General features: G+C 62.5%; 56 protein-coding genes (1 of these 56 cut by a window edge). 34 read left to right on the forward strand and 22 right to left on the reverse strand.

The features are described 5' to 3' along the window. Window positions 1-61: 61 nt before the first annotated feature. Window positions 62-640 carry a TetR/AcrR family transcriptional regulator gene (locus ASU23_RS07015; RefSeq protein ID WP_058037613.1) on the reverse strand — a complete coding sequence of 193 codons (579 nt, stop codon included), beginning with the start codon at window positions 638-640 and terminating at the stop codon, window positions 62-64. A 34-nt stretch (window positions 641-674) separates the two neighbouring features. On the opposite strand from ASU23_RS07015, the gene ASU23_RS07020 reads away from it, so the two are divergent. Then, on the forward strand, window positions 675-1,652 hold the full coding sequence (locus tag ASU23_RS07020) for a DMT family transporter (protein ID WP_253741243.1): 978 nt from the start codon (window positions 675-677) through the stop codon (window positions 1,650-1,652). On the opposite strand, the gene ASU23_RS07025 is transcribed toward ASU23_RS07020, so the two are convergent. The 6 genes from ASU23_RS07025 to ASU23_RS07050 all read right to left on the reverse strand — a co-directional run bounded on the left by ASU23_RS07025 (window position 1,639) and on the right by ASU23_RS07050 (window position 5,102). Continuing rightward, a complete protein-coding gene (locus tag ASU23_RS07025; protein WP_242692582.1) occupies window positions 1,639-2,460 on the reverse strand; it encodes a tyrosine-protein phosphatase in 822 nt (273 codons plus the stop codon). The two genes, ASU23_RS07020 and ASU23_RS07025, sit on opposite strands and share 14 nt — an antisense overlap. 38 nt (window positions 2,461-2,498) lie before the next feature. Then, the gene (locus ASU23_RS07030) at window positions 2,499-2,912 is read right to left on the reverse strand and encodes a phage holin family protein (protein ID WP_058037615.1); all 414 of its coding nucleotides are present in this window, start codon (window positions 2,910-2,912) and stop codon (window positions 2,499-2,501) included. A 27-nt stretch (window positions 2,913-2,939) separates the two neighbouring features. After that, window positions 2,940-3,917 (reverse strand): DUF1214 domain-containing protein, encoded by a 978-nt coding sequence (locus tag ASU23_RS07035; RefSeq protein ID WP_030537231.1) that lies wholly within the window; start codon window positions 3,915-3,917, stop codon window positions 2,940-2,942. A 66-nt stretch (window positions 3,918-3,983) separates the two neighbouring features. Then, window positions 3,984-4,292 carry an SHOCT domain-containing protein gene (locus tag ASU23_RS07040; protein ID WP_058037616.1) on the reverse strand — a complete coding sequence of 103 codons (309 nt, stop codon included), beginning with the start codon at window positions 4,290-4,292 and terminating at the stop codon, window positions 3,984-3,986. Between the two features lies 1 nt (window position 4,293). After that, window positions 4,294-4,731 (reverse strand): DUF6325 family protein, encoded by a 438-nt coding sequence (locus ASU23_RS07045; RefSeq protein ID WP_058037617.1) that lies wholly within the window; start codon window positions 4,729-4,731, stop codon window positions 4,294-4,296. Continuing rightward, on the reverse strand, window positions 4,728-5,102 hold the full coding sequence (locus ASU23_RS07050) for a PLDc N-terminal domain-containing protein (RefSeq protein WP_058037618.1): 375 nt from the start codon (window positions 5,100-5,102) through the stop codon (window positions 4,728-4,730). Before ASU23_RS07050 ends, ASU23_RS07045 begins: the two co-directional genes overlap by 4 nt. 171 nt (window positions 5,103-5,273) lie before the next feature. Here ASU23_RS07050 and ASU23_RS07055 point away from each other — a divergent pair, with 171 nt between their 5' ends. Beyond that, the gene (locus ASU23_RS07055; RefSeq protein WP_058037619.1) at window positions 5,274-6,809 is read left to right on the forward strand and encodes a LuxR family transcriptional regulator; all 1,536 of its coding nucleotides are present in this window, start codon (window positions 5,274-5,276) and stop codon (window positions 6,807-6,809) included. Here the strand turns inward: ASU23_RS07055 and ASU23_RS07060 are convergent. Further along, window positions 6,744-7,331, reverse strand: a complete 588-nt coding sequence (locus ASU23_RS07060; RefSeq protein ID WP_030537226.1) for a TetR/AcrR family transcriptional regulator — start codon at window positions 7,329-7,331, stop codon at window positions 6,744-6,746. The two genes, ASU23_RS07055 and ASU23_RS07060, sit on opposite strands and share 66 nt — an antisense overlap. Before the next feature lie 95 nt (window positions 7,332-7,426). On the opposite strand from ASU23_RS07060, the gene ASU23_RS07065 reads away from it, so the two are divergent. The 4 genes from ASU23_RS07065 to ASU23_RS07080 all read left to right on the forward strand — a co-directional run bounded on the left by ASU23_RS07065 (window position 7,427) and on the right by ASU23_RS07080 (window position 12,248). After that, entirely contained in the window at window positions 7,427-9,205 is a 1,779-nt protein-coding gene (locus tag ASU23_RS07065; RefSeq protein WP_007729612.1) for an ABC transporter ATP-binding protein, read from the forward strand. A 75-nt stretch (window positions 9,206-9,280) separates the two neighbouring features. After that, window positions 9,281-10,492: an acyl-CoA dehydrogenase family protein gene (locus ASU23_RS07070; protein ID WP_003940162.1), complete on the forward strand. Its 1,212-nt coding sequence runs from the start codon at window positions 9,281-9,283 to the stop codon at window positions 10,490-10,492. Further along, window positions 10,489-11,514 (forward strand): phosphotransferase family protein, encoded by a 1,026-nt coding sequence (locus ASU23_RS07075; protein ID WP_058037620.1) that lies wholly within the window; start codon window positions 10,489-10,491, stop codon window positions 11,512-11,514. Before ASU23_RS07070 ends, ASU23_RS07075 begins: the two co-directional genes overlap by 4 nt. Next, entirely contained in the window at window positions 11,511-12,248 is a 738-nt protein-coding gene (locus tag ASU23_RS07080) for an SDR family oxidoreductase (RefSeq protein WP_030537223.1), read from the forward strand. Before ASU23_RS07075 ends, ASU23_RS07080 begins: the two co-directional genes overlap by 4 nt. A 4-nt stretch (window positions 12,249-12,252) precedes the next feature. Here the strand turns inward: ASU23_RS07080 and ASU23_RS07085 are convergent, their stop codons facing one another. Beyond that, the gene (locus tag ASU23_RS07085) at window positions 12,253-12,798 is read right to left on the reverse strand and encodes a hypothetical protein (protein WP_007729604.1); all 546 of its coding nucleotides are present in this window, start codon (window positions 12,796-12,798) and stop codon (window positions 12,253-12,255) included. Window positions 12,799-12,942: 144 nt separating this feature from the next. Between ASU23_RS07085 and ASU23_RS07090 the strand changes: the two genes are divergently transcribed. Genes ASU23_RS07090 through ASU23_RS07105 form a run of 4 tightly spaced genes read left to right on the forward strand, consistent with a single transcriptional unit; the run spans window position 12,943 to window position 15,422 of the window. After that, window positions 12,943-13,443 carry a methylated-DNA--[protein]-cysteine S-methyltransferase gene (locus tag ASU23_RS07090; RefSeq protein WP_030537222.1) on the forward strand — a complete coding sequence of 167 codons (501 nt, stop codon included), beginning with the start codon at window positions 12,943-12,945 and terminating at the stop codon, window positions 13,441-13,443. Continuing rightward, window positions 13,430-13,984 carry an RNA polymerase sigma factor gene (locus ASU23_RS07095; RefSeq protein WP_080961251.1) on the forward strand — a complete coding sequence of 185 codons (555 nt, stop codon included), beginning with the start codon at window positions 13,430-13,432 and terminating at the stop codon, window positions 13,982-13,984. Before ASU23_RS07090 ends, ASU23_RS07095 begins: the two co-directional genes overlap by 14 nt. Continuing rightward, window positions 13,981-14,580: a methylated-DNA--[protein]-cysteine S-methyltransferase gene (locus tag ASU23_RS07100; protein WP_007729599.1), complete on the forward strand. Its 600-nt coding sequence runs from the start codon at window positions 13,981-13,983 to the stop codon at window positions 14,578-14,580. Before ASU23_RS07095 ends, ASU23_RS07100 begins: the two co-directional genes overlap by 4 nt. Continuing rightward, window positions 14,577-15,422, forward strand: a complete 846-nt coding sequence (locus ASU23_RS07105) for a DNA-3-methyladenine glycosylase (protein ID WP_058037621.1) — start codon at window positions 14,577-14,579, stop codon at window positions 15,420-15,422. The genes ASU23_RS07100 and ASU23_RS07105 overlap by 4 nt, the downstream gene beginning before the upstream one ends. A 4-nt stretch (window positions 15,423-15,426) precedes the next feature. On the opposite strand, the gene ASU23_RS07110 is transcribed toward ASU23_RS07105, so the two are convergent. The 5 genes from ASU23_RS07110 to ASU23_RS07130 all read right to left on the reverse strand — a co-directional run bounded on the left by ASU23_RS07110 (window position 15,427) and on the right by ASU23_RS07130 (window position 21,320). Beyond that, on the reverse strand, window positions 15,427-17,652 hold the full coding sequence (locus ASU23_RS07110) for an MMPL family transporter (protein ID WP_050654594.1): 2,226 nt from the start codon (window positions 17,650-17,652) through the stop codon (window positions 15,427-15,429). A 102-nt stretch (window positions 17,653-17,754) separates the two neighbouring features. Next, the gene (locus tag ASU23_RS07115) at window positions 17,755-19,305 is read right to left on the reverse strand and encodes a bifunctional 3'-5' exonuclease/DNA polymerase (protein WP_058037622.1); all 1,551 of its coding nucleotides are present in this window, start codon (window positions 19,303-19,305) and stop codon (window positions 17,755-17,757) included. Window positions 19,306-19,351: 46 nt separating this feature from the next. After that, on the reverse strand, window positions 19,352-20,215 hold the full coding sequence (locus ASU23_RS07120; RefSeq protein WP_058037623.1) for a biotin-dependent carboxyltransferase family protein: 864 nt from the start codon (window positions 20,213-20,215) through the stop codon (window positions 19,352-19,354). Next, window positions 20,212-20,844 carry an allophanate hydrolase subunit 1 gene (locus tag ASU23_RS07125; protein ID WP_058037624.1) on the reverse strand — a complete coding sequence of 211 codons (633 nt, stop codon included), beginning with the start codon at window positions 20,842-20,844 and terminating at the stop codon, window positions 20,212-20,214. Before ASU23_RS07125 ends, ASU23_RS07120 begins: the two co-directional genes overlap by 4 nt. Further along, a complete protein-coding gene (locus tag ASU23_RS07130) occupies window positions 20,841-21,320 on the reverse strand; it encodes a MarR family winged helix-turn-helix transcriptional regulator (protein WP_054781681.1) in 480 nt (159 codons plus the stop codon). Before ASU23_RS07130 ends, ASU23_RS07125 begins: the two co-directional genes overlap by 4 nt. 74 nt (window positions 21,321-21,394) lie before the next feature. On the opposite strand from ASU23_RS07130, the gene ASU23_RS07135 reads away from it, so the two are divergent. Further along, window positions 21,395-22,228, forward strand: coding sequence for an alpha/beta fold hydrolase (locus ASU23_RS07135; protein WP_058037625.1), 834 nt, complete (start codon window positions 21,395-21,397; stop codon window positions 22,226-22,228). A 4-nt stretch (window positions 22,229-22,232) separates the two neighbouring features. Here ASU23_RS07135 and ASU23_RS07140 read toward each other — a convergent pair whose 3' ends face one another. Next, a complete protein-coding gene (locus ASU23_RS07140; protein ID WP_030537213.1) occupies window positions 22,233-22,676 on the reverse strand; it encodes a hypothetical protein in 444 nt (147 codons plus the stop codon). Between the two features lie 49 nt (window positions 22,677-22,725). Here ASU23_RS07140 and ASU23_RS07145 point away from each other — a divergent pair, with 49 nt between their 5' ends. After that, window positions 22,726-23,004 (forward strand): hypothetical protein, encoded by a 279-nt coding sequence (locus ASU23_RS07145; protein ID WP_058037626.1) that lies wholly within the window; start codon window positions 22,726-22,728, stop codon window positions 23,002-23,004. Between the two features lie 118 nt (window positions 23,005-23,122). Here ASU23_RS07145 and ASU23_RS07150 read toward each other — a convergent pair whose 3' ends face one another. Further along, window positions 23,123-24,499: an NAD-dependent succinate-semialdehyde dehydrogenase gene (locus tag ASU23_RS07150; RefSeq protein WP_030537211.1), complete on the reverse strand. Its 1,377-nt coding sequence runs from the start codon at window positions 24,497-24,499 to the stop codon at window positions 23,123-23,125. A gap of 99 nt (window positions 24,500-24,598) precedes the next feature. Further along, window positions 24,599-25,912, reverse strand: a complete 1,314-nt coding sequence (locus ASU23_RS07155; protein ID WP_058037627.1) for a YhgE/Pip domain-containing protein — start codon at window positions 25,910-25,912, stop codon at window positions 24,599-24,601. Between the two features lie 171 nt (window positions 25,913-26,083). Here ASU23_RS07155 and ASU23_RS07160 point away from each other — a divergent pair, with 171 nt between their 5' ends. The 9 genes from ASU23_RS07160 to ASU23_RS07200 all read left to right on the forward strand — a co-directional run bounded on the left by ASU23_RS07160 (window position 26,084) and on the right by ASU23_RS07200 (window position 35,991). Further along, window positions 26,084-26,716 carry a DUF4178 domain-containing protein gene (locus tag ASU23_RS07160; protein WP_042448586.1) on the forward strand — a complete coding sequence of 211 codons (633 nt, stop codon included), beginning with the start codon at window positions 26,084-26,086 and terminating at the stop codon, window positions 26,714-26,716. Next, entirely contained in the window at window positions 26,713-27,213 is a 501-nt protein-coding gene (locus tag ASU23_RS07165) for a DUF2617 family protein (protein ID WP_058037628.1), read from the forward strand. The genes ASU23_RS07160 and ASU23_RS07165 overlap by 4 nt, the downstream gene beginning before the upstream one ends. Before the next feature lie 26 nt (window positions 27,214-27,239). Next, a complete protein-coding gene (locus ASU23_RS07170; protein WP_050793959.1) occupies window positions 27,240-27,617 on the forward strand; it encodes a DUF4247 domain-containing protein in 378 nt (125 codons plus the stop codon). A gap of 29 nt (window positions 27,618-27,646) precedes the next feature. Continuing rightward, window positions 27,647-28,117, forward strand: a complete 471-nt coding sequence (locus ASU23_RS07175) for a DUF350 domain-containing protein (protein WP_003939942.1) — start codon at window positions 27,647-27,649, stop codon at window positions 28,115-28,117. Continuing rightward, window positions 28,117-29,691, forward strand: coding sequence for a polyamine aminopropyltransferase (locus ASU23_RS07180; RefSeq protein ID WP_058037629.1), 1,575 nt, complete (start codon window positions 28,117-28,119; stop codon window positions 29,689-29,691). The genes ASU23_RS07175 and ASU23_RS07180 overlap by 1 nt, the downstream gene beginning before the upstream one ends. A 141-nt stretch (window positions 29,692-29,832) precedes the next feature. Then, window positions 29,833-31,395 carry an acetolactate synthase large subunit gene (locus ASU23_RS07185; RefSeq protein WP_082661362.1) on the forward strand — a complete coding sequence of 521 codons (1,563 nt, stop codon included), beginning with the start codon at window positions 29,833-29,835 and terminating at the stop codon, window positions 31,393-31,395. Between the two features lie 49 nt (window positions 31,396-31,444). Continuing rightward, window positions 31,445-32,122 (forward strand): GAP family protein, encoded by a 678-nt coding sequence (locus ASU23_RS07190; protein ID WP_058037630.1) that lies wholly within the window; start codon window positions 31,445-31,447, stop codon window positions 32,120-32,122. Between the two features lie 18 nt (window positions 32,123-32,140). Further along, complete coding sequence (locus tag ASU23_RS07195) at window positions 32,141-34,033, forward strand: SEC-C domain-containing protein (RefSeq protein ID WP_058037631.1); 1,893 nt, start codon at window positions 32,141-32,143, stop codon at window positions 34,031-34,033. Between the two features lie 35 nt (window positions 34,034-34,068). Continuing rightward, window positions 34,069-35,991: an SEC-C domain-containing protein gene (locus tag ASU23_RS07200; RefSeq protein WP_253741245.1), complete on the forward strand. Its 1,923-nt coding sequence runs from the start codon at window positions 34,069-34,071 to the stop codon at window positions 35,989-35,991. 36 nt (window positions 35,992-36,027) lie between these two features. On the opposite strand, the gene ASU23_RS07205 is transcribed toward ASU23_RS07200, so the two are convergent. Then, window positions 36,028-37,458 (reverse strand): coniferyl aldehyde dehydrogenase, encoded by a 1,431-nt coding sequence (locus ASU23_RS07205; RefSeq protein ID WP_007729546.1) that lies wholly within the window; start codon window positions 37,456-37,458, stop codon window positions 36,028-36,030. 109 nt (window positions 37,459-37,567) lie between these two features. Between ASU23_RS07205 and ASU23_RS07210 the strand changes: the two genes are divergently transcribed. From ASU23_RS07210 to ASU23_RS07230, 5 genes are all read left to right on the forward strand, one after another. After that, complete coding sequence (locus ASU23_RS07210; RefSeq protein WP_003939812.1) at window positions 37,568-38,365, forward strand: enoyl-CoA hydratase; 798 nt, start codon at window positions 37,568-37,570, stop codon at window positions 38,363-38,365. Window positions 38,366-38,410: 45 nt separating this feature from the next. Next, window positions 38,411-39,931, forward strand: coding sequence for an acyl-CoA synthetase (locus tag ASU23_RS07215; protein WP_007729540.1), 1,521 nt, complete (start codon window positions 38,411-38,413; stop codon window positions 39,929-39,931). A gap of 120 nt (window positions 39,932-40,051) precedes the next feature. Further along, window positions 40,052-41,218 carry an acyl-CoA dehydrogenase family protein gene (locus tag ASU23_RS07220; protein ID WP_007729538.1) on the forward strand — a complete coding sequence of 389 codons (1,167 nt, stop codon included), beginning with the start codon at window positions 40,052-40,054 and terminating at the stop codon, window positions 41,216-41,218. Window positions 41,219-41,260: 42 nt separating this feature from the next. Further along, entirely contained in the window at window positions 41,261-42,001 is a 741-nt protein-coding gene (gene fabG / locus ASU23_RS07225) for a 3-oxoacyl-ACP reductase FabG (RefSeq protein ID WP_003940214.1), read from the forward strand. 72 nt (window positions 42,002-42,073) lie between these two features. Further along, complete coding sequence (locus tag ASU23_RS07230; RefSeq protein WP_007729534.1) at window positions 42,074-43,270, forward strand: CaiB/BaiF CoA-transferase family protein; 1,197 nt, start codon at window positions 42,074-42,076, stop codon at window positions 43,268-43,270. A 5-nt stretch (window positions 43,271-43,275) separates the two neighbouring features. Here the strand turns inward: ASU23_RS07230 and ASU23_RS07235 are convergent, their stop codons facing one another. Then, window positions 43,276-44,496, reverse strand: coding sequence for an acetyl-CoA C-acetyltransferase (locus ASU23_RS07235; RefSeq protein WP_007729531.1), 1,221 nt, complete (start codon window positions 44,494-44,496; stop codon window positions 43,276-43,278). Window positions 44,497-44,806: 310 nt separating this feature from the next. Here ASU23_RS07235 and ASU23_RS07240 point away from each other — a divergent pair, with 310 nt between their 5' ends. Continuing rightward, a complete protein-coding gene (locus tag ASU23_RS07240; RefSeq protein ID WP_007729528.1) occupies window positions 44,807-45,997 on the forward strand; it encodes an acyl-CoA dehydrogenase family protein in 1,191 nt (396 codons plus the stop codon). Window positions 45,998-46,061: 64 nt separating this feature from the next. Here ASU23_RS07240 and ASU23_RS07245 read toward each other — a convergent pair whose 3' ends face one another. Then, entirely contained in the window at window positions 46,062-47,732 is a 1,671-nt protein-coding gene (locus ASU23_RS07245) for a chitobiase/beta-hexosaminidase C-terminal domain-containing protein (protein ID WP_058037632.1), read from the reverse strand. Between the two features lie 182 nt (window positions 47,733-47,914). Here ASU23_RS07245 and ASU23_RS07250 point away from each other — a divergent pair, with 182 nt between their 5' ends. Next, window positions 47,915-48,805, forward strand: a complete 891-nt coding sequence (locus ASU23_RS07250; protein WP_030537198.1) for a LysR family transcriptional regulator — start codon at window positions 47,915-47,917, stop codon at window positions 48,803-48,805. On the opposite strand, the gene ASU23_RS07255 is transcribed toward ASU23_RS07250, so the two are convergent. Then, window positions 48,739-49,683 carry a LysR family transcriptional regulator gene (locus tag ASU23_RS07255; protein WP_058037633.1) on the reverse strand — a complete coding sequence of 315 codons (945 nt, stop codon included), beginning with the start codon at window positions 49,681-49,683 and terminating at the stop codon, window positions 48,739-48,741. The genes ASU23_RS07250 and ASU23_RS07255 overlap by 67 nt on opposite strands. 187 nt (window positions 49,684-49,870) lie before the next feature. On the opposite strand from ASU23_RS07255, the gene ASU23_RS07260 reads away from it, so the two are divergent. Genes ASU23_RS07260 through ASU23_RS07285 form a run of 6 tightly spaced genes read left to right on the forward strand, consistent with a single transcriptional unit; the run spans window position 49,871 to window position 55,914 of the window. After that, window positions 49,871-51,430: a long-chain-fatty-acid--CoA ligase gene (locus ASU23_RS07260; protein ID WP_003939977.1), complete on the forward strand. Its 1,560-nt coding sequence runs from the start codon at window positions 49,871-49,873 to the stop codon at window positions 51,428-51,430. Continuing rightward, window positions 51,427-52,473 carry an MBL fold metallo-hydrolase gene (locus tag ASU23_RS07265; RefSeq protein ID WP_058037634.1) on the forward strand — a complete coding sequence of 349 codons (1,047 nt, stop codon included), beginning with the start codon at window positions 51,427-51,429 and terminating at the stop codon, window positions 52,471-52,473. Before ASU23_RS07260 ends, ASU23_RS07265 begins: the two co-directional genes overlap by 4 nt. Before the next feature lie 37 nt (window positions 52,474-52,510). Further along, window positions 52,511-53,272, forward strand: coding sequence for a crotonase/enoyl-CoA hydratase family protein (locus ASU23_RS07270; RefSeq protein ID WP_030537194.1), 762 nt, complete (start codon window positions 52,511-52,513; stop codon window positions 53,270-53,272). Then, on the forward strand, window positions 53,269-54,081 hold the full coding sequence (locus ASU23_RS07275) for an enoyl-CoA hydratase/isomerase family protein (protein WP_030537193.1): 813 nt from the start codon (window positions 53,269-53,271) through the stop codon (window positions 54,079-54,081). Before ASU23_RS07270 ends, ASU23_RS07275 begins: the two co-directional genes overlap by 4 nt. 30 nt (window positions 54,082-54,111) lie before the next feature. Next, window positions 54,112-55,014 carry a LysR family transcriptional regulator gene (locus ASU23_RS07280; RefSeq protein ID WP_007729501.1) on the forward strand — a complete coding sequence of 301 codons (903 nt, stop codon included), beginning with the start codon at window positions 54,112-54,114 and terminating at the stop codon, window positions 55,012-55,014. A 3-nt stretch (window positions 55,015-55,017) separates the two neighbouring features. Further along, a complete protein-coding gene (locus ASU23_RS07285) occupies window positions 55,018-55,914 on the forward strand; it encodes a LysR family transcriptional regulator (RefSeq protein WP_003939949.1) in 897 nt (298 codons plus the stop codon). On the opposite strand, the gene ASU23_RS07290 is transcribed toward ASU23_RS07285, so the two are convergent. Beyond that, a protein-coding gene (locus ASU23_RS07290; protein WP_058037635.1) for a nitronate monooxygenase family protein crosses the window boundary here: on the reverse strand, window positions 55,911-56,728 show its 3' portion. The gene runs 145 nt beyond the window's last position; only the last 818 of its 963 coding nucleotides appear in the window; its start codon lies beyond the right edge, outside the window; its stop codon occupies window positions 55,911-55,913. The two genes, ASU23_RS07285 and ASU23_RS07290, sit on opposite strands and share 4 nt — an antisense overlap.

Here is a 56,728-nt window from a genome sequence, read left to right on the forward strand (position 1 = left end):
TGGGGGAGTGACTGTGGGGGCGAAGCGGGTGGGGGAGTGACTGTGGGGGCAACTGCGCGAATCAGTCTGAATTTTTGAGCAATTCGAGCGCCGCGTCCCGGCCGGCGCCGAAGGGGTCGGTGCCGATACCGATCCCGTCTGCGACGAGGGCACCTTCGTGAAGCAGCATGATTGCCTCGACGAGACGTTCGTCGGCTAGTCCGTCCGTCGCCAGAACGCGCCGGAAAAGGTCTGACATCTCCCGCTTTTGTTCGGCGATGACAGCGAACACCGGATGTGAGTGATCGCTGAACTCGGCGTGCGCGTTGATCATGCTGCACCCTTTGCCTCCGCTCGCCTTGGACCAGGAGGCGGAAGCGTCGAATACCGCACTCAACTGTTCGGCGCGGCTAGCTCCGGCTGATGCGAGCTTCTCGTCGCGAAAGATTCGCCACCGCCGATCTCGAGCCCTCAGGTATTCAACGACGAGACCGTCTTTCGAGCCGAACCGTTCGTACAAAGTCTTCTTCGTGACGCCGGCGTCCAGTGCGACGGTATCCACGCCTACGGCATGAACCCCCTTTTCGTAGAACAGCTTCGACGCAGACTCCAGAATGCGACGCGCTTTCGGAGTCAATTCGGGTGTGGATTCCTCTGCCATGGACAAAAGTATACCGATCTGTATAGTCGGGCTCATGAGTAAACAGATCGGTATACCTCGGATCGTGACCTCGAGATCTGCCGTGACGGCTACCTTGTCGGTCCTGTTCGTCGCGTGCTGGAGTTCGGGATTCATCGGAGCCAAACTAGGCGCCGGCAGTGCCGGGGTCCCCACGCTGCTGATGTGGCGTTTTCTCCCGCTCGCGGTGGTACTGCTCCCGATTGTCTGGTTCTCCGCCCGGCGCCAGAACACGATGCCGACACCACGGGCTCTCGGCAGGCAGGTGGTGATCGGGATGCTCTCCCAGAGTGGCTACCTGTTGTCGGTGTACTGGGCAGTCGATCTCGGCGTGAACACCGGAACCACAGCGCTGATCGACGGTATTCAGCCGCTGGTGGCTGCCGCACTGCTCGGTCCGGTCCTCGGTGTCGCAGTCCCGCGTATGCAGTGGATCGGGTTGGCCATCGGAATGGGCGGCGTCGTGATGGTCACGGCAGCCGATGCCGGGGCCGGCACATCGGCGCAGTGGTGGGCGTACGCGATTCCGTTCCTGGGGATGCTCAGCCTGGTTGCATCCACCTTCGTCCAGCAACGCGCTCCCACGTCCACACCGCCACTGCAGGCTTTGGTCATCCACTGCTCAACCAGCGCAATAGTTTTCACAACTCTGGCGATCGTCTCGGATGCTGCCGTACCGCCGAGTGTCAGCACATTCTGGATCGCGTTGCTCTGGTTGATCGTGTTGTCCACCTTCGGTGGTTACGGGCTGTACTGGCTGTTGCTCCGCCGCATCGGCATTACGTCCGTCAACACCCTGATGTTCTTGATCGCCCCCGTCACCGCGGTCTGGGGTGCACTGATGTTCGGAGAATCCTTCACTCCGTTCACCGCGCTCGGCTTGGCGGTGGGCATCGTCGCCGTCGTCGTGGTCACCCGGGTGGGCAATCGCCCGAAGAAGCAGGACGAGGGCACGGATTCCTGCCCGCCGAGAGCTTCGATCACGTCGCGCTGATGAAGGCCGATCGGGATGTGAACCGCTCGCGGAGCGCGGTGAGTTGCTCTGCGGTGAGCTTCAGTCCGTTGATTGCGTAGTCCTCGACGGTGCCGAAGTGCGTGCGCATTTCGTCGAGAGCTGCGTCGAAATAGCTGTCACGGACTCCGAGGAGGGGTCGTAGCACTTCTGCGTCAACGCCTTTGCTCGCGGCGAAGTCGAGGATCGGTTCTGTCATGGGGGCCAGATCGGTGTTCGTCTCCAGGTAGTCGGCGCGTACATCGGCTTCGTCGGCCCCGAGGAGGAGTAGGAAAGAGGTCGCGGCCCACCCGGTTCGATCCTTGCCGGTGGTGCAGTGGAAAAGTGCTGCCCCGGTGCGTTTTTCGTCGATGAGGTCGAGGTAGAACGTGCGATAGGCGTCGAGAGCGGACGGCAGGCTGACGAAGTTGCGGTTGGCTTCCTCCATCTGTGCGATCCCACGTCCATCGCTGATGGTCTCGGCGTATGCGACCGGGTCCGTCATGAGTAGTCCAGTGGCCGCGGCGTTTTGGGCATTGTCGGCAAGTACGTCGAGCCAGACTGTGCGCGTCGAGTCAGGGAGATTGTCGAGTGCGCCGTCGCGCTCGGCGGCGGTCCTCAGGTCGTATACCGTCCGGACGTCCAAGTCGGCGACCGCGGCAAGGTCGTCGCCGTCGAGTTTCGCCAGAGTCGCCGAACGATAGAGCGCGCCCGCGCGGACGGTGCCGGCCGCAACAGGAATGCCACCGAGGTCCCGGAAGTTCGGAGCGGTCTTCAGGAGAACGCGGCGATCGAGCGGGTGAGTTGGCATGGCTGACTCCTTGTGGGTTCCGTTTCCGAACTGATCATTCATGCCTTCTGCACACTGCGCACGAGCTTTTCGGCATTGCGTCTCTTGATCCACTTGTCGATGACGAGAGCCATGAAGATCCACCCGCCCAATGCCGTGATCACCCACACGATGATCGGGGCGAGGATCCAGGACCCGACGCCGCTGATCTCGATACCGTCGGGGACCAGGGTCGCAACCCAGAGCGCGAGCAGTGTGGCGACCAAGCCGACACCACCCGCGAGCGGAGCCGCGTAGTGCAGTGCCACGCTGAGCACGAATGGGCCGAGGATCATGTGTGCGAGGGTTAATACACCGATAGCGGCCAAGAAGCCGTTCACGCTCAGGCTGACCCCGGGAAGAGCAAAATGCACGACGATCAGCGCGATCGCGCCGAGAACACATTGCGAAACGAGCTGAAATAACAGACGCATGGCTTGTACCTCCGTGATCAGGTCGAGTCACCCGAGAGTGGTGTGTGCGTGGGGAACGCTTTGCTGCAGGGCTTCGGGACGAGGCGCCGTCCAGGTGCCGTCGAGCACGGAGGGACGGGGGCGGTACAGGCGCAGTACGTAGTTCCACCCGGGCATGATGGGCAGTGCGTTCGCGACGCCGTCGAGATGGACCCCGAAGCGAATGGTGGTGCTGCCGTCGGAGTCTGGGGTGGCCGTGAGGCTGTTGATGCTGTTGACGCCCAGAGCGTTCTCTTCGAAGTATCCGGCCGCGTTGTACAGCGAGACCGACCAGAACGCATCCACGGGAACATCGTTCAGGCGGAGACGGTATTCCCCGACCGGGAGACGTTCGTCGAAGTTGACGTAGGTGGCCTCGTACTCGGGAAGGCCACCCCAGCCGGATGCGGTACCGAGCAGGTGCCTGATCGGATCGACTTCCGCAGCGGTACCGAATGAATGGTCGTACGTGGTGATGCCACGCGCGAGTGCGAGGAGTGCGTCGCGGGTCTCGGTCTGCGATTGCTCGTCGTAGTCGGGCAACGGGAACTCTCCCGTTCCGCCGCCGTCGATGTTGAGGGCGTCTTGCAACCGGTTCACCTCGGCGACGTCTTCGGGGCTGTTCGGATCGACGAGGATGCGCACGATCAGTGCGGCGTAGTCGGTCCCGACCAATTCACGCGTGAGCAGGTGCTCTCCCGGGTCGCGCAGGATGACGGGACCGTAATGATCTTGACTGACCACCCACACGGAGATGTAGCGCTTGCCGGTATCGGGCACCGTGATCGTGACGTTCTCGCGCACGTCGATGATCGCGCTGCTGTACAGAGTGTCGCGGTTCTGGCGGATGATCGGCTGGTTGTCGAGTGACCCGAGATCACGAGTGTGGTTCCACGTGCCCAGGCCGACGCCCGCGGCCAGGCGAGCGAACATGAGATCGGATTCTGCCCGATTGAAGTTCAGGACGTTGACGGCGATCGTGGACATAGCGGGTTCCATTCGGTGTCGGGTACGGAAGCGGGCGCGGGAATCCCTCGCCTCTGTCGGGGTGAATCAGCCGAGCAGTCGCGCTTTGGCGGCTTGGAACTCGGCCTCACTCAGCAGGCCTTGTGATTTGAGGTCGCCGAGTTTCTGCAACTCGGCGACGAGATCGACCGGGGCCGCGGGTGCGGGTGTGGGCATCGGGAGTGCGGCATGCTGCTGGGCGAATTCGTACTGCGCCTGCTCGTAGTCGGTCTGAGCTCTCCTTTGCCGGCGGGTGGCCATACCGTCGCTGACGGCGGTCGCAGTACCGGTGACGACCGCGGTGCGGGCGGCGAGGCCCAGTAGTCCGGGGCGGCCTCGTCTCGGGATGTACGGCATGTCAGACCTCCAATTTCGGGATGATCGTGTCCATGAGGGCATTGACGACGGGTGCGGGTATCCGCTCGTAACCCAGTAGCACCGCGCCTGACGCAGCGGTGCGGGCGGCGAGTTCGCGCTGATAGACCAGCTCGAGCGCGACCAGCAGCGCTGTGGCACCGGTGGGAATGGCTGCCGCGAGTTCGGTGATGTCCTCATGCCCGAGCAGACCGGACGCGCCGAGCATCTCGACGTTGATCTCGAAGCCGTTCGGCAACTCCTCGACCTCGACGAGGACGAGTTCACCGTCCTCGGACTTGGAGATGACGATCAGGTCGAGTAGTCGTACCAGGCCGGTGTCGGTGAGGTCGGTCAGCGCGGAGAGTGCGGCCGGGTCGAGGCTCTGTCCAGGCAGGCCGAGAAGGTAGAAGTCGACGGGGCCGAAACGCGCGGCACTCACGAGAGCACCTTCAGCTTGAGCGCGGCAAACTCGTCCTCGCTGATCGATCCGGCTTCGAGGAGTGCTGCAGCTGTGGCGATTTCCTCGCTGGGACTTTTTCCTGCGATCTGGCGGATATACGATTCGGCGGCATTCTCGGCGTCGCGCGCGGCTTTGTTGCTGCGTTCCGTCATCCCTTCGCCGCGGGCGACGAGATAGACGAGCGCGGTGAGGATGGGCAGGAAGAGCAGGAAGAACACCCAAACGGCCTTCAACCAGCCGTTCAGCTTGTGGTCGCGGAACAGGTCGGCGATGATCGCGAACAGCGCGAAGAGATATCCGATGAAGACGGTCGCCCACAGCATCCAGCCGAGGCTTTCCCAGAAGCTCATGTGTCTTATCCGTTTCGTGTCAGGCCTGCGCACACGGTATTCCGCTGACTCACGCATTTCGGTTGATTCCGGCAATTCTCACCGGTATCGGGGGGCTTCGATCGCGGTCTCATCCGAAGCGGATGAGACCGGATTTTCACGGACATCGAACGTCTCGAGTATCTTCGACACATGATCGAAGCCGTGCGTGACGCACTCGCCTCTGGTGAGGCGGAGCAGGCTCGACGAGTCCTGCGGAAAAACTGGCTTCGTTTGATTCTCGAATCTCACACCAGGGAACTCGAGCAGCTCTGCCTTGCTCATCCCGATCCCCACGATCCGCACATCCTGCTGATACGGGCGTGCTGCCGCGATCTCAGCGGTGATCCGTACGGCGCTGAGTTTCTCCGCGGGCAGGGTCTGCGGGTGGCGTCCGACGATTTTGTCGTCTGCTTCACCGACCTGCTGCTCGCTCCGGACACCTCGACCAAGGCCGTCATCGCCGATCGCGCGCGTCACGCGCTCGCCCAGTGCGAGCCCGAGGACGATTACCCGTCCGCGCTTTTCCTCCTCGGATGGACCGAGGTCAGGCTTCGTCGTGACCTTCCTCGTGCCATCGCGCTACTTCGCTCGGCCGGCGACGAGGCGCAGTTGCAGTCGCGTACGGAGACGTTGCGTCTCGCACAATCCAATTTGGCTTTCGCACTCACCCACGCAGGGATATTCACCGAAGCCGAACAGATCCTCGACGGCCTTCCTGCTCGAGAGGTGGCGTCCGACTGGGAACGCTTCGAAGGCGGTCTCCCACAGTCGAATCGAGGGTGCATCGCCTACTGGCGTGGTGACTTCGACGAGGCGATCGCTCAGTTCGACTCGATCATCGAGGAGGGCAGTCCCGGAACCAACTTCGAGGCGCTCGCCCGTCTGTACCTGGTAATGAGCCTGATCGCTCTGAACCGGGAAGACCGGTACCACAACGCCGCTCGTCTGCTGCGAGGCGTGAGCACTGCGGACAAGCACGGCATTCCTTGGGATACGCTGCGGCGCGTCACCACGGCCTGGCTCGCCCACGCTCAAGGACAGGACGAGCAAGCTCGCCGCATCGCAATGCCCACGCTGACCAGAACAGGTGCTGCGGTCGCTCACGCGCTTCTCGCGGAGCTCTACCGAGTCATGGGGGATCCGGGCCCGTCGGCTCAAGCGCTTCGCTTGGCAACCTCGGCCGCGCTGCCGCGATATGCGCTGGTGAGCACCCTTGTCACGTCTGCCGCCCTGAGCTCCGTCGCCGGGCGTGGACCGCAGGCGCACGAGCAGTTGGATCGTGCGCTGGCGGAAGCAATCCCCGAGCGGATTCTCGCCCCATTTCTGAGCGGCGATCCGGTAATCGTCGATCTGTTGAACGCGCACGCAACACAGGGGTCGAGACACCAGGAGCTCCTGCGCACGATTCTGGAAAAACGGGGCCAGCTCTCTGCCAAACTCGCCGGAGTCCTGACGGAACGTGAGAAAGAGATCCTCACTTTTCTGCGAACTACGATGACTGCAGACGAGATCGCTGCGCACCTCGGCATCGCCTATCCCACTGTGAAGACTCACATTCGCTCGATCTACCGCAAACTAGGCGTGACCAAACGGCGTGCCGCTGTTCAAGCAGCCGACAACCTAGACCGCGGGATCGGGGGCGATTCCGCGGCGGAGGCTGCGAACCGTCAGGTCCAAGGCTTGTAGGCGCGTCCCGGAACCACGGTTCACGTAGTCCATCGACGTGTAGAGCAGTGACCACAGCAGGTTCTGCACCCAGTCCGAACCCATGTCGGGGTCGATGGAACCGTCGGAGTGTCCGCGCTCGATGGCATCGGTGACTGAGTCGTCGTTCGACGCGGACTCGGCAAACGAATCTTCCTGATACACACCGGGAGTGAAGAACAGGACCGTCAAGAGGTCGGCCAGTTCGAAGTATTCATGGCACAGGCGAACCAGCGCTTCGGCTCCGGTACCCTCGCCGAGTCGAGCTGCTGCTGCTGCCTCTCCGACGGCGCGGGTGGCCTCGGCCGCGACTGCGTCGACCAGGTCTGACCGTTCGGGAAAGTAGCGGTGCAAAGTGGTCCGGCCGACCTTTGCGGCCGAAGCGATCTCGCTGAGGGTCGCAGCAGGCTTGGATGCGAACACCGAAACGGCAGCATCGAGGATGGCCTTCCGTGTGCGCTCGCGGGTCGCGCTTTGTTCTGGTGCACTGTGGATCGTTGTCACGAATCCGAAGCGTAGCCGTGTCCGGTTTCGGTATCCAGTGTTTCCGAATCGGAATTTCTCTTGCCCTTTATGGAACATTCGTGTTCCATAAATTCATGCTTGAATCCGACGCTTCTCAGCCCGCACCGAAATGGAGCAATCTCCGCGTCCTCTCGGAGTTCGCTCGACCGCATCTGCCGTCGCTCCTTCTCGGATTGGTACTGGCGCTGTGCGGCTCGGCGGCGACGCTGGCAACGCCGATGGTCACCAAGTGGGTTCTCGACACCCTCGATACCGGTGCGTCGCTGAAAGGACCTATCCTCACGCTCGTCGTCCTTCTGATCGTCGGTGCCGTGCTCGGTTGTGCTCAGTGGATCGTTCTCGGAACCGCCGCCGAGAAGGTTGTCTTCGACGCCAGGTCGTCGCTGGTGAAGCGATTCCTGGCGGCGACCGTACCTTCGCTGCAATCGCGATCCGTGGGTGAATTGGTCACCCGGGTCACGTCTGACACCTTGCTGCTGCGGGAGGCTGCGTCGTCGGCCGCGGTGAATATTCTGAACGCAGCCGCGTTGACCATCGGAACGATTGTTCTGATGGGCGTACTGGATCTGCCGTTGTTGGGCGTCACCATGGTGGCAATCGTGTTCGCCTCCATACTCTTTGCGGTTCTGATGCCTCGGATTTCCGCAGCGGAAGCGCGAACCCAGGAATCGCTCGGTCAGCTCGGCGGCGTTCTCGAGGGTGGCTTGCGTGCGATCCGGACGGTCAAGGTTTCCCTCGCCGAGGATCGCGTCGGGGCTCTGGTGACGAACAATGCGTCCGATGCGAAAAAGCATGCGATCACGGCAGTTCGAGTGTCGGCAACCGCGTGGACTGTCGCGTGGACCGCCATTCAAGGATCGATCATTGCCATCCTCGGCTTTGGTGCCTGGCGAGTCGCCGACGGCGAAATGGCAGTCTCGACGCTCATCGCGTTTCTGCTCTACGCCTTCACCCTGATGGGGCCGGTGTCGGAGCTTGCGCAGAACGTGACCTCCGTTCAGTCGGGAATCGCGGCAGCTATCCGGATTCGCGAGATGCAGTCGTTGCCCACCGAGCAGTACGACGAGGTCGTGGACGTGGTCGCGAAAACCAACGCTGCCGCGCCGCTGATCGAGTTGCGCGACGTCACCGTGAGCTACCACGGATCGAACCAGCCGGCGTTGCGCGATGTCTCGCTGGTCATTCCGACGCGTGGGCACATGGCCATCGTCGGCCCGTCGGGTGCAGGAAAGACGACCTTGCTCTCGACCGTGCTGCGATTTGTCGAACCGCGATCGGGTGAGGTTCTCCTGCATGGAGTCGGTTACGACGCGCTCGATCACCGCGCTGTGCGCGAGAGTCTCGCATACGTGGAGCAGGAGACACCGGTGGTGCCCGGAACGATTCGGGAGAACGTCGTCTTCAGCCATCCCGATGCGACGGACGAAGAAGTCCAGGCCGTTCTGCGCTTGCTCCGGCTCGACGACGCGATCGAGGCCCTGCCCAACGGACTCGACACCGCTCTGACGGCCACTTCGCTGTCGGGCGGCCAACGTCAGCGGATCGCGATGGCGCGCGCAGTTCTGCGGCCGAGTGCTTTGCTTCTGCTCGACGAAGCCACTGCCCAGGTCGACACGCTCACCGAAGCCGCGATTGTCGACGCGATCAACGAACGTGCGCGCACCGGGGCCGTGGTGACTATCGCTCACCGGCTCTCGACGGTGCGTGACGCCGACTGGATCGTGGTCATGGAAGACGGTCGGATCCGCAACATCGGCAACCATGACGAGCTCATGGACAAGGACGATCTGTACCGCGACATGGTGGTTGCCGGCCGGCTCGATCAGGGCGAGGCAATGCTCGAGGATTGTTGACCCGACGCGTCGGCGTGTGCGAGAGTGCTGATACCGAGCGATCGCTCGGTCGGGATGTTCTTTCGGAGGTGGCTGGTGGCAATCGATCTGACGTACGCGCCCGAGGTGGTGGCGCTGATCGAGAAGACGCGCGACTTCACGCGCAACGTAGTGCTCCCCATCGAAGACGAACACGCCGGTGACATCGCTGTAGCGGGTGGCGATGCAATCCGCATCGAGATGCAGTCGGCAGCAAAAGAAGCCGGTGTCTTCGCCCCGCATGCGCCGATCGAGTACGGCGGACACGGACTCAACATGAGTGATCGCGCGCCGGTCTTCGAGGAAGCCGGCTACTCGCTATTCGGGCCGACGGCGCTCAACATCGCGGCGCCGGACGAGGGCAACGTTCACATGCTGGCCCACGTGGCGAACGAAGCACAGAAGCAGCAGTTCCTCGCGCCGCTCGCAAGCGGGGACATGCGGTCGGCATTCGCCATGACCGAACCCGCGCCGGGAGCGGGTTCCGATCCCTCGGCTTTGAACACCCGCGCCGAAAAAGTCCCCGGTGGCTGGAAGATCAACGGTAAGAAATGGTTCATCACCGGCGCCGACGGCGCCGGGTTCTTCATCATCATGGCGCGCACGTCCGGTGAGCCCGGGCAGCGCGGCGGAGCGACCATGTTCCTGGCGCCGACGGACACTCCCGGCCTGGTAGTGGGTCGACACATCGACACCCTCGACAAGGCCATGATCGGTGGGCACTGCGAGGTCACGTTCGAGGATCTCTTCGTACCCGACGAGGCCGTTCTCGGTGAGGTCGATCAAGGTTTCGCCTACGCGCAGGTTCGCCTCGGTCCCGCCCGCATGACGCACGTGATGCGCTGGCTCGGTGCAGCGCGCCGCGGCCACGACGTCGCCGTGGCCAGAGTTGCCGAACGAGAAGGCTTCGGCTCGAAACTCGGTGATCTCGGAATGATCCAGAAGATGGTCGCCGACAACGAGATCGACATCGCAGCCAGCCGCGCACTTCTGGTGCAGGCCTGCTTCGAACTCGATCAGGGCGGGCACGCGAGCAACGCGACGTCCATCGCCAAGACTTACGCTGCCGAGGCGATCTTCCGGATCGTGGACCGCTCCATTCAGATGTGTGGCGGAATGGGCGTGTCCGGCGATCTGCCGCTGGCACGCTTGTCCCGCGAAGTGCGTCCCTTCCGCGTCTACGACGGCCCGTCCGAGGTTCATCGCTGGGCAATTGCGAAACGTGTTGTCGGAGCTGCGAAGCGCGCTGCTCGGGAGGAGTCGAAGTGACGGACTTTCCAGGACTCGATCTCGCGGCGCTCCACAAGTATCTGCAAGCCGCTGGCGTCGAGGTGAGCGGAGAGTTGCGAGCCGAACTGATTTCAGGCGGCAAATCCAATCTCACCTACGGAATCTTCGACGACAACTCGAAGTGGATTCTCCGTCGTCCACCCACGGCCGGCCTCACGCCGTCGGCGCACGATGTTGCGCGCGAGTTCCGAATCACCTCGGCGTTGCAGAACACCGCCGTGCCGGTCGCGCCGACCGTCGTGCTGTGCGAGGACGCCTCGGTGATGGGTGCGTCGTTCACGGTGGTCGAGTTCGTCACCGGTCAAGTGATCCGAACCAAAACCGAGTTGGAAGCTGTTCCGGCAGCGCAGGTCACGCAGTGCACCGACGAGTTGGTGCGTGTTCTCGCTGCACTGCACGACGTCGACTACACCGCAGTGGGTCTCGGCGAACTCGGCAGACCCGACGGTTACGTAGCCCGCCAGGTGAAGTTGTGGGCCGGTCAATGGTCACGCGTCAAGACCGAGGACTCGGCCGATGTGGACAGGTTGGCGTCGAGCCTCGCGGAATTGATTCCGGCGGAATCAGCCTCGTCGATCGTGCACGGCGACTACCGGATCGACAACACGATTCTCGCGGCGAACGACGTCACCAAGGTTGCCGCAGTGGTGGACTGGGAACTGTCGACGCTGGGCGATCCGCTGGCGGACATCGCGATGATGTGCGTCTATCGGCATCCCGCGCTGGATCTGGTTCTGGGTGAGCCTGCTGCGTGGACGAGCCCGTCGCTACCGTCCGTTGTCGATCTGGCGCAACGGTATTCGTCCGTTTCGGGTCGTGAACTGGCGCATTGGAACTTCTACACGGCGCTCGGGTTCTTCAAACTCGCCGTCGTGGCGCAGGGCATCGATCACCGATTCCGAGCAGGAGCCACCGTCGGCGGGGGATTCGACAAGGCTGGATCTTCTGTGCCGGAACTGATCTCGGCCGGACTCAACGCACTGCAAGGGAAATTCGAATGACTCGATCAGCACTGGTCACCGGCGCCTCCAAGGGAATCGGGCTCGGCATCGCAACACGCTTGGCTTCGCAAGGGTACGGGCTGACCATCACAGCGCGTGATACCGAGCGGCTCGCCGTTGTCGCCGAAGAACTTACGCGCGCCGGATCGCCGGACGTCGTCGTCTCGGCCGGCGACATGGCGGACGAGAACTTCGCCGCAGCACTCGTCGCCACACACAATGAGCGATTCGGCTCCATGAGGGCTCTCGTCCTCAACGCCGGAGTGGGAACCAGTGGGCGAGTAGCGGATTACCCGATGCGACGTTTCGACAAGACCGTTGCCGTCAATCTCCGAACACCGTTTGCACTATTGCAAGCGTCGCTGCCGCTCCTGCGTACAGCGGCGGACGCGGACCTTGCCGGCGGAGCGAAGGTGATCGCTCTCGCCTCGATGGCCGGTGTGTATGCCGAGAGCGGCCTGGCCGTCTACGGAGCCACCAAAGCTGCGCTGATTTCGATGGTCGAGGCACTCAACGCCGAGGAATCCGGAAACGGCGTCAGTGCGACGGCCATCGCTCCCGGTTACGTCGACACCGACATGTCGGCATGGACACACGATCGGATCACACCGGACACCATGATCAAGGTCGACGACATCGTGGAGTTGGTGGACGGTCTGCTCAAGCTCTCGTCTCGAGCGGTCGTTCCGAAGGTCGTCATGGCGCGGGCCGGGACCAACGGCTACTCCGCCTGAAATTTCAATCCAGCTTGGCTTCGCCCCGCTTGCGAAAGAAGTGAAAGCCGGGCACCCCGACGATCGCCTGCCGCAGGTCCTTGACCACTCCGAGGAGTTCGTGGATCTCGGGCGAGACGGAGTCCAAGGTTCCGAGGATGGGCAGCACCGCGGCCACCCGGTCGGTGAGCTCCGGTAGTTGGTCGATCAGCTTGATCGCGGCGCTGACCTCTGCCTCGGAAAGGTCGTCGGCGAACCTGGCAGCCAGCGGCGCGAGCTGTAGGGCGATGGGCTCGTAGATCTCGAGGAGTTGTCCCGCGATGTCCGAGGTCTGCTCGACGGCCTCGACCAGTGTCTCAGCGCGAACGGTCACGGCGGCGGCTCCGATGACGACGCGGTCGGCGTTGTCGGCGATCTGGTTGATGCGTGCCACCAACCTCTCGACCGAGAAGAGGAGCGCCTCGAGTCGAGTGGGCAGGGTGACCGCAAAAGCGACCGTGGACAGGGACCAGTGCACCACGTCGCCGACGGAGCGGACGACGGTGGAGCTGCCGGGCAAAACTAGAGCCATCCCTCGATACTGCCTGATGTGACGTCAAAGTACAGGTAAATCTCACATTCACGAGGCCAGCGGCGTCTTCGAGGTGTCGGTGCCGGCGCGGACAATCAATTCACTCGCTGCCTGCTGCACCGCGCAACCTGGAAGGATCGAGACATGACGGCTATCCGTACGCACACCGTGATCGACTCGCCGATCGGGGAGTTGACGCTGGTAGCAGCAGGTGACGACCTCTGCGGGCTGTACATGGCGGAGCATCGCCACAAGCCGGACGAGTCCACGTTCGGTGATCGTTCCGCGGCGGTCTTCGGTGAAGTCGAATCGCAGCTCACCGAGTACTTCGAGGGTGATCGCACGGAGTTCTCCGTTCCGCTGGCGCCCGTGGGCACCGAGTTCCAGAAGCGGGTGTGGGACACCTTGCGAACGATCCCGTACGGCGAAACCTGGACCTACATGGAGCTCGCGCAAACTTTGGGTAACCCGCTTGCGATCCGTGCTGCCGCCGCGGCAAACGGCAAGAATCCGATCAGCATCATCGTTCCCTGTCATCGCGTGGTCGGTAGCGACGGAAGTCTGACCGGTTTCGCCGGCGGCCTCGAACGTAAGCGGTTCCTGCTCGACCGCGAGCACGGCGGCGAATCGGATGTCCTCTTCTGATGCGCTCGGCTCACAATTCGGTGATCGGGAACGTCTACCGGTCGTGACACTCAAACCGTTCGAAGACGTCGTGACCGAATACGGTGCAGTGGTCCTCCGTGTCTGCCGCGCGGTGGTCGGGCCCGTCGACGCCGAGGACGCGTGGTCCGAGACGTTCATCGCGGCGATGCGGGCATACCCGGATCTGAACCCGGACGCGAACATCGAAGCCTGGCTGGTCACCATCGCGCACCGCAAGGCGATCGACATCACCCGAGTGCGTGCCCGCGTGGCCGTGCCGACAGACGACGTTCCGGAGTTGCCGACGCGAATCGGCGTGCCGGGCACGTGGGATCACGAACTCTGGGACGCACTCGAACAACTACCACTCAAACAACGTGCGGCGGTCGCCTATCACTTTCTGGGTGGGCTGCCGTACGCAGAGATCGCGGACATCCTCGGCAACACGCCGGCAGCCGCCAGACGCGCGGGTGCCGACGGTATCGCCACCCTACGAAGAACCTACTTGTCCGCTACCGCTGCGGAAGGGAGTCACTCATGAGTAACGATGTGTTCGAGGCACTTCCAGCCGTTGACGCCGACGCCATGATCCGCCTACGGGCGCGCCTGGCTGCGCAGGCGTCCGAAGCCGAATTGATCGACGTGGCATATCGAACCGTCGATTCGCCGGTCGGAAAGCTGCTGCTGGCGGCAACTGATGTCGGCCTGGTGCGGGTTGCCTTTGCCGTCGAAGGGCACGACCTCGTTCTGGAACGATTGGCGGACACCGTCAGCCCTCGTGTGCTTCATTACCCGCGCAGGCTGGACACTGTCGCTCGCGAGTTGGACGAGTACTTTGCCGGTGCGCGTCGAGAATTCGATCTGCGCTTGGATTTCCAACTCGCGAAAGGGTTTCGACGCGAAGTGTTGCGTCATCTTCCCGAGATCGAATACGGCCACACTGCAAGCTATTCGGTGGTCGCGGCAGCGTCGGGAAGCCCACGTGCGGTGCGTGCCGTAGGGACCGCATGTGCAAAGAACCCGCTGCCGTTGGTGGTCCCGTGTCACCGGGTGGTGCGCAGCGACGGCAGCCTCGGGCAGTACGCGGGTGGCCCCGAACTGAAAGCGATTCTGCTGGATCTGGAAGCCGGCCGGTGAGCGCAGTGACGCTGCGCTTTCAGGCGCCCTATGCAGTCGAACCGCTCACCGGTGCCCTGCGGGCTCACTGCGTCGCAGGCCTCGAGCGTCACGACGACGGTGTTCACACCAGAGTCGTACCGTTGCCTTCCGGACCCGTTGTCGTGTCGGTGTCGTGGACCGACGACGGTGTCGTCGTGGATTCCGATGTGCCGGTAACGGATTCCGCAGTGCTGGAGGTGATCGTGCGCCGTTGGCTCGACCTCGACGCCGATCACACTGCTGTCGAAGCGGCGTTCGGTAGCGATGAGTTGTTGGCCCCACTCGTTGCCGCCCGTCCAGGATTGCGGGTGCTCGGCTCGGTGGACGGTTTCGAGACCGCAGTGCTCACCGTTCTGGGGCAACAGGTTTCGCTCGCCGCAGCGAGGACGTTCGGTGGTCGTTTTGTCAGCGCATTCGGGGTACCGGTGCAAGGGGATTTTCTTGCCTTCCCTGATCCGGACGTGGTTGCAGCGCAATCAACCGAGGGCATACAGAAAGCCGTCGGATTGACCACAGCGCGCGCAAGGACAGTGCACACGCTGGCAACTGCGGCAGCGAACGGCCTCGATCTCTCCTGGAATGCGGATCCTGTCCAATTTCGGCGAGAGCTGTTGACGCTAAAGGGAATCGGACCGTGGACCGCTGACTATCTCACTGTTCGAATTCTCGGTGATCGCGACGCATTCGTACCCGACGATCTGGTGTTGAAGCGAGCGTTGGGGGTTTCGTCGGGCAAAGAAGCCGCAGCGTTGTCCGAGCGCTGGCGACCCTGGCGAGCGTACGCACTCTTTCATCTGTGGACAAAGGAAGCGTTTCTGTAGTCGGTCAGTCTTTCGCGCGGGCCAGTTCGGACGGCCACCAAATACGTTTCCCGATGTCGTGAGAGAGCGCAGGCACCAGGACACTGCGCACGATGATCGTATCGAGCAACACACCGAAGGCCACGGCAAATCCGATCTCGGCGAGGAAGACCAGCGGCAGGATGCCCAGTACGGCAAATGTTGCGGCCAAGACGATTCCGGCTGAGGTGATCACACCCCCGGTCACCGCAAGACCGCGCAGGACACCTGCACGGGTACCGAATTCTCCGGTCTCCTCCCGGACTCTGGTCATCAGGAAGATGTTGTAGTCGATACCCAGTGCGACGAGGAAGACGAAGGCGAACAGCGGGAACGATTGATCCGCCCCGGCGAACCCGAATACGTGTGTGAAGAAGAATCCGCTCACACCGAGGGTCGCCGCGAAGGAAAGCACCACGGTGACAATGAGAATCACCGGGATCAGCAGAGCGCGGAGCAAAGCGGCCAGAACCAGGAAGATCACCACCAACACGATCGGGATGATCAGGTTTCTGTCGCGGACCGAGGCCGCCTGGACATCAAGGGTGGTGGCCGTGCTGCCGCCGACGAGCGCGTCGGCGCCGGGCACGTCGTGGACGGCAGTCCGCAGTCGCTTGACAGTTTCGAGTGCCTGCGGCGAATCGTAAGAGTCGGCGAGGGTTGCATTGATCATGGTTCGGCCGTCGATCGGTGCAACGGTGAAAGCCGCAGGGGCGCAACCCGCAGCGGCGGCTTGTGCGACGGCAGCGGGGTTGGTCTTGATCAAATCGCTGACCTTTGCGACGTCCACCTGGGTGCAGACGGCGCCGGGATCCTGCGAGATACCTTCGACGCCGCTGGCTGCTTTGATGACGGCGTCGGCCTGGTCGGCGTTTGCGGTGATCACGGCCGGTGCGCCGGCTCCGGGATCGAACTTCGAGTCGTAGAGTTCCTGTCCGACAACGGCGTCGGGACGATTGGTGAAGCTTTCGGTAGACGTCAGGCCATCGGTTTTGAGACTGCCGATCCCGGCCGCGAACAGGATGATCAACAACACTGTGGCGCCGATCCACAGTGGGCGGTCCTTGCTACCGACGGCCTCGGCGATCTTGCCCCACATCCCGTGCGTCGTAAGGTCTGCGGCGTGATCGACCTTGGGCTTGCGCGGCCAGAAGACCCACCGTCCGGTGGCGGCCAGAGCGACCGGCATGAACGTCATCATCACCAGATAGGTGCAGGCGATCCCGATGGCGGCGACGGGTCCGAGGCTCTTGTTGGAGTTGAGTTGAGAGAACGTCAGGCAAAGCAGACCGAGAATCACGGTGACAGCCGAAGCGGTGATGGCCGGCGCAGACTCGCGCCAGGCCTTGATCATCGCGTCGAAGCGGTTGGGATACGTGTGCAATTCTTCGCGATAGCGAGAGATCAAGAGTAGGGCGTAGTCGGTACCGGCACCGATCACCAACACGAAAAGGATGCCTTGAGATTGTCCGGTCAGAGTGAGTAATTCGGCTTTCGCGAGAAAATAGATCACCATCGACGACAAGCCGATGGCGAGGAGCGCGGAGAACAGCGGGAAGAACCACAACACCGGCGATCGGTACACGACAAGCAGGATGAGGATCACGACCAGGAGTGCCGCGCCAAGGAGCGCTCCGTCCAGACCGGCAAAGGCGTCGATGAACGCAACGAGTAGCCCACCTGGCCCGGCTGGGAGTACCTCGACATCACCAGCTGCTTGTTTTGCTGCGTCGATGACGTTCTGCTCGGTGGTCGCCAGGACATCGCCTGCCACGGATGTGTCTCCGTCCTTGGCGACGAGTGGCACGAAGATCGACGCAGTTGTGCCGTCGGCGGAGTACTGAGTGGGCTGCATACCGTCGGCGTCTACCCCGGAGATGCCGGCAATGGCGCCGTAGGCCGAGTTGATTGCAGATTTGTCCGCCTCGGTGAGGGCCGAATCTCGATGGAACAGAACAAATCCAGGGATCGTCTCGACTGCGAGGAAGTTCGCGGATTGGTTGCTGACGATTGTCGATTCGGCGGAACTCGGGAGGTACGAGGCGTTGTCGTTCTTTTGAACCTCGGCGAGTTTGCCCTGGAAAGAACCGCCGAATCCGCCTGCGACGAAGGCGAAGATCGCAAGGGCGATCACGGTGAAGATCGGCACGCGAAGGCGCTTCACGGCTCCGCGCTCGTTCCGTTCTGCGTCAGTTGTGTCCAGCTTGGTCATGGTTCTCCTCGAACGCAGTCGACCAGCACCAACAAAGCAACATTTTCCAGTAGAACACGCAATACGGGCGCGGTGGAACCACTTGGCGTGGAATTGACGACGCTACGAAGTGCCTTTGCCGTATGTCTCGCGGGCTGCGACGTCCATGGGAAAACGGACGACTGTTTCTCCGAACAACAATCGAGTTGCCGAAGCCGCGGCGGCCAGCACGTGGGCGGTACCTGACTCAGGATTTCGGGTATGCACGACTACCTCGTCGTGCTGGAAGAAGACCAACTCGCCGTCCGGATCTTCGGCGAGGCGGCGCCTGAGGTCGGCCAGGAGGCACAGCGCCCACTCGGACGCAGTGGCCTGCACGACGAAGTTGCGCGTGAAACGACCGCGGGCGTGAGCGTCGCCGTGGGAGTAGAAGTCGGGAGACGGTGGGGGACAGGCCCGGCCGAGCAGTGACTTCACCACCTCGCCGCGCTCACCTGCCTTGGCAGCTTGCTCGACGTACTCGACGGCGACCGGGAATCGCTTCCGCAACAAGACGAGCAGTGCTTTGGCTTCACCCGCCGTCGCCCCGTACAGGACTCCGAGGATTGCGACCTTGGCTTTTGCGCGATCACCGCCGAAGGCTTCGGCACCGACAAGTGCGTACAGGTCGTCGTCCCCGGCGGCGGCCATCATGCGGCGGTCGCCGGACATGGCGGCCAGAATTCGGGGCTCGAGCTGACCGGCGTCGGCGACGACGAACACGTGGCCCGGATCGGCGACGACGCTCGAGCGCATGCTCTTCGGAATCTGGAGGGCCCCGCCGCCTCGACTCGCCCACCTGCCGGACACGACACCACCGGGAACGTAGATCGGACGGAATCGATCTCCCCGCACCCAACTGTCCATCCACTGCCAACCGTTGGTGCTGTACAGCTTGGCGAGTTCGCGATGACGAAGGAGTAGCGGCACAGCCGGATGATCGATCTCCTGCAGAAACCACTTGCGCGTCGACGGAAGTTCGATGCCCTGACGACCGAACGCCTCGGTGATCTCCACCGAAGACGAAGGATTGACGGTGCGCCCGAAGACCTCACTGATCTGTGCGGCAAGTTCCTGCATACGAGCGGGGAGGTCGTATCCCGTCGGCCGCGGCCCCAGCCGTTCTTCGAGGAGTTCGCGATGCTTCTGCGTCGAGAACGGAAGGCCCGTGTGCGTCATCTCGGCGGCGCTGAGAGCGCCGGCCGATTCTGCTGCGATCAACAAGTCCAGTCGAGCGTCCGCGCCGATGGTTGCGCGCTGCTCGGCGAATTCGGTGACGACGGCGAGGGGATCGAGAACGGGTGCAGTGTCGAAGAGTCCGAGTCGATCGTCGTCGAACTCCTCGGCGGGCGGTGACGGTTTGCCGGCGCGCATTCCGAGTATCGCGCGGGTCAGGGAGATGTCGTGGCACCGCTGAACCCTTACGCCTGCCCGCAGTAGAGGTGGGTACACGGTCGCCGTACTCGGCCACACCCACCGCGGGTGCTCGGCTTCCTCGATGGTGCGTACCGCTGCGATCAAGTCGGGGTATTCGACGGGATCGTCGAGCGGCGTTCCAGCGGGATCGGTCCGTAGGACAGTTGCCGTCACAGCTCCCGTGGACGTCGTACTACCGGGGACCAGGACAACTCGCACGACATCAGTGTGACGGCTGGGTCCGACACGCCATCGCTCGGCGTGCTCAGGCCCTGACGAACCGGATGTGTTGACCCGGGCGGGCTTGGCCGAGTCGGTCGATATCTGCGTCCGCGACCACTCCCACCACCGGATAGCCGCCGGTGATGGGGTGATCGGCGAGGAACACGACAGGTTGGCCGCTGGGTGGGACCTGGATCGATCCGAGTGCCACGCCTTCGGTGGGAAGTTCGGTGTCGTCTGTTCTTCGAAGTAGTTCGTCGGCGCCGACGCGATCGACGCGTGCGCCGATTCGGTCCGAGTCGGTCGAGATCGCCCATCGGCCATGGAGGAGTGTTTCGGGGTTGGTGAATCGATCTGCGCGAGGACCGAACACCACTCGAATGGCGAGAGTCTCGTTTGCCATCGGCGGCACCGGTGCGAGGTCGACGGCTGAGAACGTGGTCGGCGATGGCCCGATCGGGAGAAAAACACCAGGCTCGAGAGGCGCCGGACCGATCCCGGACATCGTGTCGGTGCTGCGCGATCCCAGGATCTCGGGAACCACAATGCCGCCTCGGACGGTCAGATACGTCCGCAGTCCACTCGGTGCGTAGTCCAGGCGGACGGTCTGCCCAGCCCGCAGATCGATCACGCTCGAATGCCCGACCGGAATGCCGTCGCGGTAGGCCTGTGCAGGCGCACCGGTGAACGCGATCGTTGTCGGTTGCTGCGCCCGAAGACTCAGCCCACCCAGGAGGACCTCGACACCGGCTGCGCCCTCGTTGTTGCCGACGAGCCGATTGCCAAGCCTGAGAGATCGCCTGTCTGCCGCACCGGAAACCCCGACACCCGAGCGAAGATGACCTATCCGTCCGAGGTCCTGGATCAGGCTCAGCGGCCCGGTGTCGAGTATCTCGAGGCCGTTCATCGTTGTTCCTCGTTCACGAAGCGCACGCGTCTGCCGGGCTGAACGGTGGCCGGTGGTGTGGCGTTCAGATCCCACATCACGGCATCGGTGCTCCCGATGATCTGCCAGCCACCCGGTGATGCACGCGGGTAGACCGCGCTGTATCCAGCGGCCAGGGCGACGGAACCGGCAGGCACAGCGGTTCGTGATTGCGTTCGACGCGGAACGTCGAGCCGAGTGTCGCCTGAAGTCAGGTAGGCGAAGCCGGGTGCGAATCCGATGAAGGCGCAACGCCACATTGCCCCGGTGTGGGCCGCAACCACCTCGGATCGGCTCATACCAAGTGACTGTGCGACGTCGTCGAGGTCGGGCCCGTCGTACCTGACGGCGATGGTGAGTGCATCCATCTCGAAATGCTCGTCTGTGGTCGCGGCAGAATCGGTCTGCTCGAGATCGTTCAAGCGCTTTCGGACGTACGTGAGATCTGCCGCCGGGGTGCACGTGACCAGGACCGTGCGAGCTGCGGGGAGGAAGTCTTCGACCCCGACCGGGGTGTTACGCGTCAGTGCTTCGGTGAACGCGAGAACGCCAGCTTCGGAATCGAAGTCCACGAGCAATGCGCGTTCTCCCGCGGGAAGTATGCGAGTCACAGGGAGGGCTCCCTATCGACTCGAGTCCGCTCCACGTCCGCTCGCATCGCGGCGATGAAACTCTCGATGGTGGCTCGCTCTGTGGCGGTGTAATTCCCGACGGTGCTCGCAGCGCGTGAAATGAGGGGGCCGAAGAAGCTCTCGCCCAGAGTGACCGCCGATGGTGTGACCTGCAAGAGCACCCGTCGACGGTCTGCTGAGTCCCGCTCCCGAGCTACGTGCCCCGCTTTGACCATCCGGTCGACCAGTGCAGTCACCGACGCCGAGTTGATCCCGAGCTGTGAGCCCAACCAACCTGGCGTCGCCGATGTGTTCGAGCGCTCGGCATCGAGAAGGCAGATCAACGCGCGCACGTCGGTGGAGTGCATTTTGTACTTGTTCGCAAAGCCGGAAACCGCCACGTTCAAGTCGACGGTCAGTGCGCGAAGCGAGTGGACGATCGCCATCGCTTCGTCTTCTGCATCGCCGACGCTCAAGGATGCCTCCAGCCCTGGTGTGTTGTCTCTCGATTGTCTACTATCTCGATAATCGAGAGAAATGGGGGTGGGGGATGGACTTCAATCGCGCATACGACGCTGTACTGACCAAATGGCCGCAGAAACCGCTGGGTGTGGATCTCGCGGGGCGGTTCGGTAACACGCATGTGAACGTCTGTGGGCATGCAGACTCGCGGCCGTTGATCCTTCTGTCCGGGGGAGGTGCCACTTCGACGGTGTGGTTCGACAATGTTGGGGCGCTGTCGAAATCCCGGCGTGTCTTTGCTGTCGACACCATGGGCGATGCCGGGCGGAGCGTTCCGAATGGTGATCCGATGAAGTCCGTCGACGATCTGATCGAGTGGATGGACTCGATAGTCGATTGCACCGGGGCCGGCACCGTTGATGTGATCGGACATTCCTATGGCGCAATGATTGCGTTGGCCTTTGCGCTGCATCGACCGAATCGTGTCGGGAAACTTGTTCTGCTCGATCCTAATTCGAGTTTCTCCGGCATGAAGGCGGGCTACCTTCTGCGTGCGCTTCCGCTGTTGCTCTCCCCGTCGCGAGCGCGCCGACGGCGACTGTTGGATTGGGAGACAGGTGAGTTGAGTATCGACTCCGACTGGCTGTCTCTTGTGGAAGTGGGCACTTCGGATCTACCGCGACCCGATCTCGTAGTGCCTCGACGTCCTTCGAAGGAGGCCTTGAGCGCACTGGATGTCGAGTTGCTGGTGGTCCTCGCACAAGACGGACGGGTGCATGATGCGGAAACCGTGTCGAAGTCAGTGCGGGAGAGGGTTCCCGCAGCGCGTGTCGAGGTGCTGAAAGCTTCTTCGCATCACAGCATTCCGATGGTTCCCGCCGATGAAATCAACCGGGTGCTCGTCGACTTCTTGGAGGGCTAGCGGATCAGGGTGCGACGACGCACCCCGGACCGATCGGTGTCGCCGGATTGACATCGACCGTTGTGACCGGCCCGCCCGCGGACGTCTGGTAGGCCATCAGAGAGTGTTCGCCCGGTGCAGTCGGAGTCCACAGCGTGACGGCGTGGCCGAGTACGACCGGCAAGGTGAAGTAGGGATTGACGGTGTCCCAGATCAGTTCCTGCGGGAACATGGTCGACGCTCGGTTCATGTCGACAATCGAGACGTTCGGCTCGTTCAACGCTGCTGTCCTGGCAACCACCAGATACGTGCAGCCCGCTCCGTACGACGTCGTCGGCCCGCTGCTGAGACCCGGAAGGATCGTGACGTCGACTACGTCCGCGGAAGCTGACGTCGCGGAACAGATGGCTGCACTCGCGCAGAGGGCAGCGGCGACTACGGTAGTTCGAGCGATTCGTGAAAGTGTCATACCAGCAGGTCGGTTTTATCTGGGTGGGTGTTACAGGCAGACTGACCGGATGCGCGCACTTCACGTTCTGCTGGCCGGCTTCGGCTTCCTGCTGGGGTTCCTGATTATTGTTGTCTCCGGCCTGATCGAGTGGGCGTCCTTCGCCTCCCGAACCGATTTCGCCTTCGTCGGTGACTCCGCCGTGTCGGTTGGTGTTTCCAACGAGGCGATCTACACCGCCGTCGCTGCTCCACTGGTGGGTGCACTGTTGGGCTGGGGGTCAGCTGTCATCGCGACGAGGTTCGGGTGGAGCCTCACTCGTGGGGGTGCCACGCCGGCAAGCGAGTGACCAGGCAGCGGACCCGCTTGCTGGTCCGTGGGTTATGAGGAAAGGCCCCGACCTCCATCGAGGTCAGGGCCTTTCTTTGCGCCGAGCTACTTCTGTGTCGAGCTACTTCTGTGTCGAACTACTTCTTCGAGACGCGGAGCAGCTTCTTGTTGACGAACTCGTCCATTCCCCACGGACCCAGCTCGCGGCCGACTCCGGAGCGCTTGACTCCGCCGAAGGGCAGACCGGGCAACGTCGTTCCGTGCTCGTTGACGAACGCCATTCCCACGTCGAGATCTGCGGCGACCGACCGGGCGGAATCGAGATCGCTGCTCCAGACGGATCCGCTCAGACCGTAGACCGACGAATTGGCAAGTTCCACAGCCTCGCTGGCCGACTTGACCTTGTAGACGACTCCGGCAGGTCCGAACAGTTCTTCGCTGTAGGCCCGCATGTCCGGTGTCACGTCTGCGAGCAATGTCGGTTGAACGTAGGCGCCCGGGCCGTCGATCTTCTTTCCACCGGTCAGCAGTGTGGCACCCTTGGACACAGCGTCGTCGATCTGCTCGATCAGAGTATCTGCCGCGCTCTGCGAAGAGAGTGGACCCAAGACTGTGGATTCGTCCAACGGGTCACCGGCAGTGACGGATTCGAAGGACGTCGCCAACTTGTCGGTGAAGTCGTCGTAGAAATCTTCGGTGACGATGAAACGCTTGGCCGCGTTGCAGGCCTGGCCGGCATTGGACAGACGTGCCTTGGTTGCGGACTTGACGGTGGCATCCATGTCGTCGGAATCGAGGACGATGAACACGTCTGATCCGCCGAGTTCGAGGACGACCTTCTTGAGATTGCGTCCGGCAGTTTCGGCGACGCTGGTTCCGGCGCGTTCGCTGCCGGTCAGTGACACACCTTGAACTCGGGGATCGGCGATCATGTCCGCGATCTGCTCGTTGGTCGCGAAGACGTTGACGTAGGCGTCGTCCGGCAATCCGGCTTGTCGCAGAATCTCTTCCATCAGCAGCGCCGACTGCGGACAGTTCGACGCGTGCTTGAGAATGATCGTGTTACCGAGCATCAGATTCGGTGCCGCGAAGCGGGCGACTTGGTAGTACGGGAAGTTCCACGGCATGACGCCGATGAGAGCGCCGATCGGTCGCCGGTACACAACCGACTCCTCGGCCCCGGGAACGTCGAGTCGTTCTTCCTCGAGCAGTGCCGGACCGTGGTCTGCATACCACTGATAGATCGCGGCCGAGAGTTGTACTTCGCCCTTGGCCTCGCGGACCGGCTTACCCATCTCCAAGGAGATCATTCGGGCCAGTTCGTCTGCGCGCTCTGTGTACAGTTCGGCGGTCTTGCTCAGGACTGCCGCACGCTGCTGTGGCGCACTGTTGCGCCAGGTCAAGTAGCCGCGATGCGTGTTCGCAAGTGCGGCTTCAACTCCGGCGTCATCCAAAGTATCGAATTCCCTGACGGTTTCACCTGTCGCGGGATTGACTGTTTTGTAATTAGCCATAGTTGTACAACGTGCGGAAGGGGCTCGAAGATTCCCGAAACGCGCAATCACATTGAATCGGCTCAACAGGTTTCGATCAAATCCCGCCTGGGTACCATGTCACGCCACCTTGCGGCGATGGGTGCGCTCGTAGCCCTTGCGGTCGTAGAAACGGGTGGTCACGATGCCGAGTACGACGCCGATCAGTAGACCCACCAACGTCATCCAGACGGCATGCAGCAGGCCTGCCTCACCGCGTGCGCCGAAGAACAGGATCGATCGCGTGCCCATGTAGATCTGGTGCATCGGCTCGAATTGCGCCAGCCAGGCATACAACCTGGGGCTGGCTTCGAGGGGGATGGTGCCACCGGACGAGGGCAGCGCGAGAATGACGAACACGAACAGGTTGATCAACATGCCCAACGAGCCGAACGCGGCCATCACCGACATCGCCGTGATGCCCACCGCTGTGATGACCAGCGCGCCGTACTCCCACAATGCAAGCCCGTGAGTGACCGGCATTCCGAGGGCGCGACTGATCCACTGGAACAACGCGGAGACTATGCCGGACAACACGATCATGAATGCCCATTTGACGAGCAGCGTTCGAAACCTGTTGATACCCACAACGTCGTTCTGAACGAAGAGTGGACCGAATTCGGTAGGCGCGTATCCGAGCATGCCGTCCACCAAGGAATTGACCACGGTTGCTCCGGTGAATCCCGCAAGGACCAACAGCAGCGCGAAATAGAATGCCACCAAACCGAATCCGGTTCCGTCGGGAAGCGGATCGTGGGCAACCGTGAGTACGTTCACCGGGTTTTCGAGCAGCAGGCGGCTCGCTCCGGAGATCTGGGTTCCGTTGCCTCCCGCTTCCAACTGCGCGGTGACAAGGGCGGTGAGTTGCTCGCCCATGTTCTTGTTGACCGAGGCGAGGGCTGTGGTTCCGATCGACTGGACCAGCGATGCCGAGACGGAACCGGCGCGAGGATTGGTGTAGATCGTGATGATCGGTTGCTCTACGTCACCGGCGAGGACGCTGGCCTCCGCCAGGATGATCGTCCTCTTCGTGAAATCACTGGGAATCACGATCGCGCCGTACAGCGTGCCGGAGTTCAACCGCGATTGGGCTTCGGCGATACCGATCTGCTGCAGGTCGATCTTCTGGTGGTCGATTCCGCTTTCGAGGCCGGCGACGATGTCGTTTCCGAAGTTCTTGCGGTCGGCGGGGTCGCCACCGGGGAGGGTGTCGCCCTCGTCCTGGTTGACCAGGGCGATCGGGAACTGGTCCAGGTGTTTCTTGGGGTCGAGTATTCCGCCCATGTACAACGCTGCCAGCGCAGACATCAAGAGGGTGACCACTATCAATGGTGTCAACCAGAATCGTGGTGTGTGCATGACGGTGCGGGCAGACGGCTCCGTGTTCTTGCTCATCGTCAGTCGACCGGCTTTCGTTCGCGCGGAGTTCCTCGGGCTGAGCGTAAACGCAAAGGTGCGCCGGGGCAGTCTTTCGATCTGCCCGCGGCGCTGGAGACCTGTCCGGTCGGCGACAGGCCGGATTGCCGGCAGTCTCATCCGAAAAGGCTGAGAACGGATCGGTAGGGTATGGCCCGCGGCAACCCTGCCGAGACGATTTCGGAGAAACCGTTGACCAACGTGCTGATAGTTGTCCTGATACTCGTAGTGATCGCTGCCGTCGTGTTTGTGGTCCTGCGTGGACGCCAGGGTAAGCCGAGTGCTCGCGTCGACCCGCTCGCCGACTATCCCGAGGTGTACGACCCCCACAAGATCGGGGTCGGCGACATCATCACGTACGCGGGTATCGACCATGTTGTTCGAGGGACCATCACGCTCGACGAAGAGGGGTACATCTGGCGTGAGCACCTTCTCGACGGTTCGACCGGTCGTCGTTGGTTGACGGTCGAGGACGACGAGGGCGAATTGGAGATGACTCTCTGGATGCGTCGAGAAGGAACCAACCTGGTCCCGAACGGCGACGTCATTCTCGACGACAAGGTTCACCGCAAGATCGAAAGTGGAACGGCGAAGTTCACGGCCGAGGGTACGACGGGTACGGCCCCTTCCGGCTCGATGGAATACGCGGACTATGCGACCGCAGACAAGACCGGCCTGATTGCATTCGAGAAGTGGGCGCGCGGACAGTCGTGGGAGGTTTCCACGGGACGGGCGGTCACTCGCAGCGAACTCACTGTCATCCACTCGGGCCCCCCGGAATGAGCCTGTATCTACTCGACGTGGAGCCGACCGACGTGGATGCCTCGGCACTGGGGTTGGTACTGGGAGCTCCTGCGCCACCGACCCTCGCCGAGTTGGTGATCGGAACTTCCGACGCGACGCTGACCCTCGGAGTGCTGGGGGCTTCGCACGTGGTGACGGCCTGGGCGTCGGGAAAGAAACTGACCGAACAGGTTTCGTGCGATGCTCTTGCAGTCGGCGGTGAACCACTGCCCGCAGTGGAGTCCACGCAAAACTACCGGTTCGAGTCTTCCTCACTGGTGATGGTTCGGGTCGAATTCGACTCGGAAGCTGCGTCGTTGAAAGAGTCCGCCGGCCACGACGGTTGGATCTGCGGATCCTTTCCCGGTGACGACACGGCTTTGACCGCTTTGTATGGCGTGCGAGACCGCCAGGGGTGGAGTTGGCAGAGTTGGCATTTGTACCCGGGGGAGGGGACAGGAGTGATCGTGAAGACACGCAGCAGGTGGCAGCCGTGAGGGGGCGGACGTGGTTGGCTCCGGTGATGCTGGCGGCCGCAATTGTCTTGTCGGCGTGCGGTGGTGGAGCCAAAGACTTCATCGCGGACAACTATTCCAAGACGTCCCAGGATGGCGACGTCGTGTTGTACTCGTCGAAAGATCCAGTGGGCACGACCGTCTCACGGATTGTCGACGCGGACGAACCAGCGGCGCGAAGTGCTGACGGCGGCAACGAATACCTGCGCTACGACGACGACATCGTCACTGTCAGTTCGGCTTCGGGCGGTGGCAGCACCATCAAGGTAGAGGACATCGACGGCACGTATCGCAGCGGCGGATACGCGTACCTGGGACCGGGCTTCAACCCGGGATCCCCGGCGGGTGGAAGCAGTGGCAGCGGCGGCTCGGGTAGTGCCAAATGACGGTAATGCTCAATGAGAAGGAGAACGGCGTGACGAACATCTTTGCATCCACTTCCGTCGAGATCGGAACGGTGGATCCGGCATTGCTCGTCGGGGGCGTTCTCGGCACCCTCGCCTACTTCGTCGTCGGTGCAGCGGTTCTGGCGACGGGATTCCTGGTCCTCGACCTCATGACACCCGGAAATCTCCGCCACCAGGTTTACGTCGACAAGAACCCGAACGCTGCGATTCTGTTGGCCTCCAATCATCTTGCGCTGGCGATCATCGTGGTGACGGCAATCCTGACCAGTTCGGACGGCTTTGCTCAGGGACTCGCCGACTCCGCGGTCTACGGACTGTTCGCGATCGTGTTGCAAGCGATCGCGCTGCGATTGATGAACGCATTCCTTCCCGGCAAGTTGGTTGCGCTGGTGCAGGATCCGAAGATGTGTGGCGCCGCGTGGGCTGTGGGTGTGAGCTTGCTGTCCATCGGTTTGGTGAACGCCGCAGCGCTCACCTGATGGTTGCCGCTGATCCCGATGTGACAGTTGACGAGCGTTCGACGATGCTCGGCCCGCGCGCACGCGTCCTTCTCCTTGCGGCTGTTGCGGCGTGCGCTGCGTGTGGCCTGATCTACGAGCTGGCCCTGTTGACACTCAGCGTGAGTCTGACCGGCGGCGGCATCACCCAGACGTCGTTGATCGTCGCGGGATTTGTTGCGGCTCTGGGTATCGGAGCGCTGGCCGCCAAACCTCTGCTGGGACACGCTGCCGTTTCGTTCGTGACGGTCGAGATACTGCTCGGGCTGATCGGCGGATTCAGTGCCGTCACGCTGTACGTGACCTTCACGTTCTTCGGTTCCAGCGCAGCAGTTCTGGTGGCGGCGACCGCGCTGATCGGCATCCTCGTCGGTGCCGAAGTGCCTCTGCTGATGACGCTCTTGCAGTCCGGTCGCAGCGACAACGACGCACAGAGCACCGGAAAGGTACTGGCCAACCTCAATGCCGCCGACTACCTCGGCGCATTGATCGGTGGTCTGCTGTGGCCGTTCGTACTGTTGCCGTGGGCGGGAATGATTCGCGGTGCCGCACTCACCGGCATGATCAATCTCGTGGCTGCGGCAGTGGTCGCGCTGATACTCCTTCGGTGGCAGCTCAGCCTGCGCGCACGATCGATCGCCGTCGTCGCAATGCTGTTGGCAGCAAGTTTGATCGGATGGTTGCTGATCGCAGCATCGGACATCGAGACCACGTCGAGGCAGCGGCTCTACACCGATCCCGTGGTGGCCGCCGAGCGATCGGTGTACCAGGAAATCGTCGTCACCGAGCGGGGGAACGACGTGCGCCTGTTCCTCGACGGAGACCTGCAGTTCTCCAGTGTCGACGAGCATCGGTACACGGAGTCGCTGGTGTATCCGGCCCTGGTGAACGACCCCCGGCGCGTGCTGATTCTGGGCGGCGGTGACGGCCTCGCTGCACGGGAAGTGCTGCGAATGAACAGCGTCGAGCAGATCGTTCAAGTGGAACTCGATCCGGCAGTCATCGAGTTGGCCAACACGCGTCTTCGTGATCTGAACGAGGGAGGGCTCGAGGATCCACGGGTGGACGTCGTACTCGACGACGCGTTTCGGTGGCTGCGAGAGCGTCCGGAACCGGGTTTCGATGCGGTGATCGTCGACCTCCCGGATCCTGACACCCCCGCACTTGGCCGCTTGTATTCGATGGAGTTCTACGGACTTGCCGCTGCCGCGATGAATCCGGGCGGGCTGATGGTCGTCCAGTCCGGCAGCCCGTACTCGACACCGGATGCGTACTGGAGAACGGTGTCGACGGTATCGGCTGTCGGACTGAGCGTCTCGCCCTATCACGTTTTCGTGCCGAGCTTCGGTGACTGGGGATATGTGCTCGCGCAAAGAGGTTCCACGCCGCCCGAGCTTCGTCTGCCCGCTGATGTGCCGGAACTACGGTTCCTCGACGAGCCGACGCTGGCGTCGGCCTCGGTGTTTCCTCGCGATCGCCCGAGGCGGGAGTTGGAACCCTCGACGCTCGACCGGCCACGCATCGTCGACGATATGCGCAAGGGCTACGAACGCTGAACTCCCGACCGAGTAGCTTGAATCGAGACTCTCGGCCACGACGGAGGTACGGATGACTGTTCGGATCGAGGAGCACGCACCGGGAGTTCGGTTGCTCACGATGAAGCGCAGGAAGCATTCGCAGCTTTTCATGAAGAAGAGGTGATCGAAATGAACGGTGCACAGTCGCTCATCCAAAGCCTGGTCGACTCGGGCGTCGAGGTGTGCTTCGGCAATCCAGGAACGTCCGAGATGCATTTTGTCGCCGCACTCGATTCCGTTCCGCAGATGCGGGCGGTACTCGGCTTGTTCGAGGGCGCCGTGACCGGTGCCGCGGACGGCTACGCACGGATCGCCGGAAAGCCTGCCGCGACGCTGCTCCATCTGGGCCCCGGTATGGCGAACGGACTGGCGAACCTTCACAACGCGCGCCGCGCCCACACACCGATCGTGAACATCGTCGGGGACCACGCGACCTACCACCACGGTTTCGACGCTCCTCTCGAATCGAACATCGATGCGCTGACCGAATGGTTGGAGGGGTGGAGTCGACGTTCCGAATCCACCGCGACCGTCGGTAGCGACGCGGCCGACGCCGTTGCCGCCTCGATGAATCCGCCCGGACGCATTGCCACACTTGTCCTCCCTGCCGACGTCTCGTGGGGCGAAGGTGGAGTTCTTGCGGGTCCTCGGGACATACCGCCGCGGGCGGAAGTTTCTGCAAAACAGATCGACTCGGTGGTAGGCGCGCTCAATGCCGAGGGTCGCGCCACGCTACTGCTGGGCGGCGCAGCCTGTTCCGAAGCTGGGCTGCGCGCCGCTTCCCGAATTGCGGTCGCGACCGGTGCACAGATTCTGATCGAGACTTTTCCAGCCAGGCTTCAACGAGGTGCGGGGCTACCGTCATTCGAGCGCTTGGGATACTTCGCCGAGCACGCCACCGAACAACTTCGCGGAACAACTCAGCTGGTTCTGGCCGGAGCGGTTTCGCCGGTCTCGTTCTTTGCGTATCCCGGAAAACCGAGCGATCTGGCACCGGAGGGTGCTGCGGTGACAACGCTGGCAAGCGTCGGCGACGATGTTGCCGGTGCACTGGAAGCAGTGGCCGAACTCGTGGCACCGGGAGTCGAACCTGTTTTGCAGGAAGCGAATCGGCCGGCGCTGCCGAGCGGGCCTCTGGACGTTCGAAATTGGGCCGACGTGATCGGCGCCCTGCTGCCAGGCGACGCCATCATCTCCGACGAGGCGGCGACTTCCGGTTGGGCGATCCCGATCGCCCTTGCCGGAGCGCCGCGCCACGACGTGCTCACGCTCACCGGAGGTGCCATCGGCCAGGGCATCCCGGTGGCGACGGGCGCCGCTGTGGCAGCGCCGGAGCGACCGGTGATCAATCTCGAAGCCGACGGAAGCGCGATGTACACCATCACGGCGTTGTGGACGCAGGCGCGAGAGATGTTGAACGTCACGACGATTCTGCTCAACAATCGCGCATACGCCATCCTGCGTGGCGAACTGCAACGAGTCGGCGCAGAAGGTGGCGGCGTCGTCGCACAGTCGATGCTGGATCTGTCATCTCCGAACATGGACTACGTCAAGATCTCCGAGGGGTTGGGAGTGCCCGCGTCGCGGGCGAACACAGCGGAGGAGTTGGCCGAACAGTTTGCCGCAGCGCTGGCGGAACCCGGCCCGCATCTCATCGAGGTCATGCTGCCTCCGACGTCGTGATTTCGACCTCGAATCGATCGTCGATCGTGCATTCAACTGGAGGTTTTCGGTGCTAGCTGCGATCGGTCTGTCTCTTCCGATTGCCCTCGGCCTGCTTTTCGTCTCGATGCCCATGGCGGTGATCGTGCTCGTCATGATCACCGCTGGAGCACATCGAGGGGCGGCATCTTTTCTACTCGGGTGGGTCCTCGGAATCTCGGCAGTCGTCGCGGTGACCATCGTGATCGCGGACTATTCGTTTGCGGAGTCGCAGTCGTCGCAGACTTCCGTGTGGTCGAGCGTCGTACGAATCGTGTTGGGTCTTGTCCTGTTCGGCTTGGCATACAAGCAGTGGCGCGCGCGTCCGCGAAACGGGAGTGAGCCGACAGTTCCGAAGTGGATGAAGAGCGTCGACGGGTTGACTCCGCGGAAGGCGTTCGGGTTGGCGTTCTTGTCCGCGGCGGTCAATCCCAAGAATGCAGCGCTGGCGGTATCCGGTGCGGCCACTATCGCGGTCGCCACGAATGTCGTTGCCCAACAGATTGTTGCCGCGGTGATCTTCACGGTCATCGCGAGCGTCGGCATCGCGTTGCCGATCCTGGTGAAGGTGTTCTCCGGCAAGCGTGCCGACGAGATCCTCGCGTCCGCGAAGGCATGGATGACCGCCAACAACGCGGTGATGATGACGGTCATCCTGACGATCCTCGGTGCGACCGTGCTGGGCGAGGGGCTCAGTGGGCTGCAATAGGTCGCCTACCATTGGCGGGTGACTGATTTCGACGACGACGCTGCCGGTTCCATTGCCTCCGCTGCTTTGGCTGTACTGCGCGAGCAAGGCCCGCTGAGTCTCGAAGAGTGGGCGACCCATCTCGAGGAGTACGGAACTGCGACCGAGTTGGCCGATGTACTCGAGTACCTGTCCGAACCGATGCTCGGGTACCTGCCCAACGGAAAGTACGTCGCTCTCGACACGGTCCTCGAAGGGCTCGTGTTCACTCACCGGCTCAGCGAAGTCGAAATTGCGTCGGACATCCTTGACGCGAGCCCCGACCTGGAACCGATCTTGGCATTCGGCGACGACGACGGGGCGATCCGGGTGGCCCTGGCGGAAGAAGCAGCCTCCGAACGCGGAGCTGCTCCCTTCCGGAGTCGACGAGTTGTGGTACTTCCGGCCGGAACCCTCGGCGAGTGCGCCGACGGTGATCTCGTCGGCTTGGCTGTCGAAGACGGAACACTTGCGTTTCGTCTGGTCGAGATCGAGGACGAACCCGATCTTGCTCCGGCGCTCGGCGAACTCTTCGAGGAGGACGGAGTCGAGGCCCTGGATTCTGTGTGCTGGCAACTCCTGATCGAGGATCCGTCACTCTTCACGGTTCCTGTTGCGCCGCTGGGTGAGATCTTCGAGGTGGCAGGTTACGAGCACGAGCGTGAGCTACTGGCTCGGCGGGGATTCGACTTCGACGCCTACGACCTGCAGATTCGGACAGCCTTGGTGGCCAGTACCTACGACCTGACCCACGACGAGGCAGTCTCTGCCGTTGCGTTTGTCGATCTGGCGGACCGCGGATACACCGACGCGGTCATCGCCGACTTCGATATCGCGGACTGGGCCCACCGTCATGTGAGCGCTGCTCCGGACTCTTTTGTCTCACTGGCAGATCCGGGTGCTGCAGTGGCCGTGTTCGATCTCGGATTTCGGAATCAGGACCCGGTGACCGACGCAATCCTCGAAGCGCTTGCCTCCGAACTGGCCGGGCGAGGGCCACGGTCGGTCAGGGCGGCGGCTCATTGGCTCGCCGGTAAGGCCGTCGATCGGCTGGGGCGCGTCCTCGAAGCGGAGGCGCACTACGAGAAAGCGCTCCTTGCCGAATCCGGTTGGGGTCCGGCCTTGTTCGAGCTGGCTCAGTTCGCGTCGGACCGCGGCGATGCGACCCGGGCGCTGTCACTGCTCGGGCGGATCGACGGCGGAACCGAAGAGAATCTCTACGCCGTACTGCAGGACTTCGTCCCAGCCGATCACCCGGAACTCGGGCGAAACGACAAGTGTTGGTGCGGTTCCGGCCGCAAATACAAGGTCTGCCACCTCGGAAAGGCCGATGAATCCGTCAAGGCGGACGGTCGGTGGCTGTACAAGAAGGCATGCCTGTTTGCGTTTGCCTCCGAATTCGTCGACATCGTGACCGGGCTCGACGATCTCGAAAACGAAAATCTCTCCGAGGACGAACTGATCGCGGCCACGATCTTCGACGGATCGGCACTGGACGTCGCTCTGTTCGAGGGTGGAATCTTTGCCGAATTCTTGGCCAGACGCAGCGAACTACTTCCGGAGGCGGAAGTTGTGACAGCCGCACAGTGGCTCGGAATCCGGAGGTCGGTGTACGAGGTGATCGAAACGTCCGACACCGGCGTCGTGCTGCTCGATCGTGGGTCCAAGGAGACCGTCACGGTTGCTCACTCGGTCGAAGGCAAGCCAAGTGATGTGATCAGTGCTCGGGTCCTGACGGCCCCCACTGGCGCGTTTGCGGTGGGTGTTGTGGTCATGGCAACGGAATCGCAGGCTGCGAGGGTACTCGAAGTTCTCGCTTCCGAAGATCTCGAGGCCGAAGAACTGGTGCGCGAGTTGCGTGGAGGCGCCGATCACTCGACCGATGACCGGTGACGATGTATCGAGTCGACCCCGTTAAAGTTGGATAGGTGAACGAACCGATGGATGCCAATGACTTGATCGCCGAAGCCGCGATGGAGTTGTTGCGTGAGCACGGCCCGCAGACAGCGGCGGACTGGGGCACCCTGTTGGCCGATGCCGGCCACGGTACAGCCGACGACATGGCCGAATTCGTCGAGTACGTCGAGGACCCACTGCTCGGCTACTTGAGTGAGGAGCGGTACGCCGCACTCGACACGTTGTTCGAGCATCGAGTGCTGACTCATCGGCTCACCGAAGCCGAAATAAAGTCCGGCGTTCTCGACGCGAACCCCGATCTGATGATGCTGCGGGTGTTCCTCGATCGTGACGACGACGAGATTCATGGCATCAGCGTCGTGCACCGCGGGATAGACGACGACCTGTTGGCTGATCGTGGGATCGAAGATCCGGAGTTCCCACACGACGAAGGCTTTCTGCTCGACACCGACACCCTTGCCGAGTGCTCGGCAGGTGACTTGATCGGATTGTTCGTCGCTGACCGTGAGCTGACGCTCTGCACCATCCCCGAGGTACTGGATCCCGCACCCGGATTCGGCGAGCACCTGGCGACGGTCCTTGCCGACATCGGTGCTGACACCCTCGACGCCATTGTCTGGCAGTTGATGCTCGACGAGCCGTCGCTGTTCCGTCAGCCGACCGCCCCGCTGGGCGAGATGCTCGAGGCGTCAGGTTACGTCCGCGACGGTGACTACGTTGCGGTCGACGGATTCGATTTCGAGGCATACCACCTGGCGAACCGGGCCCGCATGCTCGAGGTCCGCGAGAATCTGCACCCCGAAGAAGCCGCGTCGGTGATCGCCTTCGTCGATGTGGTCATGGCCGCGAAAGCCGAAGGCGTCGAGGATGTCTCGGACTGGGCGCGCAAGCAGATCAAGGAGGATCCGCAGGCCTTCGCCGGCCTCGCCGAGCCGCCCGCGGCTGCGGCAGCGTTGGAGCTGTTGTCCGAACTCGACGATCATGATTCCGTATTGCATTCTGTTGCAACTGCTCTCGCCGAGAAAGGGTCGCGTCGTGTCAAGCCGGCAGCGCACTGGCTGGCGGGCAAGGCTTCGGATCGTCTCGGCAAGATCCTGGCCGCTGAGGCGTCGTACGAAACGGCGCACGATCTCGATCCCGACTGGACTCCCGCGATCTTCGATCTGGCGCTACTGGCCGCCGATCGAAGCGATGTGACGCGCGCGCTGGCTTTGCTGGGCCGAATCGAGGGTGGCGAGTCCGAGGTTCTGCACGAGGTTCTTCAGCGCTACGCCCCGGCCGAGCACCCCGAACTCGGACGAAATGACAAGTGCTGGTGCGGTTCCGGTCGAAAGTTCAAGGTTTGCCATCTCGGTAAGTCCGAGGTGACGTTCGACGACCGGGCCAGCTGGCTCTACGTCAAGGCTCAGTTGTTCTCGCGCACGCCGGAGTACTTCGACGCCGTGTTCGATCTTGCGCTCATCCGTGCAGAGCAGTTCAACAGCGAAGAAGCACTGACGCTGGCCGTCGAAGGTGGTTTGGCCGTCGACGCTGCCTTGTTCGATGCGGGTATTTTCGCAGCTTTTGTCGAGCGCCGCGGAGAACTGCTGCCTGCCGACGAACGCGAACTGGCCGATCAGTGGTTGTCGATTCCGCGCTCGGTGTACAAGGTCGCCTCGACGGAGCCGGGACAGTTGGTGACCCTCAGCGACGTCCGCAACGGGCATCTGGTGAAGGTCACGGACGAGTGGGGCTCGCTGAACCTCGAGCCAGGCACACTCGTGTGTGCTCGTGTTCTTCCGGCCGGGTCCACGATGCGCACGTTCGGTGGCATCGAACCGCTTGCGGTAGAAGACAAGAAGGAGTTGATCCAACTGATCGAGTCCGAGGACACCGAGCCGGGTCAGCTGGTGGAGTTCCTCAGTCGCGGCCTTGCCGGTGCGCCTTTCCGGTAGCGCGAACTACCAAAAAGGCGCACGGGGCCGGAGGCCCTAGGGCGTTACCTGAGCCAACATCATCTGCTCGAAACCCTCACCGTACGGCGGGAGCATTCCCCATTCACCGCGTGGGTCATGCTGCGCTGCTTCGAATACCGTTCGCGCGTGACTGAACTCCAGGAAACCCTCACGGCCGTGGTAGTGCCCGATGCCCGAAGCCCCGACGCCGCCGAAGGGTGCGTCGCTCAGCCCGGGGTGAGACATCGCGTCGTTGATGGTGACGCCGCCCGAGACGGTGCGTTCGAGTACGGATTCCTTCTCGTCCAGATCGGTTCCGAAGTAGTACAACGCCAACGGTTTCGGTCGTGAATTGATGTCGGCGACGACGTTGTCGAGTTGGTCGTACGGCAAGACGACGACGGCCGGCCCGAAGATCTCCTCCTTCATGATCTGCGCGTCGGTCGGAGGGTCGACCACGATTCGCAGTGGGCGACGACGAGTGTCTGCGGAGAGTTCTTCGTCGGGAACGGTGATGATTCGTGCCCCACGTTCTTCGGCGTCCGCGATGTACCCCTCGATGCGTGCGAGGTGACGATCGCTGACTATCGAGACCATGTCTTTGTTGTCGGCAATCGTGGGAAACAGTCCCGTGAACTGGTCGGTGAACGCGTCGATGAATGCTTCCGTGTTCTCGCGCGGAACGTAGATCAGATCGGGAGAGACACAGAGTTGACCGGCGTTGGTGGACTTCGCGATAGCCAAACGCGAAGCAGCAGAGCTGATATCGGCACTGCGGCTCAAGACGCTCGGTGACTTGCCGCCGAGTTCGAGGGTGACCGGCACCAGGTTCTTCGCAGCATTGGCCATGACCAGCTTTCCGACGGTCGTGCTGCCGGTGAAGACGAGGTGGTCGAAAGGCAGCGACGTCAGCAGATCAGCGACTTCCGGGCCGCCGGTCACCACCGCGACCTCCACGGGGTCGAGAGTTCGACGCGCCGCCTCGGCCAGGACGGCCGCAGTATTGGGCACGATCTCCGACGGTTTGAGAACGGCGCGATTTCCTGCTCCGAGGGCGCAGGCGAGCGGGCTCAGGAGAGTGAACAGGGGAGCATTCCAGGTTCCGATGATGCCGATCGAACCCTTCGGCTGGTACGACACGTACGCCGTGGCACCCAACTGGTCCTGCATCGCTCCGGTAGCTCTCGGTGAGCGAATCATCCACTCTTCGAGCGAATCACGGACGTGCTTGAGTGAAACCATCGACCCGAGAACGTCATTCATCACCGAGTAGGCCGGGATTCGGCCGCCGAAGTCTTCGTTGATCGCCTCGGTCAGATCCTTGTGGTTTGCCACCAGGAGATCGACGACGCGTTGAATGCGCTCGCGTCGTGTCTGCGCGGACGGAAGACCAGCGGCTCGAGTTGCTTCCTGCTGAGCGCGCAGAATCTCTTCGAGATCAGTGGTGACGGCGGCATCGGTGCTCATGGGCACTCCTCGTAGTGGCGAAGTATTGACCGGACCGTATCGACGCGGTGCGAGTGGATGCCCTTTTCGTCTCGTTGACCGGGACGGATTCGATTGGTAGAGAGAACACATGTCGCAGACACAGGTAGAAGACACTGCAGTGAAGATTTCCGTCGAGGAATCGGTGGGACTCGGTTTCCTGACGCTCGATCGGCCGGCGCGGCGCAATCCGCTCTCGGCGGAGACCATGCGTGAGGTGACGGCTGCCCTTGTCGAATTGTCTGTAGACGAGCGCGTGCGGGTCGTGATCGTGCGCGCCGAAGGCCCGGTGTTCTCCGCCGGACACGATCTGACGGAGATGATCGGGAGAACCCTCGAGGACGAGCGGGCGATCTTCGACGGCTGTACCGAGATGATGGAGACCGTACAGCGGATTCCGCAGCCGGTGATTGCCGCAGTACAGGGCCCGGCTATCGCGGCGGGCTGCCAACTGGCCGCGTCGTGTGATCTGGTTGTTGCTGCGTCGAATGCTGTCTTCGGCACGCCGGGCGTCAAGATCGGACTGTTCTGCTCGACGCCCATGGTGGCGCTGAGCAGGGCAGTAGGGCGCAAGCGCTCGATGCAGATGTTGCTCACCGGGCAGACGATCGACGCCGACACCGCTGCGGACTGGGGTCTGGTGAACTTCGTCGTCGCGCCCGAAGACCTGGACCGAGAGGTGCGCGAACTGGCCGCCAAGATCACGACGGCCAGCCCCTTGACGGTGAAGATCGGTAAGCAGGCGTTCTATCGCCAGATCGATCTGCCGCAAGCGCAGGCGTACGAGGCGATGGCGGAAACGATGGCAACCAACGCCGTGACCTGCGACGCTCAGGAAGGTATGCAGGCCTTTGTGGACAAGCGAAAGCCCGAATGGCGCAATAAGTAACGATCGCTCTTCCGGTTTAGTTGGACGTCCTATAACCTGAGGCGCATGAGCCTGGATCCACGCACCAACACTGTCGACGGAGTGCTTCGGCGCTCGGCAGCCAAGTACCCCGACCGTGTAGCCGTCGTATTCGAAGATCGCACTCGCACCTACCGCGAACTCGACGACGCGGTGACGCGGGTCGCCGCATACTTGCTCGGTCTGGGGCTCGAACACGGCGACCGCGTCGCGGCATACGGAACCAACTCCGACGCCTATGCAATCGGATTTCTTGCCTGTGCACGAGCAGGTTTGGTGCATGTTCCGGTCAATTACGCACTGAAGGGGGAGGAACTCCGGTACCTCGTGGCGCAGTCAGGCGCCCGCGCGGTGTTGGTGGATCCGGCATTGGCGCCGACGCTCGACTCGGTACGCTCCGACCTCGATCTCGATCACGTGATCGCACTGCGGGACGCGGAACTGTCCGTGGTCACGATCGGTGAGGCGGGCGAGGTGCCGGTCTTCGAACCGCGTGCGACGTCGACCGATCTGGCGCAACTCCTGTACACCTCTGGCACCACCTCGAAGCCCAAGGGCGCCATGATGTCTCACGGTGCACTGGTTCACGAGTACGTGTCCTCGGTGATCGCGCTCGGCCTCGACAAGAACGACAACCCGCTGATCTGCATGCCGATGTACCACTCCGCGGGCATGCACGTCTTCATGCTGCCGTACCTGTCCGTCGGCGCGACGGTCAGTCTGATGCAGGCGCCGGACATCCCGGAAATCCTGCGCCGCGTCGAAGCCGAAAAGATCGGATCGCTGTTCCTGGCGCCGACCGTGTGGGTACCGCTGGCCAACCATCCGGACCTCGAGACCCGCGATCTGTCTTCGCTGAAGAAGGCGCAGTACGGCGCCTCGATCATGCCGGTCACCGTGCTCAATCGTCTGCGCGAGCGCTACCCGGACATCGGTTTCTACAACTGCTTCGGTCAGTCCGAAATCGGCCCACTGGCAACAGTTCTCCAGCCCAGCGAGCATGCTGATCGCCCGTCTTCCTGTGGTCGCGCGGTGTTCTTCGTCGAAACCCGCGTCGTCGACGCCGACGGAAACGATGTTGCCGACGGTGAGTCCGGCGAGGTTCTCTACCGCTCACCGCAGCTGTGCAACGGCTACTGGGAGAATCCGGAAGCCACCGCCGAGGCCTTCCGTGACGGCTGGTTCCATTCGGGCGATCTGGTCGTGCGGGACGAAGAAGGGTTCATCACGGTCGTCGACCGGATCAAGGACGTCATCAACACCGGCGGCATCCTGGTGGCGTCACGCGAGGTCGAAGATGCGGTCTACACGCACCCCGCCGTGGCAGAAGTTGCCGTGATCGGTACGCCCGACGAGAAGTGGATCGAGGCCGTCACCGCGATCGTCGTGCTCAAGGACGGCAACGACGCGTTGACGCCCGAGGCGTTGATTGCCCACGTCAAGGAGCGAATCGCTCCGTTCAAGGTGCCCAAGCATGTCCGTTTCGTGGCCGAGCTTCCGCGCAACCAGAGCGGCAAGCTACTGAAGCGGGAACTGCGCACCGTCTGAAGCTTGCTATAGGTTCTGCCTTACCTTCGGTTCGTTTTCAGGTCTTTGACTCCGATTGCCTCACGGTATTGACTTCGGGGGACGGCATGGACTTCGGAAACAGCAAGGTGAGTGGTGGGAATGCAGGTCGACGCAGATGACTTCGCAGATATCTTGGCGACTGCGCGGGAGTTCATCCGTAAGGAAGTAGTTCCGCGTGAGCAGGAGATAGCCGACACCGACGCCATTCCTGAGGACATACGCAAGAAGGCCGCAGCTATCGGGCTCTTCGGTTACGCGATCCCTCAGGAATGGGGTGGGCTCGGACTCGATCTCACCCAAGACGTCGAACTGGCAATGGAATTCGGCTACACGTCTCTGGCGCTGCGTTCGATGTTCGGTACCAACAACGGAATTGCCGGACAGGTGCTGGTCGGCTTCGGTACCGACGAGCAGAAGGCTCAGTGGCTCGAGCGCATCGCCTCCGGTGATGTCGTGGCTTCCTTTGCTCTCACCGAACCGGGCGCGGGCTCCAACCCGGCCGGCCTTCGGACCAAGGCAGTGCTGGACGGATCCGACTGGGTGATCGACGGCAACAAGCGGTTCATCACCAATGCTCCACTGGCGCAGCTGTTCGTGGTGTTCGCGCGCACTCGCCCGGCGGATTCCGATGGTCCGGGAATTGCAGTGTTCCTGGTTCCGGCTGACACGCCAGGTGTCACGGTCGGTCCCAAGGACAAGAAGATGGGTCAGGAAGGTGCTTGGACCTCCGAGGTCACCTTCGACAACGTCCGAGTTCCCGAGTCGGCCCTCGTCGGTGGCGACCAGGACACCGGATACCGCGCAGCGATGACGTCTCTCGCGCGCGGACGAGTCCATATCGCGGCGCTCTCGGTGGGAGCAGCACAGCGAGCGCTCGACGAATCTGTCGCGTTCTCCGTGGTCACGGAACAGGGCGGCACCGCGATCGGCGACTTCCAGCTGGTTCAAGCGATGCTGGCAGACCAGCAAGCCGGTGTGATGGCAGGGCGCGCGATGGTGCGCGAGGTGGCCGCGCGGTACGTCAGCGGTGAGGATCGCCGTCTCGGGCCTTCGGCGGCAAAGCTTTTCTGCACCGAGATGGTGGGCAAGGTCGCAGATCTCGCCGTGCAGATCCACGGGGGCAACGGGTACATGCGCGGTGTTCCGGTCGAACGCATCTACCGTGAAGTTCGCCTGTTGCGCCTGTACGAGGGAACCAGCGAGATCCAGCGTCTGATTCTCGGTGGTGGGCTCGTGGCGCAAGCGAAAAAGCAAAACCAGCGCTGACACATTTTCCAGACGAGCTTTAACCTCACGAACGGAGTGGACATGGGATTGTTGGACGGCAAGGTTGCGGTAGTGACCGGCGGAGCCCAGGGCATCGGGCTCGAAATTGCGCGCACCTTCATCAAGGAAGGCGCGACCGTCGTTCTCGGCGACATCAACGAAACCGTGGGAACGGCTGCGGTCGCCGAACTCGGTGGAGAGTCGGTCGCCCGTTTCGCTTCCTGCGACGTGCGTGACTCCGGACAGGTCGAGGCCATGCTCGATCTGGCCGAAAGCGCTTTCGGTCCAGTCGATGTCATGGTCAACAACGCCGGCATGACGCGCGACGCCACGATGCGGAAGATGACCGAGCAGGACTTCGACGACGTGATCGCCGTTCACCTCAAGGGCGCCTGGAACGGAACACGCGCTGCCGCCGCCCGCATGCGCGAGCGTGAGACGGGCGCGATCGTGAACATCTCGTCCATCTCCGGCAAGGTGGGCATGCTCGGGCAGACCAACTACTCGGCCGCGAAGGCCGGGATCGTCGGTCTGACGAAGGCCGCGGCAAAAGAGGTCGCGTTCAAGAACGTTCGCGTCAACGCCGTTCAGCCCGGACTGGTCCGCACGGCGATGACCGAGGCGATGCCCGAACGGATCTGGAACGAGAAGCTTGCCGAGATTCCGATGGGGCGCGCAGCCGAGCCTTCGGAAGTTGCTTCGGTTGTGCTGTTCCTCGCGAGCGACCTCTCGAGCTACATGACCGGCACGGTTCTCGAGATCACCGGCGGCCGCCACATCTGATCCGTCCTGTTCGAGTGCAAGAATTCAGAGTGTGAGAATTCTGGGTGTAAAACTTCTGGGGTGACTACTGACATGGGACAGCCGAACTCGGATCTTCCGCTCGACGGAATCACCGTAGTTGCACTCGAACAGGCGGTGGCGGCACCGCTCGCCACCAGACATCTCGCGGACATGGGTGCGCGGGTGATCAAGATAGAACGCGTCGGCGAGGGTGACTTCGCGCGTCACTACGACCAGGCGGTTCACGGTCAGGCATCACACTTCGTGTGGCTCAACCGTTCCAAGGAATCGATCGCCGTCGACGTGAAGTCGGAAGCCGGCCGGCAGATCCTTCTCGATCTGGTCGCGCGAGCCGATGTGTTCCTGCAGAACCTGGCTCCCGACGCAGCCGCGAGACTGGGGTTCGGCGCGGAGGAACTGCGCGATAAATACCCACGGCTCATCGTGATCGACATGTCCGGCTACGGCAGTGCCGGCCCGCGGCGCGAGCGCAAGGCCTACGACATGTTGGTCCAAGCCGAGACCGGAATGATCTCCGTGACAGGCACACCGGAGACGGCCACCAAGACCGGCATCCCGGTCTCCGACATCGCGGCAGGAATGTACGCGCTGACTTCGATTCTGAGCGCCCTGTTCCGTAGAGAGCGAACGGGCAAGGGAGCGCTCGTCGAGGTCTCGATGTTCGATTCCACCGTCGAGTGGCTGGGCCATCCGATGTACATGAAAATGTATGCGGACAAGCAGATTCCACGTGTCGGTCTCGGCCATGCCGCGATCGTTCCCTACGATTCGTATCCCACGGCCGACGGCGAAATCCTGATCGGCGTCCAGAACGATCGTGGATGGCGAGCGCTGATGGTGGACGTGTTCGAGCGAGAGGATCTGGTCGATCATCCGCGTTACCGCACCAACATCGTGCGCGTCGAAAACCGTGGCGAGGTAGACGAATTGGTGGGCTCTCTGACGCGTCTGTACTCGACGACAGATCTGGATCAGCGTCTGGCCGCCGCTGGTGTTCCGGCCGCGGCACTCAACGACATGGCCGGTCTGCTGGAACATCCGCAGCTGGAGAAGCGTGCCAGGTGGCGGTCCGTGGGCACCGAGAACGGTCCGATCGATGCCGTGCTGCCTCCGATGACGTATTCGGATGTCGAAATGCGCATGGGTGACGTTCCAGCACTCGGCCAGCAGACGGATTCTCTGCTGGCCGAGTTGGGACTTACGGGCGACCGGATCGCGGAACTTCGCCGCGACGGATCGATCGGTTAACGCTTCTAGCGTCGCAGGTTCTCGAACACCGCGGCAATCCCTTGTCCGCCACCGATACACATGGTCTCGATCCCGTACCGTGCCTGGCGCCGGTCGAGTTCGCGCAGCAGATTGGCGAGGATCCGCCCACCGGTAGCGCCGACAGGATGTCCGAGCGAGATCCCGGAACCGTTGACGTTGAAGCGCTCCTCGATGTCCTGCGCGCTCAATCCCCAAGCCTTGGCGCACGCGAGAACCTGGGCGGCGAAGGCCTCGTTGACTTCGATGAGGTCGATGTCGTCCAGCGACAGATCGACACGGGAGAGAGCCTTCGCCACGGCAGGCACCGGTCCGATGCCCATCCGGTTCGGCTCCACACCGGCCACACCCCAGCTGACCAGTTTCGCGAACGGCCGCAGGCCCAGTCGTTCGGCGTTGGCCGCAGTGGTGACGATGGCCGCGGCTCCGGCGTCGTTCTGGCCGCAGGCGTTTCCGGCGGTGACTGTTGCTTCAGGGTCGACGCGACCTCGAATGGGGCGCAGTGCAGCAAGATCGGACAGTTGTATCCCTCGGCGCGGATGCTCGTCTTGGGTGACGACTGTCTGCTCACCACGGCGTCCGGGCACCGAAACGGGAATCGTCTCGTCGTCGAAGTACCCACTGTCTTGGGCGTGAACGGCCCGTTCGTGCGATCGCACCGCGTATCGGTCCTGCTCGTCGCGGGTGATCGAGTACTCCCGGCGCAAGTTCTCGGCGGTCTCGATCATGCCGCCTTCCACCGGAAAGTTGACTCCGCCGGAGTTCGTGCGCGGTTTGGCCAATCGGTCGTGGAACTCGACGGAAGGGCGCTTTGTGCCCCAACGCATGTCGGTGGAGTAGAACTCGGTTCCGCTCATGCTCTCGGCGCCGCCGGCGATGACCAGATCACTCATCCCGGTCTGTACCTGCATCGCGGCGTAGATGATCGCCTGCAATCCCGAACCGCAACGGCGATCGAGTTGTATTCCGGGAACGGACACGTCGAGACCGGCGTCGAGTGCCGCGATTCGCCCGATGGCCGCGGCCTCTCCGTTGGCGTACCCCTGACCGAAGATGACGTCGTCGACATCGGTGGACGCAATGCCGGTTCGTTCGACGAGGCCACGCACAACAGTGCCGGCGAGAGTGGTGACGGGAACGTCCTTGAAGACTCCGCCGAATCCGCCCACCGGGGTGCGAACGGGTTCACAGATGACTGCGTCGTGCATGGAATGCGCCTGTCTCGAGGAGAGGTGGGGAATGCGTCGCGTGAACGGGCCGATCGAAGGGCCCGTCGCGACCTGGCCACTCGAATATCCAGCACGCGTGGCGCGGTTGTCAACAGCAGGAACGACCTGTTCGGACATAGTTTCCGCCATACGGTTCGTATGCGAAATCGACTTTGACACATATACCCTTCGGGGATTGAATGGATACAGCGTCTCTGCCGCACACACGTCGCGGCGGGATGAAAGTTCCTGGAGTCGAATCAATTTCGTCGACCGGGAGGGCACGAAGTACCGACTGACAGGTGGAACAGTGACTCGTTTGGCGCAGACGGCGGGATTGACCGAAACTCAGACCGATATCGTCGGGGCGGTACGCGAGTTCGTCGATCGTGTGGTCATCCCCGCGGCGCAGGAACTCGAACACTCGGATACGTACCCGACCGACATCGTCAAGCAGATGAAGGACATGGGTCTGTTCGGACTGACCATCGACCCCGAGTACGGGGGTATCGGCGAATCATTGCTCACCTACGCGCTGTGCGTCGAAGAATTGGCCCGTGGATGGATGAGCGTGTCCGGTGTCATCAACACGCATTTCATCGTGGCTCACATGATTTCGGCGCACGGGACGCCGGAACAGAAGGCGAAGTACCTGCCGCGTTTGGCTTCCGGGGAACTCACCGGTGCATTTTCCATGTCGGAGCCTGCCCTCGGTTCCGATGTTGCTGCCATATCGACCAAGGCGAAGCGGACGGACTCCGGCGATTACGTGATCACCGGCCAGAAGATGTGGCTGACCAACGGGGGTTCCTCGACCTTGGTGGCAGTCCTGGTCAAGACGGACGAGGGCGCGGAGAAGCCGCACAACAATCTGACGACGATATTGATCGAGAAACCCGCAGGTTTCGGCGAGGTACTCCCGGGCCTGACCATTCCGGGCAAGCTCGAGAAGATGGGGTACAAGGGAATCGACACCACGGAGATGATCTTCGACGGTTTCGAGATCGGAGCCGAGGAGGTTCTCGGTGGCACCCCTGGCTCGGGATTTCGGCACATGATGGACGGCGTCGAGGTCGGCCGGGTCAACGTCGCCGCGCGTGCCTGCGGAATTGCCCAGCGCGCTTTCGAACTGGCTGTCACCTACGCCAAGCAACGCGAGACTTTCGGCAAGCCGATCGCCGAGCATCAGGCCATCGCGTTCCGGATCGCCGAGATGGGCACCAAAGTCGAAGCGGCACATCTGATGATGGTCAACGCTGCCAGGCTCAAGGACTCGGGTGAGCGCAACGATGTCGCCGCGGGTATGGCGAAGTATCTGGCGAGTGAATTCTGCTCGGAGGTCACCCAGGACAGCTTCCGTATCCACGGCGGATACGGCTATTCCAAGGAATACGAGATCGAGCGGTTGATGCGTGAGGCGCCGTTCCTTCTGATCGGTGAAGGCACCAGCGACATCCAGAAGCAGATCATCAGCAAGGGCCTGCTTCGCACGTACAACTGAGCCGAGAAGCGGCACCGCGAATATGCGCGGTGCCGCTTAGTCGTGTCGGGTCAGCGGGAGGACGTCAGCGGGTGAAGGCCAGGGTTGTCACCGGTGACCGGTTGCCGTATGCGTCAACGGCTTCGACGCGGGCTTCGTATGCGGTGCCCGCTGCGGCATCGGGAATCGGAATGTCGAGGCTGTTCGGCCGCGGCATGAAGTAGAAGTCCGAGAGCACCTTCGACGAGACCACCTTCGCTCCGGTGGCTGTGTCCGTGACCTCGACGGCGTAGTGGTGCACCATCTGATCGTCCTTGGCCTGCGCGATCCTCAGTGCGGTCGCACCGTTTTCGCCGGTCGTCACCGAGAGCGGAGTGCTCGAGGTGAACTCCGGCGCGTGCGTGTTCCGTGCGCCCGAGGTGTAGCGGAAGTTGTCCTTGATCTGCTGGTTGGTCGACCCGTCGAGTTCGACCGTCCACCCCGAACCGCTCAGCGTGCCCGCGCTCGAGTACGGCGGCTGCCAGTTGGCTGACCACGCGCCACCGGCGTAGATGTCGTGCTTGTCTGCCGCCATGTTGATTCGGTTGATTTCCGTGCGGTCCTGGTAGACCTCGACGAAGAGCGCTTGGGCAGTGGGTGATTCGAAACGGTTCGCGAGACCGGACTCGGTCACCATCTGGTAGCCGTGATCGATTTCGATGTACGACATCGAGCCGTCGTTGACCGACGTGAAGTCACGCTGATGGATCGACCGGTCGTCGTTGTTGTTCAGATGTGAGTGCCCGGAGAAGAAGATTGCCTGAGGGAAGGCACTCAGGTCTTCGGTCAATCGAGGGTTCGACGCCTGCTGCCCGTCCATGGCTGTGTTGCTTGCCGGCCGGTGTCCCTGGACCAGGATCGGCTTGGTCAGGTTCCCGGACTCCGCGGTGATTTCGGTCAGGCGGGACTTCAGCCAATTGCGTTGCGCTGAATCATTGTTGTAGGTTTCGGTGTTGACCGTGAAGAGATGGACACCATTGACGTCGGATTCGTAGTATCCGCCACCGGAATCCGGGAACCACTCCGCCGGGTATCCGGCTCTGATCGCCGCGAGACTTGCATCGTGATTGCCGTTGGAGATCAGGAGTTGTGTGTCGTTCATGCCCTTCCGGGCGAGGTTTGCCTGGAAGATTTCTGCGACGATCTTGTGGTCGGGCCCCTTGCCGTCTCCGTTGTCGTTGATCATGTCCCCGTTGGAGAGGATAGCGTCGGGTTTCGGGAAGATGGAACCGATTGTGTCGAAGAAGCTTTCGTACTTCTTGTCGTTGTTCGCGTGATCGCCGACGTGGACGTCGGACATCACGACGACCTGAGCCAGCGGCTTTTCCGAGGTCTTGATCAGGTAGCCGAACGAGACGGCCGCACTCGCGTGATCGCCTCGGAAAGCTGCGACAGTGACGTTGGTGTCCTGTGCGATGTGCAGCGGACGTCCCGGCGTGTCAGCTTGGCTGTCGGTGGTGGGTGTCGTTCCGTCCAGGGTGTAGCGGACGGTGGCGCCGCGCTCGGCGGTGAAGGTCAGGTCGACGGGGTGCTCGTACCGTCCGCCGGGGACGCTGACGCCGGGCGCTGCGGGCGGCGTGTTGTTCTCGCCCGAAGAGCTGCCCCATTCGAAGGACGAACTGCCCCAGCCGGGTTCGGCGTGGGATTCGGCGGGGGCGATGCCGGGAACGGCGAGAGCCGCTGTCACGGCTGCTATCGCGATGGTCGTACGTCTCACGAGGATTCCTTGTCTTCGACGCGGTGGTTCAGACCTATCCGTAATTGGTCTGGACCAATTACGGTAGGTGGCGCCGGGTAGAAGAAGGTGTGTCCTGAATGTCCGATTAATGAAGCGTGTGTGAACACCCTGCAGTGCTTGGTACCGGTATACCTGTCTGCGTTTATGGCAAAGTCGATGGAGTGGACCTACGTCAGATCGAGTACTTCCTTGCCGTTGCCGGTGGTGAGTCCTTGTCGACGGCTGCGCAGAATCTGTCGGTCACCAAGCCGTCGCTGTCGCAGGGTATTCGTGGCCTCGAGCGCGAACTCGGAGTCGAACTGTTTCACCGTGTCGGTCGCGGTTTGGTGCTGACGGCAGCAGGTCGGGCGTTGGTAGGGCCGGCGAGGCAGATGACTCGCAGCAGCGCGGCCGCGTTCGACGTCGCGATCGGTACGGCCGACGAGCCTCGTGGCCGGCTCGACATCTGCTCCGCGGCACATGGTCTCGAAGGTCCGATCGCGCGCATCGTGGCAGACTTTCGTGAGCGGTGGCCTGCTGTGACCGTTCGGGTCGGTGAGTTGCCGCAGGGTGCAACGTCTGAGCAGGTGTTGGCAGACGGCGCGTGCGAGGTGGTCTTCAGCTATTGGCCACCCGACATGTCGGCGCTGTCCACGAAAGTGTTGGGGGTGAACGAGTACTGGCTGGCAGTGCCGTCGGGGGTTCATCCCGACGTTTGGCCGAATGGTGTGAAACCCGCTGCGGGAGAGCCGGTGTCATTGACGGCATTGCCCGATCTCCCCGTGGTGGGTGTGCTCAAACACTCGCGGGCTCGGCTTGCCATCGAGTCGTCTCTGCAGGCCGCCGGGGCCCGGACTCGGATGTCGACGGAGTTGGCGCAGCGGGAGACCGTCGGCGCGTTCGTCTTTGCTGGTTTGGGCATGGCATTCATGGAGCGTTCGTTGGCCGAGAGGTCGGTCGCGTCCGGCGCGGAGATATTTCCGGTGGAGCCGGCGATCTCACTGAATTACGGCGTCGAGTTCGATCCGGAGACGCTCTCGCCGTTGGGCAGGCTGTTCGTGGAGGGCTTGTGACGTGGGGAGATGTTCTCGATGTACGCAGACCCGGCCGGTGAGAGCGGGCCGTCGCGGTAGACCAAGATCGTCTGCCGGGTGATCGGTGGGAAAAGCGAGCGAACCTCAGATGCCGGTGAGTCTTGTTCGGCGATCGATCTGGGCAGCAGCGCGGCGCCTACACCTTGCCCGACCATTTCCCGGACAGCAAGGCGATCTGGCACTTCCACGACGACGTCGGTGAGTTCCAGATCGTCGTCGATCGAGTGCCCGCGCCGAACTGCGGATGCCTCGACCACCATTGGCAGGTGCGCGACCACGGTGCGCGGAACCGGATCGGGGAGGTCTGTGGCCAGGCGAATGGGGATCGACAAGACCGTTTCCTGGGTGCTCACGGCAATTTCTCGAAGCCCGTCGGAGACTTCGGTACCCGGGTGGGTCTCGAGAAACCCGAGTTCACACGTACCTGCTCTGACGAGCGCGCGCACGTCCTGTGCGTTGGCGGAGGCGTTCGTGGAGAACCGAATTCCGGGTGCCGTCAGATGGAGGCGTCCGGCGACCTCTGCAACAGGGTCGATGGCGAGATCGGACTGAACTGCTATGGCGAGTTCCCCGGCGCGCAAGGCGGTTACCGCAGCCACCGCGGCCTCGGCCCGAGCAACGTCGGCGAGCAACGTACGGGCAGAATCGGCAACTGCCAGTCCGACCGTGGTGGGAGCCAGACCGCGAGTGGTGCGCTCGAAGAGTGTGGCTCCGAGAGCTCGTTCGAGGTTGCGCACGGCCTGCGAGAGGGACGGTTGCGAGATACGCAGGACGTCCGCGGCGGCAGTGACGCTGCCGTGATCGACGACCGCGACGAGATACTGCGCGCTGCGTATGTCCATGCCGGGTGCCTGCATCTGACGAATTCTCCCAGATGACGGAGCCTTGGCGGCGGTGACTTGCTGCGACCTGCGGACATAGGTCTGAGCTATGGCTCTGTGCGCCTTCTCGTCTTTGTGGCGCAGGCCATAGCGATGGTCGACTGTTCCAGTACCACCGACCGCGGTTCGTGCTCGGTGAGTACCTGGAACACAGGAGCGTGATGTGAGCGAGCTTCACCTACCCAACCGGATACGCCACTCGGCGTCGACACGGCCGTCCGATCCGGCAATCACGTGCGGCGACCGAACGTTGACTTGGGCTGAGCTGGATGGCGAGACCAGCACCTTGGCGAGTGCGCTGGCAGAAGTGACCACAACGGGTGCTCGTGTCGGTGCGCTACTGCGTATGGGGCTCGAAGGTGCGGAAACCTTCATCGCATGTGCGAAGGCAGGCGCTGTGTTCATACCGTTGAACTGGCGGCTCAACCCACTCGAACTCGTCGACATCGCCGAGGACGCGGAGCTCGACGTCTTGATCGTCGATGACGAGTTCGCCGCGGGGGCGGCGGCGATGTCCGCAGCGTTGCCGGACATCGAGGTCATAACCGTGGGAGCTGCAGGGGGCCTGCCGGATTCGCGAACCTGGGCGGAGTTCGTGGCATCAGGTACCGGTGTCGACCCCGGACACGGGCACGATCCGGACGCAGCAGTTCTGCAGCTGTACACGTCCGGGACAACCGGCCGGCCCAAGGGCGTCGTGGCCACGCACCGGAATCTGTACAACGAGCCCGAGGGGTTCGATGTCTACGAATTCGGTTCGAATGCAGTCGCACTCGATGCACTTCCCCTCTTTCACATCGCCGGTGCCGGCTGGATGAGTACATGCTTGTCGGCCGGAGTGCCTTTGGTGCTGCTCGGAGACATGGCGCCGGCTCGGGTCGCTGATGCCATCGCGACCCACCGCGTCACCCACGCATTTCTGGTGCCTGCAGTCATTCAGACGCTGGTAGATCTGCCGACTCTCGACAGTTTCGATCTGACCAGCCTGGAGGTGGTCGCCTATGGGGCGTCACCGATCACTCCGGCGCTCCTCGCCCACGCGATGACTGTCTTGAACTGCAAATTCGTTCAGCGATACGGGATGACTGAGACGACGGGTTCGGTATCCGTCCTTCGTGCTTACGACCATCATGTGAGCGGGCCGCGTTCGGAGTTGCTTCGCTCTGCGGGCAAGCCGATGATCGGCGTCGAGATCTCGATTCGAGACGTCACCACTGGTGAGGAATTGCCGCCCAATAATTCCGGTGAGATCGTCGCGCGCAGTAGAAACAACACTCGCGGATACTGGCGACGTGACCGTGAGACCGCCGAATTGTTCACCCACGACGGTTTCCTCCGAACGGGGGACGCCGGCCATCTGGACGACGAGGGGTATCTGTTCGTCACCGATCGACTCAAGGACATGATCATCACCGGCGGAGAGAACGTCTATCCGATCGAGGTGGAATCCATTCTGGCCGAGCACCCCTCGGTCGCCGAGGTCGCGGTGGTCGGGGTTCCCGACAAGCGCTGGGGTGAATCCGTGACCGCAGTGGTCAAACTGGTCGACGGTGCCGACGTGCCGAGCGTCGACGAGTTGATCGCTTTCAGCACAGCGAAGTTGGCGTCGTACAAGAAACCTCGCCAGATCCATTTCGTGGACTCCCTACCTCGCAACGCGAGCGGAAAACTGCTCAAGTCGAGCCTGCGGACCATGCTGAACGCGAGCGGAGAAGCATCATGATCGTGACCGAAGACGTCGGTGTCGCACAACGTGAGGCATGGGCGAACAAAGTCCTTCCACCGGTCGAACAGGTGCGGGACGGATTGTGGTCGATCCCTGTTCCTATGCCGGACAACCCTTTGCGCTACGTACTCGTCTACGCACTCGCGCTCGACGACGGACTTGCCCTCATCGACGTCGGTTGGGATCACGAACAGTCCTGGCAGGCTCTCGTCGACGGCATAGCATCGATCGGATACCACGTTTCCGAAGTGCGCTATGCGGCAATCACGCACCTGCATCCCGATCACTTCGGCCTGGCGCCGCGTCTTCGGCAGGTCAGCGGCGCGACACTTGCGATGCACGTGGCCGACGCGACGCTCCTCGGGTACCACGGGCCCGAACAGACCCGCGACGACATCAGTGGCTGGAACCTGCAGTTGTCCGAACTCGGCGCACCGGCCGAAGTGCTCGACGCGTCTCGGGTCGACCTGGTGCGGTTCGCTGAGCACGAAACCATCGACATTGTTCTGGGAGAAGGGGATTCACTCGACCTGCCCGGTTGGAATCTCCGCGCCCAATGGACACCGGGGCACACTCCCGGACATCTCTGTTTCGTGGAAGAGGACAGAGGCTTGTTGTTCAGCGGCGATCACATGCTGCCGAGGATCAGCCCGAACATCTCCACGATTCCCGGTGAACTCGAGAACCCACTTCATCGTTATCTTCTCTCGCTCGAGGCGACGACAACACTGGGCGAGTGCGAAGTGCTTCCGGCACATGAATATCGATTCCGTGGGATCGCCGATCGTGCACGTCAATTGATGGGGCATCACGAGGAGCGATTGGCGGAGATCGTGGCTGCGGTGCAGGATGAGCCTGAATCCACGGCCTGGGAACTCTCACGCACGATCTCCTGGTCTCGCCCGTTCGAACAGATGTCGCCGCGACTACTTCGCTTGGCAGTCCGCGAAACCCAGGCTCATCTTGTTGTTTTGGCCAAGCGGGAGATCGTGACACCGTCCGGCGGCACACCCGTGCGCTGGAGCATTCGCGCGCAGTGACCTTTCAAGAATCTCATCACGGAAGTAGGAACCGAACATGAGCGTCGTGCTCACCGACTTCGCCGACGGCGTTGCCGTCATCACCCTCAATCGTCCCGAGGCCAAGAACGCGGTCAACCTGGAACTCGCACAGGCACTCGCCGCCGCGATCGACGAGTTCGAGGAACGCCCCGATCTCACCATCGGCATTCTGACCGGATCTGGTGGAACCTTCTGCGCCGGTATGGATCTGAAGGGATTTGCGCGCGGAGAGCGGCCATCGCTACCGGGTCGTGGTTTTGCCGGTCTGACCGAGGCACCGCCGTCGAAGCCGCTGATCGCAGCCGTCGAAGGTTGGGCACTCGCCGGCGGTTGCGAACTGGCCTTGGCAGCCGACTTGATCGTGGCGTCCACGGACGCGAAATTCGGCCTGCCCGAAGTGAAGCGGGGACTTGCCGCGGCCGCCGGCGGACTCCTACGTCTGCCGAAAATTCTTCCGTATCAGTTGGCCATGGAAATCGCGATCACGGGGGATCCACTCAGTGCCACCGTGGCGCATCATCACGGCTTGGTCAATCGGCTCGCCGAACCGGGACACGCGCTGACCGTCGCACGCGAGCTTGCGGCCCGAGTAGCGGCTAACGGTCCACTGGCTGTTCGCGCGACCAAGCAGGTACTGGCAATGTCCGCCAAGTACACCGATCCGGATGCCTTTGTCGCGCAACGCGAATTCATCGATCCGGTCTTCACCTCTCGTGATGCCAAGGAGGGCGCCACGGCATTTGCCGAGAAGCGCTCTCCCGTGTGGAGTGGTTCATGAGTGCCGAGACGATCGAGCGTGCGGCCGTAAGCATCGAACGAGACGGTGCTGTCGCGACGATTGTTCTCTGTCGGCCGCACCGCCGCAACGCTCTCGATCTCGACGCCTGGATCGCTCTACGTGAAGCAGTCCTCGAACTTCAAGAGGACGCGCAGATTCGCTCGGTGATCCTGACCGGCGCGGATGGGACCTTCTGCGCGGGCTCCGATCTGGACAAGCGTGGCTCGTCGCACCCGCTCGATCGCATGCGTGTCATCAACGCAACGGCAATCGCACTGAGTGAGTTTCCCAAACCTCTGGTGGCGAAGGTCGACGGGTTTGCCGTCGGAGCCGGATGGAACATGGCGTTGCTCTGCGACTTCGTCGTGGCGGCCAAGGGTGCGAAGTTCAGCCAGATCTTTGCCAAACGGGGGTTGTCTGTCGACTTCGGTGGTTCGTGGATCCTGCCGAGACTGGTCGGCCTCCAACAAGCCAAGCGACTGGTGATGCTTGCCGAGACGATCGACGCACAGGAAGCCTACGAGCTCGGGTTGGTGACTTATCTGGTCGAACCGGCCGAGCTGGACGAACACACGTCAACACTGGCGCAGCGGCTCGCCGCCGGCCCGCCGGCCGCACTGAGTCAGTCTGCCGCCATGCTCGAACGTCACACCTCCCTCTCGTTGCGGGAGGCCTTGGACAACGAGGCGAGGGCGCAAGCGGTCAATTTTGCGACGGATGCCACCGACGCGGTTCGTGCCTTCGTGGAAAAGCGGGAGCCGATCTTCACCGGAGAGTGGGCCGTACCAGGGGCAACTCGGGTGGAGTGAGCGACGGATCGCTGGTCGTATGATGGATGAGTGGATCTGCACTTCGTCACCTACTTCGTCGCTGTTGTCGACCACGGTGGGATAACGAAGGCCGCTCAGGCTCTCTACATTTCGCAGCCCTCGCTGTCACAGGCAATTCGTACGCTCGAGCGTCGACTCGGCGCCACGCTGTTCGACCGGACGGGCAGGCGGTTGGTTCTTACCGACGCGGGCCGCACGTTCGATCTCGCGGCCAGGAGAATCCTTGCCGACGTCGAGCGCGCGAAGGCGAAAGTGACCGCCGTTCGCGAACTCGAGTTCGGTCGTGTCGACGTCGTCTCGTACTCGGCGTTCTCGATCGATCCGATGGTCGAGTTGGTCCGGCGATTCCGGGCCAACTTCCCGAAGATCGTCGTGCGTGTTCTCGACACGTACGGCCCGGCCGGGGTCGACAATGCGTTGCGGCGAGGGTCGGCCGAGGTCGGCGTCACCGATCTGAGTATCGGGTACGAAGGTTTGGTCACGGCTCCGATTGCCACTCAGGAGTTGGTGCTCGCCACCCATGCGTCGTTGTCCGGCCGACTTGCAACGCCGTTGGCGGATCCGGTTCCGCGAGCGCTCTTGCACAGTTTGCCGCTTGTGGTCGATCTCGGTGATCAATCGAATCAGTTCCGGGGCTTGCTCAGCGAAGGCGCCGAGAACGTAGTCGTGGACTGTGTCCACCCTGTGACCACGTGGGAACTCGTGCGTCGAGGAATCGGCGCCACTGTAGTGCCGAGAAGGGTTGCACAACAGCAGATGACAGACGTCTGCGCCTTCTCCTTCGATCCGCCGCTGACACGCGACGTCGGTATCGTCTATCGCTCGGGCGAGCAATCCCCGGCGGCCGCTGCATTCATCGCGACGGCTGCGGAAATGGCCACCTCCGCCGTTCCGTCCACGGAAGAGGAGTGAACTGTGGAGTTCCGGCAGATGGAGTACTTCCTCGCAGTGGTCGAGAACAAGGGGATCAACGGCGCCGCAGCGGCTCTCGGCGTTGCTCAGCCGACCGTGTCACAAGCGTTGCGCGGGCTCGAACGTGAACTGGGAGTGAGGCTGTTCCACCGCATCGGGCGCGGCATGGTGCTCAGTGCTGCCGGTCGCAGTCTGGTCGGCCCGAGTCGACAGGTTTTGCGAGACGTAGCTGCGGCGGCTGAACAGTTGACGGCATCCGATGGCGCCATCGTCGGTCGCCTCGACATCATGGCTTTCCCTGCACTGACCTCGGGGACGATCGTCGATCTGATTGCGGAGTTCTGTCGACGGTATCCGCAAGCACGAGTCAGATTCTCGGAACTCGAGCGTGAGGACAATCTGGAAAGTCTCATCCGGGACGGCCACTGCGAATTCGCGGTGGCTCATCTGCCGCTCGAGGCGGGCGAAGGGCTCGAAATCGTCGAATTGGGGGAGCAGGAATACCGCCTGGTCTACCCGGCTGGAACGGAACTACCCGAGGGGCCGGTACGCCTTTCGGAAATGCCGGACATTCCCATGGTATTCGTTCCTCGCGGGGCAGCGATGGGTGACGCGATCGAAGATTCGATCCGAAAGGCCGGTACCAGAACGGAACTCGCGGTGGTGACCGAGCAACGGGAGTCGCGGCTCCCGATGGTCATCGCCGGACTCGGCGGTTCGTTGGTCGAGCGCTCGGTGGCGAAATCGATGCCTGGTCAGGTGGTGGAACGGGCCTGCGAGCCGAGATTCCTGCGTGCGTACGGTCTCGCCTTCGACCCCTCGACGTTGTCGCCGGTGGGACAGGTATTCGTGAACCTTATCCACGAGTACCTGTCCGACGAACGCCGGTCACAGCACTAGAGTCGGCAGATTCGTTCTCGCGCGGCAGAGTACTCGGCGGCGAGACGCTCTACTACTGCATGCGTCGGAAGGACTGCATCGATCGCTCCGATGCCCTGTCCGGCGCCCCAGATGTCACGCCAGGCCTTGGTATCGGTGTCGTTGGTCGCGAAACTCATTGCGGATGGATCGGATTCGGCCAGGTTGTCGGGGTCCAAGCCGGCGGCAACGATGCTGCCCCGCAGGTAGTTTCCGTGTACTCCGGTGAACAGGTTGGAATAGACGATGTCGGAGGCCCCTGAACCCACGATCATCTCCTTGTACGCAGGATTCGCGTTAGCCTCTTCGGTTGCGATGAAAGCTGATCCGACGTATGCCAAATCGGCCCCGGCCGCGAGCGCAGCGAGAATCGAATCACCATGAGCGATGGCACCTGACAACAGCAGTGGACCGGCGAACCACTCACGAATCTCCCGAATCAGGGCAAACGGTGACTGCCTACCGGCATGACCACCGGCCCCGGCAGCTACCGCGATCAGTCCGTCGGCGCCCTTCTCGATCGCCTTGCGTGCAAAGCGATTGTCGATGACGTCATGGAGAACGATTCCGCCGTATGCGTGGACTGCGTCGTTGATGTCGGTGCGAGCGCCGAGGGACGTGATGACGATCGGAACCTCGAACTCGGCGATGGTCGCCAGATCCTCTTCCAGGCGGTTGTTGGACCGGTGGACGATGAGGTTGACGGCAAATGGCGCCGACGGATTCTCCGGGTGCTCACGATCATGTTCCTCACGAGCCACGGTGATCAGTTTGAGCCAATCCCGAAGTGCCGACT

Origin of the sequence: Rhodococcus sp. KB6, assembly GCF_001445685.1 — a bacterium.
GTDB classification, from domain to species: domain Bacteria; phylum Actinomycetota; class Actinomycetes; order Mycobacteriales; family Mycobacteriaceae; genus Rhodococcus_F; species Rhodococcus_F qingshengii.

Bases quoted from the DNA above. Each gene is read 5' to 3' on its own strand.
- ASU23_RS07015 (WP_058037613.1), bottom strand. From the start codon at position 640: ATGGCAGAGGAATCCACACCCGAATTGACTCCGAAAGCGCGTCGCATT.
- ASU23_RS07020 (WP_253741243.1), top strand. From the start codon at position 675: ATGAGTAAACAGATCGGTATACCTCGGATCGTGACCTCGAGATCTGCC.
- ASU23_RS07025 (WP_242692582.1), bottom strand. From the start codon at position 2,460: ATGCCAACTCACCCGCTCGATCGCCGCGTTCTCCTGAAGACCGCTCCG.
- ASU23_RS07030 (WP_058037615.1), bottom strand. From the start codon at position 2,912: ATGCGTCTGTTATTTCAGCTCGTTTCGCAATGTGTTCTCGGCGCGATC.
- ASU23_RS07035 (WP_030537231.1), bottom strand. From the start codon at position 3,917: ATGTCCACGATCGCCGTCAACGTCCTGAACTTCAATCGGGCAGAATCC.
- ASU23_RS07040 (WP_058037616.1), bottom strand. From the start codon at position 4,292: ATGCCGTACATCCCGAGACGAGGCCGCCCCGGACTACTGGGCCTCGCC.
- ASU23_RS07050 (WP_058037618.1), bottom strand. From the start codon at position 5,102: ATGAGCTTCTGGGAAAGCCTCGGCTGGATGCTGTGGGCGACCGTCTTC.
- ASU23_RS07055 (WP_058037619.1), top strand. From the start codon at position 5,274: ATGATCGAAGCCGTGCGTGACGCACTCGCCTCTGGTGAGGCGGAGCAG.
- ASU23_RS07065 (WP_007729612.1), top strand. From the start codon at position 7,427: ATGCTTGAATCCGACGCTTCTCAGCCCGCACCGAAATGGAGCAATCTC.
- ASU23_RS07080 (WP_030537223.1), top strand. From the start codon at position 11,511: ATGACTCGATCAGCACTGGTCACCGGCGCCTCCAAGGGAATCGGGCTC.
- ASU23_RS07085 (WP_007729604.1), bottom strand. From the start codon at position 12,798: ATGGCTCTAGTTTTGCCCGGCAGCTCCACCGTCGTCCGCTCCGTCGGC.
- ASU23_RS07090 (WP_030537222.1), top strand. From the start codon at position 12,943: ATGACGGCTATCCGTACGCACACCGTGATCGACTCGCCGATCGGGGAG.
- ASU23_RS07095 (WP_080961251.1), top strand. From the start codon at position 13,430: ATGTCCTCTTCTGATGCGCTCGGCTCACAATTCGGTGATCGGGAACGT.
- ASU23_RS07100 (WP_007729599.1), top strand. From the start codon at position 13,981: ATGAGTAACGATGTGTTCGAGGCACTTCCAGCCGTTGACGCCGACGCC.
- ASU23_RS07110 (WP_050654594.1), bottom strand. From the start codon at position 17,652: ATGACCAAGCTGGACACAACTGACGCAGAACGGAACGAGCGCGGAGCC.
- ASU23_RS07120 (WP_058037623.1), bottom strand. From the start codon at position 20,215: ATGAACGGCCTCGAGATACTCGACACCGGGCCGCTGAGCCTGATCCAG.
- ASU23_RS07135 (WP_058037625.1), top strand. From the start codon at position 21,395: ATGGACTTCAATCGCGCATACGACGCTGTACTGACCAAATGGCCGCAG.
- ASU23_RS07140 (WP_030537213.1), bottom strand. From the start codon at position 22,676: ATGACACTTTCACGAATCGCTCGAACTACCGTAGTCGCCGCTGCCCTC.
- ASU23_RS07145 (WP_058037626.1), top strand. From the start codon at position 22,726: ATGCGCGCACTTCACGTTCTGCTGGCCGGCTTCGGCTTCCTGCTGGGG.
- ASU23_RS07150 (WP_030537211.1), bottom strand. From the start codon at position 24,499: ATGGCTAATTACAAAACAGTCAATCCCGCGACAGGTGAAACCGTCAGG.
- ASU23_RS07155 (WP_058037627.1), bottom strand. From the start codon at position 25,912: ATGAGCAAGAACACGGAGCCGTCTGCCCGCACCGTCATGCACACACCA.
- ASU23_RS07160 (WP_042448586.1), top strand. From the start codon at position 26,084: ATGGCCCGCGGCAACCCTGCCGAGACGATTTCGGAGAAACCGTTGACC.
- ASU23_RS07165 (WP_058037628.1), top strand. From the start codon at position 26,713: ATGAGCCTGTATCTACTCGACGTGGAGCCGACCGACGTGGATGCCTCG.
- ASU23_RS07170 (WP_050793959.1), top strand. From the start codon at position 27,240: ATGCTGGCGGCCGCAATTGTCTTGTCGGCGTGCGGTGGTGGAGCCAAA.
- ASU23_RS07180 (WP_058037629.1), top strand. From the start codon at position 28,117: ATGGTTGCCGCTGATCCCGATGTGACAGTTGACGAGCGTTCGACGATG.
- ASU23_RS07205 (WP_007729546.1), bottom strand. From the start codon at position 37,458: ATGAGCACCGATGCCGCCGTCACCACTGATCTCGAAGAGATTCTGCGC.
- ASU23_RS07210 (WP_003939812.1), top strand. From the start codon at position 37,568: ATGTCGCAGACACAGGTAGAAGACACTGCAGTGAAGATTTCCGTCGAG.
- ASU23_RS07215 (WP_007729540.1), top strand. From the start codon at position 38,411: ATGAGCCTGGATCCACGCACCAACACTGTCGACGGAGTGCTTCGGCGC.
- ASU23_RS07220 (WP_007729538.1), top strand. From the start codon at position 40,052: ATGCAGGTCGACGCAGATGACTTCGCAGATATCTTGGCGACTGCGCGG.
- fabG (WP_003940214.1), top strand. From the start codon at position 41,261: ATGGGATTGTTGGACGGCAAGGTTGCGGTAGTGACCGGCGGAGCCCAG.
- ASU23_RS07230 (WP_007729534.1), top strand. From the start codon at position 42,074: ATGGGACAGCCGAACTCGGATCTTCCGCTCGACGGAATCACCGTAGTT.
- ASU23_RS07235 (WP_007729531.1), bottom strand. From the start codon at position 44,496: ATGCACGACGCAGTCATCTGTGAACCCGTTCGCACCCCGGTGGGCGGA.
- ASU23_RS07255 (WP_058037633.1), bottom strand. From the start codon at position 49,683: ATGCAGGCACCCGGCATGGACATACGCAGCGCGCAGTATCTCGTCGCG.
- ASU23_RS07265 (WP_058037634.1), top strand. From the start codon at position 51,427: ATGATCGTGACCGAAGACGTCGGTGTCGCACAACGTGAGGCATGGGCG.
- ASU23_RS07270 (WP_030537194.1), top strand. From the start codon at position 52,511: ATGAGCGTCGTGCTCACCGACTTCGCCGACGGCGTTGCCGTCATCACC.
- ASU23_RS07275 (WP_030537193.1), top strand. From the start codon at position 53,269: ATGAGTGCCGAGACGATCGAGCGTGCGGCCGTAAGCATCGAACGAGAC.